The sequence below is a fragment of the Kouleothrix sp. genome, assembly GCF_046328425.1.
Lineage (GTDB): Bacteria > Chloroflexota > Chloroflexia > Chloroflexales > Roseiflexaceae > Kouleothrix.
Genome location: NZ_JAXLWP010000019.1, coordinates 57,672 through 115,342, shown reverse-complemented (window position 1 = coordinate 115,342; position 57,671 = coordinate 57,672). Strand labels below are relative to the sequence as shown.

The window sequence follows — 57,671 nt, the reverse complement described above, 5'->3', positions numbered from 1 at the left end:
TCCTGCTGGCGATCGGGCTGCTGCTGCCGGCCTGAGCCGGCGCCCCAGGCGGCGCCGCCCGATTGTAAAGCCCTGCGCCGGGCGGTTTGTTATTTTTATCTCATTTACCTCGCGCATATTCGGCATTTTATACAAAGACGCCAGCGGCTAACCTTTTGTATACTATTCCAACGTGGATCACCATGGGCAAGCCGTGAATAGTCGTCTAGTCCGTGTCGACTGGTTACCGTTTCACATACCATACGCGGCGGCATTCACAACCGCGCATGGCCGTGAGACGGTTCGCTCGGGTGTGATCATTCGCGTGGCGCTGGCCAATGGCCTGGAGGGCCTGGGCGAAGCTTCGCCGCTGCCGGCATTCGGCGGCGGCACGCTCGACGACACGCTGGCCTGCGTGGCGCGCCTGGCGCCCGGGCTGCTGGGCCGCACTCCCGGCGCGGCGGCCGAGCTGCTCGGCCAGGCCGGCGAGGCGCAGCCAGGCATGGCCGCCGCGCTGTGCGGCCTCGACACCGCGCTGCTCGACGTAGATGCGCAGGCCGCCGGGCTGCCGCTGGCGCGCTGGCTGGCGCCGGGCGCCGCCGAGGCGGTGCCGGTGAACGCGGCGATCGGCGCAGCCGATGCACCCGCCGCATGCGCGGCAGCGCGGCGGGCGGTCGAGGCGGGCATTGGCTGCGTGAAGCTCAAGGTTGGCGTGGCCGCAACCAGCGCCGCCGAGATCGAGCGGATCGCGGCGGTGCGCGCGGCGATCGGGCCGGGGCCGCGCCTGCGGCTCGACGCCAACGCCGCCTGGGATGTCGCCACGGCTACCGCAATCATTGGCGCGGCCGAGCGCTATGGCCTCGACTTGGTCGAGCAGCCCGTCGCGGCCGGCGACTTGGCCGGGATGGCCGCGGTGCGCGCGGCAGTGCGCACGCCAATCGCCGCCGACGAGGCGGTGGGCGGCCCGGCGCAGGCCCGGCGCGTGATCTCGGCCGGCGCCGCCGACGTGCTGGTACTGAAGCCAATGATGGCCGGCGGCCTGCGCCGTGGGCGCGCGATCATCGCGCTGGCCCAGGCGGCCGGAATGCAAACAATCGTTACCACAACGATCGACAGCGGTGTCGGCGTTGCCGCGGCACTGCACCTCGCCGCAACTCTGCCGGCCCCGCCGCCCGCCTGTGGCCTCGCCACCGGCACACTGCTCGCCGGCGACCTGCTCGTTCAACCAGTTATCATTCGCAATGGTGCTATCCGGCTGCCGGTTCAGCCAGGGCTTGGTGTTCGGCTCGACGAACGCCAGCTGGCTCGGTATGCCGGTGAGTGGCGTCAGATCGCTGCGGAGCGCACGTAAACGCGCCGCGCTGCACCAGATATCACGGGTCGGTTTAGTTACTGAAAGGTGTGGAAACCATGACAACCCCTCTCCGCGATTTCCTCGAGATCCCGTATGACCAGCTTGAGGAGCTGAACCTAGAGGCCAAGGCGCAGCGGCTGGCGCGCAAGCCGGCCGGCCAGATTGCCGAAGAGCGCCTGCGCTACCTGACCGATCAGAAGAGCATCAAGGCGGTGACGGTGTGCTTTACCGACCTGGAAGGCCGCCTGCACATGCTCGACTATGACAAGAAGTTCCTGCTCAAATCGTACGACAACCTGACCTTCGACGGCTCGTCGATCCGCGGCTTCACCGCCCAGGCCGAATCCGACCTGCGCCTGGCGATAGACTGGGGCTCGTTCTACTGGCTGCCGGCCGACTTCTTCGGCTCGGGCAAGGTGCTGGTGTTCGGCGATGTGCTCGAGAAAGATGGCTCGGCCTACTCCGCCGATATGCGCGCCCGCCTCAAGGCCTTCGCCGCCGACGCCTATACCAACCAGGGCCTGACTTTCAACGCCGCTAACGAGATCGAGGGCTTCCTGTTCAAGGGCCGCGACGCCGAGCGCCGCTACTACGAGACCCGAAGGTTCGATTTCGTCAACGAGGGCGGCTACTACCACTCGCTGCCGGGCGACCCACTGCGCTCGTTTATCGACACCGTCGCCGAGGTGCAGCGCGCCATGGGCTTCGCCAACGAGAAGGATCACCCCGAGGTGGCGCCGTCGCAGTTCGAGGTGAACTACTCGTACACCGAGGCCTCGATCGCCGCCGACCAGATCGTGCTGTACAAGCTGATCTGCCGCCAGGTGGCCTACTCGCTCGATATGACCGCCAGCTTCCTGCCCAAGCCCGTCACCGGCGTGAACGGCAACGGCATGCACACCAACCTGTCGATCACCAAGGACGGCAAGAACCAGTTCTATGGCACCGGCGCCGAGGGCCTCTCGGACAACGGCTGGTCGTTCATCGACCGCATCCTCACCAGCGCTAACGATATCTGCCTCGCGCTCAACGCCAGCGTGAACGCATACCGCCGGCTCGACCCGCACTTCGAGGCGCCGAACCAGATCAAGGCCTCGCCGGTCGACCGCGGCTCGATGGTGCGCATCCCGATCGGCAACGAGAAGTCGGCCCGCGTCGAGGTGCGCTCGGTCGGCCCCGACGCAAACCCGTACCTGGTGCTCTACACGCTGCTGAAGACCGGCAGCGAAGGCCCGCTCACCGAGGGCGTGCGCCAGACCGAAAGCTACCTGCCCGACAATATCTACACCGCGATCGATAACTTCCGCGCCAGCTCGTATATCAAGGAGCTGTACGGCGAGGATGTGGCCGCGCGCTATGCCGACCTGAAGCAGGCCTCGGCCGACCGCTGCCCGCGCCTGCTCGGCACTCGCATCAAGACGGGCGAGATCCAGTTCCACCACGAGGTCTACAACCAGGCGCTCTGGAATAACTTCTAATACCAAACTCCGTCTGAACCTGTTCTGTTTGATATGCCCTGCCCGGCTTTGCCGGGCAGGGCATATCAATAGGACTTATAGCTGTTCGCTCGGTCACTTCTCGATTGCACGACGTGGCTTCGCCACGTCGTGCAACACAATAAGAAATTTGGGGGCGGCTTCGCCACCCCCAAACCCCCACGAAAGTGTAAGTGATCAAGCGAATGGCGTACATGCTGCCTGCGGCAGCACGGTACTTTTGGCCGCATCCAGCATCCTTCTTTTGGCCGATTGACGGAGCCGAACGGCTCTGCTATGCTGCCGTGCACAAGCGTTGATGGAGCAAAGTAGCAGCTGACGACCGGATCCAGAGAGCCGCCGATGCTGGGATGGCGGCGCCGAAGCGCTGCGAAGACTCTCCTGAGCGCGGGGAAAAACGCTGGCCATGCCACACAGCATTGCCGCAAGTAAGCCCCGCCGGACTGCCTCCGTTACCAGGCACCAAGGCTGCCGCCATTACCTCGTGGCGGCGGTGAAGTGCGGTGGCACCACGAGAAGGTCCCCCTCGTCCGCGCGGCGAGTGGGGGCTTTTTAGCTTTGAGAGGTGTCACCATGGAACGAGTCTGGACGACTCAGCTCGGCGCGCACGTTGGCGAGCGCGTGCGCGTGGCCGGCTGGCTGCACCGCCTGCGGCTGCTCAGCAACTTCAGCTTCCTCATCCTCCGCGACGGCCAGGGCCTAGCGCAGATCTTCATCGACGACGCGGCGCTGAGCGCGCGGCTCGCCGCGCTGCGCGCCGAGACGGTGCTGGCGATCGAGGGCACGGTGGTGGCCGAGCCGCAGGCGCCCGGCGGCGTCGAGATCCACGCGCCCGCCGTCGAGGTGCTGGCCGAGGCCGCCGCCCCGCCGCCGTTCGACCTGTTCCGGCCGACAGTGAAGGCCCAGCTGCCGACGCTGCTCGACAACGCGCCGGTGGGCCTGCGCCACCCGCGCCAGCGCGGGCTGTTCCGCATGGCCGCTGTGTCGATGGCCGGCTTCCGCGCGGCGCTGGCCGCGCGCGACTTCGTCGAGATCCAGACGCCCAAGATCGTCGGCGCGGCCACCGAGGGCGGCGCGAATGTGTTCCGTATCGACTACTTCGGCCAGCCGGCGTACCTTTCGCAGAGCCCGCAGCTCTACAAGCAGATTATGGTGGGCGTGTTCGAGCGCGTGTTCGAGGTCGGCCCGGCCTTCCGCGCCGAGCCGCACGACACACCGCGCCACATCAACGAGTTTGTGTCGCTCGACGTCGAGCTGGGGTTTATCCGCGATCACCACGACGTGATGGAGCTGCTGAACCGCGTGCTCGAAAGCATGGTCGCGGCCATCCAGGCCGAGCTGGCGGCTGGTACGATCGGCGCCCTGCCTCGGCCGCTGCCCGCAGTGCCGGCGCGCATCCCGGCGATCCACTTCACCGAGGCGCTTGAGCTGTACAGCCAGGCCACCGGCGACGACGCGCGCGGCGAGCCCGACCTGGCGCCGGCCCACGAGCGCTGGCTGGGCGAGTGGGCCAGCCGCGAGCACGGATCCGACTTCCTGTTCGTGTGGGGCTACCCCACCGCCAAGCGCGCGTTCTACACCCACCCCGACCCGGCGCGGCCAGGCTATTCGCGCGGCTTCGACTTGCTGTTTCGCGGGCTCGAGCTGGTGTCCGGCGGGCAGCGGCTGCACCGCTACGACGATTACCTGGCGGTGCTGGCCGAGCGCGGCATGCCCGCCGAGTCGTTCGCCGGCTACCTGCAGGCGTTCCGCCATGGCATGCCACCACACGGCGGCTTCGCCATCGGCCTCGAGCGCTGGGTGGCGCGCCTGATCGAGGCGCCAAACATCCGCGAGACGACGCTGTTCCCGCGCGACCTGGCCCGGCTCACACCTTAGCTTCGCGCCGAACAGCAGCGCGTGCGCGCGGGGCAAAGGCCATTCAAGCTATCCTTTCAGGCAGCCCCGCGCAATCTAGGGCTTGTGCGTGCGGTTTCTCCGCGCGGAGAAACCGCACAGCCAAAGGCCGGGCGCGCCAGCTTCGTAATGTCGTAGCACTTTTCATGTTTCCCAGCCAAAATCGCCACCAGCCACGCAATTTTACGAGCCGCGCAAGACTCCGATAAGACCCGCCTGCTAGCATGCGCTCAAGAGCATCGAAGCCACCCTGAATACGAAAGGCAGCCGGCTATGTCAATCGCCGACCTCAAAGCGCGCACCCAGCTTATTTTCGATATGTTTAACACCCACGACGCCGCTGCGGCAGCGGCCTACTTTGCCGACAACGCCGAGCTGCGCGATGTGGCGGTGTCGCGGCCCGCCGTGGGGCGCAGCCAGATTGCCGGGCTCTACGCGCGGCACTTCGCGGCCTTCCCCGACTCGCACGTGCGCGTCGAGCGGATCGTGGCCGAAGGCAGCACCGTGGCGGTGGAATGGAGCCTTTCGGGCACGCACATGGGGCCGTTTATGGGCATACCGGCAACCGGCAAGCCGATCAACTTCAATGGGATCAGCCTGATCCGCTACCACAACGGCGCGGCCGTGGCCGATACACGCGTCTGGGATGTCGCCGGTCTGCTGCGCCAGATCGGGCTGCTTCCCGGCCAGGAATAACCAGAGGAGCTCGCATGACACAGCAGCAGCTGGCAGCAGACGGCCGCAGGGCCGCCTCGCCCACCGACGATATCGTGGCGTACTACGACGAAACATGGCTCGACTACCGGATGCTCTGGCTGAATGGCCAGAATCTTTCGGTGCACTTCGGCTACTTCGACGAGCAGACGCGCAGCCATGCCGCCGCGCTGGCAAACATGAACCGCGTGCTGGCCGACTGCGCCGGCGTCGCTGCAGGCCAGCGCGTGCTCGACGCCGGCTGCGGCGTGGGCGGCAGCAGCATGTGGCTGGCCAAGCAGCGCGGCGCCCTCGTCACGGGTATCACCCCGGTGGCCAGCCAGGTGGCGCGCGCCCGGCACTACGCTGCACAGCGCGGCCTGGCCGGCCAGGTGCGCTTCGAGCAGGCCGACTACACCGCGGCGCCATTCGCCGACGCCAGCTTCGACGTGGTGTGGGCGCTCGAAAGCCTGTGCCACGCCCGCGAGAAAGCCGCGTTCTACCGCGAGGCCGCGCGCCTGCTGCGGCCCGGCGGGCGCCTGATCATCGCCGAGTACCTGCGCGCCGACCGCCCACTGGGCGGCGCCGGCGAGCGCACGCTGCACCAGTGGCTGGCCGGCTGGGCGATCGACGATATCGACACGCGCGACGAGCACGCCCGCCACGCTGCCGCCGCCGGACTGGCCGGCGTGCGCATCGACGACGTCACCGCCCACACGCGCCCGTCGCTGCGCCGGCTCTTCCGCATGACCGCGTTCTCGTACCCGGTGGCGCTGGCGCTGCGCGGGCTGCGGCTGCGCACGCGCATGCAGCACGGCAATGTCGTGGGCGCGCTGCGCCAGTACCAGGCGCTCGAGCGCGGGCTGTGGTTCTACGCGATTATCTCGGCCAGCAAGCCGGCCGCCTGACAAGCGGCAAAAAACGCCAGGGCGTAGCACCGAGCGCGCCGCGCATTCTGTGCTGCCGCAGGCTCAATCTCGCACCGTGAGGAAGCCAAACGACACAAGTGCGTAACTTCTATCTGTAATGAAAACTCATTCGGTATGTCAGTACTGCTGAGTATAATGAAGGCCACTATTGCCCAGCCGCTCGTGGAAGGTACGCGGGGTATGCCAGCGCCGACGATCAATCTACACGCTACGCTCGAGCTCGATGCCACCCCAGCGCAGCTGTGGCCGCTGCTCTCGGATACCAGCCGGATCGACAGGGCGATCGGCATTCCGCCATTCGAGCGCAGCGCGCTGCAGCCCGACCTTTCGTTCGCGGTCGACAGCCACTACATGGGCGTGCCGGTGTCGTGGTACGAGTTCCCGTACGAGTGGGTGTTCGAGCAGTGGTACCAGGTCGAGCGCGCGTTCGTGCCGCCGATCCCCGTGCGCCGCCTGATGACACGCACCACGCTCGCGCCGCTGCCCGGCGGCCGCTGCCACGTCGACGTGGTGGTGGGCTTCGAGCCGCGCGGGCTGCTGGGCCGCACGCTCGCGCCGCTGTTTATTCGCCACAAGCTGATGCGCGACCTGCTGCGCGCCTACCGCTCGTTCGCGGCGCTGGCGCTGGCCGCCGAGCAGACAGCGCCGCCCCCGCCGCGCACGCCGGCGGTCAACGCCGACCGCATGGCGCTCGGCCTCGAGCGGCTGCGCCAGTTCGGCGTGCGCGCGGCGCTGATCGAGCGCCTGGCGCGGCACCTGCGCGCCGCCGACGACCCCGACGTGATCCGCATGCGCCCGTTCGCGCTCGCCGACGCCTGGGGCGAAGCCCGGCTCGACGTGCTGCGCATGTTTCTGTACGCCACGCGCGCCGGCCTGACCGACCTTGAGTGGGATGTGCTCTGCCCCAACTGCCGCGGGCCGAGCGTCAGCGCCGCCAGCCTGCAGGCCATCGCCGCCGACGCCCACTGCAGCTCGTGCAATGTGCGCTACGACGTGAACTTCGACGAGTCGGTCGAGCTGCGCTTCACCGTCAGCTCCGACATTCGCGCCGCGCTCGACCTGGCCTACTGCATCGGCGGGCCGGCCAACACCCGCCACATCGTGTCCCAGCTGTGGCTGCCGCCGCGCGCCACCAAGGAGCTGCGCCTGCGCATGCAGCCCGGCGACTACCGGCTGCGCACCCGCCAGCTCACCGCAACGGCGCAGCTGCACGTCGGCGAGGGCAGCCCGGCCACGCCCAGCGCCATTCGCTTCACCAGCGACGACCTAGCGATCGACCAGCCGTCTGTCGCGGCGGGCGAGGTGGCACTGGCCTTCGAGAATGGCACCGACTCCAGCCTGCTGATCGTACTTGAGCAAAGCGCCTGGAGCGCGCAGGCCGTGAGCGCCGCGCTGGTGAGCACCATGGCCGAGTTCCGCCAGCTGTTCTCGTCGCAGGTGCTCGCGCCGGGCCTTGGCGTGGCCATCCGGAACCTGACATTTCTGTTCAGCGACTTGAAGGGCTCGACCGCGCTGTACGACCTGATCGGCGACTCGCCGGCCTACGCCCGCGTGCGCGACCACTTCGACGTGATGAAGGCGATTATCGCGCGGCGGCGCGGCGCGCTGGTGAAAACAATCGGCGACGCGGTGATGGCGGTGTTTGCCTCGGCAGAGGACGCAGTGGAGGCCAGCGTCGAGATCCAGCACGAGTTCACGCTCGGCCAGATCGCGCGCGGCGACCCGCCGCTGCGGGTGAAGCTGGGGTTGCACCGCGGGCCTTGCATCGCCGTGAATGCCAACGAGCTGCTCGACTACTTCGGCTCGACGGTCAACATCGCCGCGCGCGTGCAGAACGAGAGCGTCGGCGGCGATATTGTGCTGACGCCCGAGGTGCTGAGCGACCCAGGCGTGCGCCGCGTGCTCGAGCGCGAGCTACCGACGCTCGAGACGTTTCAGCGCCAGCTGAAGGGCTTCGCCCAGGACTTCACGCTTACGCGGCTGTGGCTGCCGAGCGACGCGCAGGCGCTGGCGGCTTAGCGCTTTGTTGCTGCGAGCAGGCGCTCGCGAACAGGCATAAAGCCTGCCCGCGAGCGCTAGCCATATGCGCTGCGCTAGTCGCCACACGCTTGCAGGCAGGCATACGGCCCGCACCTACGCGCCGTGCGCCTGCTCGAGCGCGGCGACCAGCTCGGGCAGCCCGGCGAACACGCGGTCGGGCTGGATCTCGCTCTGCGCCAGCAGCTCGGGCGTGGAGACGCCGGTAAGCACCAGCGCGGCCGCCAGCCCGGCGCCGCGCGCGCCGGCCACGTCGGTGTCGAGCCGGTCGCCGACGGTGAGCGTGCGCCGCGGGTCGGCCCCCAGGATGTCGATCGCCGTCTGGAACATCGCCGCGCCGGGCTTGCCGATCACCGTCGGCTCGACGTCGGTGGCGGTACGCAGCAGCGCGATGATCGAGCCGGCGCCGGGCACCAGCCCTTCCTCAACCGGCAGCGTGCGGTCGGGGTTGGTGGCCACGTAGCGCGCCCCCGCGCGGATCGCCAGCGTCGCCAGCTTGAGCTTCTGGTAGGTCAGCTCGGTGTCGAGGCCCGACACCACCACCCGTGGCAGCTGCTCGTCGTAGACGAAGTAGCCGTCGGCGAACAGCGCCTCGCGCAGGCCGTACATGCCGATGTAGAAGGCCGGCGTGCCGCGCCCGAACTCGCGCTCAAGGAAGCGCCGCGTCGCCACCGAGGAGGTGATGATCCGCGCGGCAGGGATGGCGATGCCCATGCCGGCCAGCTTGGCCTCGTACTGCTGCGGCGTCATCGTCGAGTTGTTCGTAACGCAAGCGTAGCCAATGCCGCGCGCGGCGCAGAGCGCCAGCAGATCGTTCACGCCCGGCAGCGGCTGCGGCCCGCGGTAGATCACCCCGTCCATGTCGAGTAAAATCGTGTTGAATGGAGCCAGGTCAAGCACGTGTGTCACCTCGTCAGTATCTCAGCGCAGCGTTTTCTTCATGATCACGTTGGTCACTTCGTAGCCGAGCTTGGCGTACAGCGCCTGCGCGGCGTGGTTGCCGCCAAACACGTGCAGCCCGATCGCGCCGATGCCGAGCGCGCGTACGTGCTGCTCCATCTCGCGAAACGCCTGCGAGGCATAGCCGCGCCGGCGGTAGGCCGGGCCGATCTCGAGGTTGTACACAAACGCGCTGCGGCCGGCCGGCCCGCTGCGTACGGCAAACCAGAGTATGCCAACCACCGCCGGCAGGGCCGGGTCGCGAATGGTGAATAGGTAGTGATCGGGCGTGGCGACGCCGTCAGGCAGCAGCTTGGCGAACTCGGCGGCCGATCGCTCGAGCGCCCCATCCTCGCTCCAATCGCCGGCGCGTACATGCTCGGCGGCGTAGCCAGGCACCGCCACCACGAGAAACTCGGCCAGCTCGGGCTCGGCCATAGGCACAAGCTCCACCACCGCCGGCTCCTTTCGCTACATCCGCTCGGGCGCGCGCAGGCCCAGCAGGCCCAGGCCATTCTTCAGCGCCTGCGCGGTGGCCTCCACCAGCCGCAGGCGCGCGGCGCGCAGCTCGGGCGTCTCGGCCTTGAGCACCGAGCAGTCGCGGTAGAACCCCGAGAGCGCGCGGGCCGTGTCGTAGCACCACTCGGCCACCACAAACGGCGCGTAGCGCGCGCCGGCCTCGCGCACCGCGCCCGGCAGCTTGGCCAATTGCTTGATCACGGCAAGCTCCGACGGGTGCGCCAGCAGCGCCGGGTTGCCGGCCGGCTGATTACCTGGCGAAGAACCAAGTATCAACGATGTATCGCCCTCGCCGGAGCTGGCGGGGCGCGAAGCTGCTGCGCCGTCGAGCTGCTCTTTGGTTCTTCGCCCTTGGTCTTCGGCGGCCGCCTTGCGCACGATCGACCGGCAGCGCGCGTACATATACTGAATGTAGGGCGCGCTGTTGCCCTCGAGCGCCAGCATGCGTTCCCAGTCGAGCGTGATATTGCGCCGTGGGTCCTGGTACAGATCGTTGTACACCACCGAGCCAACGCCGACGATCTCGGCGACTTCGTCTTTCTCGGCGTCGGACAGCTCGGGGCTGGCCTGGTCGACGACGGCGCGCGCGCGCTGGTGGGCGTCGTCGAGCAGGTCGGCCAGGTAGATCATGTTGCCGCGGCGAGTCGAGAGCGGCGCGCCGTGCTGGTCGAACACTGTGCCGAACTTGATATGCTCAAGCTCCACGTCCTCGGCGTAGCCCATGGCGCGCACCAGCGCAAACAGCTGGCGGAAGTGCAGCTCCTGGGGCATGCCCACGACGTAGACGATCTTGGCCGGGCTGAACTCTTTCAGGCGAAACAGCACCGTGGCGACATCGCGCGTGTGGTACAGCGTGCCGCCGTCGCTGCGCTGCAGCAGAAACGTCGGCAGGCTGCTGCCAAGGTCGACCACCACGGCGCCGCCTTCGTCGCGGTAGGCAACCTTTTTGGCCAGCACGTCGCCGATCACGTCGGGCAGCATGCCCTCGTAGAAGCTCTCGCCGTAGATGTGGTCGAAATGCACGCCCAGGAGGTCGTAGTTGCGCCGGTTGGCGCTGATCGTCAGGTCGACCATCCACTGCCACAGCTCGCGCGCGGTCGGGTCGCCCTGCTCGAGCTTGAGCGACCAGGCGCGCGCCTCGTCGTCGAGCGCGGGGTCGTCCTTGGCGAGGGCGACATACTGGGCGTAGAGCTTGTCGAGCTGCGCCAGCGCCTCCTCGCCCTCGCCCTGGGGCTTGCCCCAGCGCACAATCGCGGCGATATTCATGCCGAACTGCTTGCCCCAGTCGCCGAGGTGGTTATCGCCGATCGTGCGGTAGCCGAGGAACTGGAAGATATTGTAGAGCGACTGGCCGATGATCGTCGAGCGGATATGGCCGACGTGCATGAGCTTGGCCACGTTGGGCGACGAGTAGTCGACCACCACGGTCTTGCCGGCGCCGATGTCGTCGCTGCCGTAGCGCGGCCCCAGCTCCTCGACCTCGTCGAGCACGGCGGCGGCCAGGCGCGCCGGGTGCAGCGTGAAGTTGAGGAACGGGCCGGCGGCGGCGACCGCGCCGACCAGCGAGCCCTCGGGCAGCTGGATGGCCTGGGCCAGCGCCTGGGCCAGCTGCGGCGGCGGCACGCCGAGGGCCTTGGCGGCCTTGAAGGCCGGGAGCGCCAGGTCGGCGGGGATATTCGGCTTGGGCGCAGTAAGGTCGACCAGCTCGCCGGGCACCTGCCCGGTGGCGGCGATCGCGTCGCGCACCTGCTGCTCAAATCGGTCGAGCGCGTAGTCCATCGGTGTCTCCAGCATTGTGTGTTGCGTTGGTTTCAAAGTATATGCGCAACCGCGAGCGAGCGCAAACGGCGCAAGCTTGTTGCGCCTGGCCTCGGTATGCATGCGGCGCAATCCGCCGGCCGTAGGGCGCGCATCGTGCGCGCCTTCTCCCCTCACGAGCGAGGCGGGGCTCTGCGGCCCCGTACCCCGCATCCCGGCACGCAGGCGGGGCCTGTGCGGCCCCGCGCCCCGCAGCAGGGGGCTGCCGCCAGCCCCCTGCACCCCGCCGCTGGGGCGAAGCCCCAGGCCCCGTAATGCATGCCGCCTCAGATGCAAGGCCAGTGGCGCATGCCTCGTGGCGTAGAAGAATGTGTTGGTTTGCCCTGAGGCATGCGCGCACGGCGTTGACGCTGGCACGGCCTTTCCCGTAGGGCGCGCATCGTGCGCGCCTCGTGCTCGCCCCTCCAAAGGCGTTCGGGGGCTACGCGCCCCCTTGCCCCCGTTTGCCCGACACTGCTTCGGGGCTCTGCGCCCCCGCGCCCTCGTTTACCCGACACTGCTTCGGGGCCTGTGCGGCCCCGCACTTCCTGCAGCAGGGGCTGCCGCCAGCCCCCTGCACCCCGCCGCTGGGGCGAAGCCCCGGGCCCGTAATGCATGCCGCCTCAGATGCAAGGCTAGTGGCGCATGCCTCGTGGCACGAAATAACCGGTTGGTTTGCCCTGAGGCATGCGCGCACGGCGTTGACGCTGGCACGGCCTTTCCCGTAGGGCGCGCATCGTGCGCGCCTCGTGCTCGCCCCTCCAAAGGCGTTCGGGGGCTACGCGCCCCCTTGCCCCCGTTTGCCCGACACTGCTTCGGGGCTCTGCGCCTCCGCGCCCTCGTTTACCCGACACTGCTTCGGGGCCTGTGCGGCCCCACCCGCAACAGGGGGCTGGCGGCAGCCCCCTGCACCCCGCCGCTGGGACGAAGGCCCCAGGCCCCGTAATGCATGCCGCCTCAGATGCAAGGCTAGTGGCGCATGCCTCGTGGCGTAGAAGAATGTGTTGGTTTGCCCTGAGGCAAATCTAGGGACAAGGAATGTTCTGCTGGTTTGCCCTGAGGCATGCGCGTACGGCGTTGACGCTGGCACGGCCTTTCCCGTAGGGCGCGCATCGTGCGCGCCTCGTGCTCGCCCCTCCAAAGGCGTTCGGGAGCTACGCGCCCTCTTGCCCCCGTTTGCCCGACACTGCTTCGGGGCTCTGCGCCTCCGCGCCCTCGTTTACCCGACACTGCTTCGGGGCCTGTGCGGCCCCGCCCCCCGCAGCAGGGGGCTGCCGCCAGCCCCCTGCACCCCGCCGCTGGGGCGAAGCCCCGAGCCCCGTATGCATGCCGCCTCAGATGCAAGGCCAGTGGCGCATGCCTCGTGGCGTAGAAGAATGTGTTGGTTTGCCCTGAGGCATGCGCGCACGGCGTTGACGCTGGCACGGCCTTTCCCGTAGGGCGCGCATCGTGCGCGCCTCGTGCTCGCCCCTCCAAAGGCGTTCGGGGGCTACGCGCCCCCTTGCCCCCGTTTGCCCGACACTGCTTCGGGGCTCTGCGCCTCCGCGCCCTCGTTTACCCGACACTGCTTCGGGGCCTGTGCGCCCGCACCCCGCAGCAGGGGGCTGCCGCCAGCCCCCTGCACCCCGCCGGGGCGAAGCCCCGGGCCCATGCATGCCGCCTCAGATGCAAGGCTAGTGGCGCATGCCTCGTGGCACGAAATAACCGGTTGGTTTGCCCTGAGGCATGATCGTATCACATTGCTTGCTGGTATGGCATTCTTTGAGCCGGAAAGGTTATAGGAAAACCGGCAGGGTTTTCCTATGCGGAGGCCGGGGCGCAGCGCCGGGTATGGCCAACTCTTGCAGGGGCCGGGGCGCAGCGCCCCGAATGACAAACCCACGAGGCGTGCAAGGAGCAAAGACGAAGCGCGAGCAAGCCTATGCGGGGGGCCGGGGGCGCAGCGCCCCGGAACGACCAGCTCTTGCGGGGGGCCGGGGGCGCAGCGCCCCGGTGAGACGAACCCATGCGGCATACGAGGGACACAGCTCGAAAAGAGCGGCAAAAACGCGCGCAGCGCCCATAGCCGATAGGCGCTGCGCGGTGGCACGATGCTGGCGGTGGGCTACGCGGCGTCGGCGTCGGGCGGGGGCGTGGCGCGGCGCGCGGGCCGCTTGCGCTCGCTCATGCGCGTACCGCCGACAAGCTGGTACTCCGAGGAATTGTCGCCGTAGACGCCCTTCACGGTCGTGCGAATGCGCTTCGTCGCATCCCACACATTCGCGAGCTGGTCGTCGCGCCGGTTGCGCAGCTCCTTCAAATGAAGCTCAAGCTCGGTGATCTGTGTCTGGCTGGTGCGGGCCTCGCCGATCATCTGGCCGTACGAGTCCTGCGTGATCGCGCCGCTCCGCAGGCCGGGGTCGATCTGCTTGCAGGCTACCAGCACACTGCTGGCCTGGTCGAGAGTGTCGGGCGGGAAGTGTTTGCTGACCAAGGGGCGCCTCCTGTGATATGATGCTTGGTGTTACCAGCGCACGCGATGTGCACTTATAGATATAGCACGCTCAGCGGCCGTTTGGCAATGCGTAAATTGATCGCAAATATAGCAATTCAATTGCAATTTGGCCGTCTTATCCTGGCGTTTTTCGGCATTACCAGCTCTTTCTGCTGCTTGATTACCATTCGCCGAATGCTTACCATCTTGCACGCGGGGGTCGCCTCGGCGCATCCGGTGCTTGCCTCCTAGCGCCGCAGGTTTGCTTTCCCCCTCGCCGGGTTCGGCGCCGCGCGTCCGGTGGTTGCCTCGTAGCTCCGCAGCTTCCCCTTGCTGCACGCCAGGCTTGGCGCTGCGCATCCGGTGGTCGACTCCCAGCCCCAGGTGAGCGACTCCGCGCGTCGGGTGGGCGACTCGCAGCCCCGCAGGTTTACCTTCTTGGGTGCCGGGCTCGACTCAGCGCCTGCGGGGGTTGGCAGCATGGGGAAAATGCCAGGCCCCAGGCGCGCGGGGCAAACCCTGGCGCGCCTGGGGCCTGGCAACGAAAGAAGCGGCGAGCGCCTACCCGGCCATGTCCTCGATCACCACGTGCGCGGCGTTGTGGCCGGGGATGCCGGTGACGCCGCCGCCAGGGTGCGCGCCCGAGCCGCACAGGTACAGGCCCGCCAGCGGCGTGCGGTAGTCGGCGTAGCCCGAGATCGGCCGCAGGTTGAACGCCTGGTCGGGCGTGATCTCGCCGTGGAAGATGTTGCCGCCGGTAAGGCCAAAGCGCCGCTCGAGGTCGACGGGCGAAAGCATCTGGCGGGCAATCACCGCGCTGGTAATATTCGGCGCGTACTCGGCCAGCTTGGCGATGATCCGGTCGGCCACCTCCTCGCGCAGCCCGTCGTCCCAGCTGCGGCCGGGCACGTCGTACGGGAAGTACTGGCAGAAGCACGAGAGCACGTGCTTGCCGGCCGGCGCGAGCGTCGGGTCGGTGGGCGACTGCGAGAAGATCTCGATGAACGGCTCGCGCGAGGGCCTGCCGGCCTTGAAATCGTCCCAGGCGCGCTCGAGGTAGCTCAGCGTCGGCGCGATGTCGACGGTGGCGCGCGAGCAGACCTCGGGATCCACGCCGGCGGGGGCCGCGCTGTAGCGCGGCAGCTCGGCCAGCGCCAGGTTGAGCTTGAACACCGTGCCGCCGATGCGGTAGTTCTTCTCGATGCGCTGGCGGAACTCGGCCGGCAGCGCGCCCGCCGGCGTGAGCTTCAGGAACGTGCGCTTCGGGTCGGCGTTCGAGAGCACCACGCGCGAGCGGATGGTGTCGCCGTTTTCGAGCACCACGCCCACGGCGGCGCCGGCCTGCACCAGCACCTCGGCCACCGGCGCCTCGGTGCGGATCTCCACCCCCAGGTCGCGCGCGGCCGCCGCCAGCGCCTGCGTCACCGCGCCCATGCCGCCCCTGGCGTAGCCCCAGACGCCGCGCCGGCCGCCGATCGCCCGGCCGATCGCGTGCACAAGGAACACATACGGCGCGCCGGGCGTGGCCGGGCCGGCCATGGTGCTGATCAGCGCCTGCGGGGCCATCGTCGCCTTCACATACTCCGACTCAAAAAACTCGGCCAGCAGGTCGGCGGGCGAGAGCAGCATCAGCCGGCGGAAGTCGTCGGCGCAGCCGGCCTCGTCGAAGCGCGCCGACAGCTCGGCCAGCGAGATCGGCGGCTGCATGAGCGTCGGCTCGATGATGTCGCAGCAGCGATCCCAGAAGTCTTCCCACGCGTCAAGCGCGACGGCGTCCTTGGCCGAGAAGCGCGCGACCGACGCCTTGCTGCGCTCGCGGTCGCCGGCGTACAAGAACAGGTGCTCGCCGTCGGGGAATGGCATGAAGTACGAGGGGGCCTTGGCGTACACCTCGAAGCCATAGCGCGGCAGCTGCAGGTCGGCGATGATCTCGGGGCGCATCAGGCTCATCGAGTACGACGCGACCGACACCCGGAAGCCGGGGTGAATTTCCTCGGTGATCGCCGCGCCCCCAACAGTGTGGTAGCGCTCGAGCACCAGCACGCGCTTGCCCGCCTTCGCCAGGTAGCAGGCCGCCACCAGGCCATTGTGACCGCCGCCGATCACGATCGCGTCGTATGTGGTCATAGCACCCTCCTTGAAAAACGCGTCCCTTGTCCACTGTTCCCCCCAGGCGGCGGCTTGCCGGCCGCCGCTCACCGCCCTACCAGCTTGCGCGCCTCCACAGGCGCCGCCGCCGCCCGCGCAGCCCGCGCACGAGATTGCCGGCGCCATTATAGCCGCCGCCCGGCAACAGAGTGCGGCGCGCCTCGGCGAGCGGCCCGCTCGCGCCCGCTACACGCCCGCCGCGTCGCCCGCCTGCAGAAACTCGCACAGCAGGCCGTGAAAGTGATGCACGCCATTCTCGCGCGCCACCGAGAAGCGGCCCACATCGTAGGCCCGCGAGCGCAGGCGCTTCTGCACCGCCTCGCAGATCGCGATATCCTCCTGCTGCACCAGGTCGCTGAACTTAAACGACTTGTGGAAGTCGTCGGCCGCGCCGGGCTTGTCGGCGTCGAGCAGGTACCACTCGAAGATCGTGAGCGTGCGCGCGTGGCCGAGCGGCAGGATGATATTGATCTGCAGGTTGTCGGGGTAGATGTTTAGCATGATATTCGGGAACAGCCAGTAGTACAGCGCCTGCGCATCGGCGCCGCGCTCGAGGTTGCGCCGCAGCAGCGAGTCGGGCTTCTCGCGGATCGGCGCGAACTGCTTGGAGTAGTAGCGGAACGTCTCGACGGCGTACTGCTTGTAGTCGATCTCTTTGAACAGGCCGGGGTGCGCCACCGGGATGTGGTAGCCCTCAAGGTAGTTGTCGATATATACCTTCCAGTTGCACTCGACCTGGTAGTCGACGCGCTTGAAGAAGCCCATGCGCTCAAGCGGCAGGTGCGCCGTCTCGCCTGGGATGGCGCCCAGCACCTCGCGCAGCGGCGCGGCATCGGCGTCGAGGTTCACAAACACAAACGGCCCCCAGCTATCGACGCGCACCGGGCGCAGGCCATACGCGGCGCGGTCGAAGTCGCGCACGCCCTCGAACTCGGGCGTGCTCAGCAGCCGCCCGTCGAGGCCGTACGTCCAGGCGTGGTAGCTGCACTGCAGCGTCTTGCGCTGGCCGCAGCCCTCGGCCACCGAGCCGGCGCGGTGGCGGCAGACGTTGTAGAAGGCGTGGAGCTGCCCAGCAGTGTCGCGCGTCACCACCAGCGGCTCGTCGACCACGCTGCAGGTGAAGAAATCGCCGGGGTTGCGCACCTGCTCGAGCCGGCCGACCAGCTGCCAGGTGCAGCCAAACACGCGCTGCTCCTCGGCCGGCAGCATGGCAGGGTCGGTGTACCAGCGCGCCGGGATGGTCGTCGCCAGGCTCAGGTCGGGCTGGTAGGCGAAATCGGTAAGCTGCATACTACTCTCCTGATGATTGAAATGCACGGCGCGGTTGGCCGCGCGGGCCGCTACGAGGCCGCCGGGTCGGGGCGCATGTCGGGCCGGAAGCCAAGCTGGCGCGAGATCGCCGCGCATGCCTCGAGCAGCACGCGCGCCAGCTCGGCCTCGCGGCGGCGCGGCAGCCGCGCCGCCGGCCCCGAGATGCTCAGCGCGGCCACGGCCTCGCCGCGGTGGTCGAAGATCGGCGCGCCAAGGGCGTGCAGGTGGCCCTCAAGCTCGTCGTACGAGGTGGCGTAGCCGCGCGCGCGCACCGCGGCCAGCTCATCGCGCAGCGCGGCGTGGTCGGTGATGCTGCGCGGCGCGCAGGCCTCGAGCCGATCGGGCAGCAGCGCCGCCAGCCGCGCCTCGGGCAGAAACGCCAGCAGCGCCTTGCCCGTCGACGAGCAGTGGGCCGGGTAGCACGCGCCGATGTTGCTGGCCGCGCTCAGCAGGTGCTCGCCCGACACCTCCTCGACGATCATGCTGCTGGCGCCGTGCAGGATCTCGAGGTCGATCGTCTCGCCGCTGCGCTCGGCGAGGGCGCGCGCGTACGGCAGCGCAAGGTCGCGCAGGTTCATCTGGCGCAGCGCCAGCGTGCCGAGCATCGCCAGGTCGGGGCCGAGGCGGTAGCGCCCCTGCTCGGCGGCCGCCACCAGCCCCTCGCTCTCGAGCGCGCTCAGCAGGCGGTACACCGTGCTGCGGTTGAGGCCGGTGCGCTGGCTGACCTCCTGCGCCGTGAGCGTGGCGGGCGCGGCGCCGAACGCGCGGAGCACCGCCACCGCCCGGTGGATCGCCTGCGTGCCGCCGTAGCTTTGGTCGTTGTTCATAATATAAACAAGTGTTTATATGTTGGAAGCGCCGCCATAGTAGACCGGGGGCGCAGTTTTGTCAAGCGCAGGCGCCGCGAGTAGAATAGGGGCACTGCCCGGCGGCCGGGCACGCCAATTGGCCGCCAGCCGAAAGACCATGCGACGCACGCTTTTGCCAATCGCCATGCTGGCCGCCGCGCTGCTGCTGCTGGGCATCGCCGCGCGCGCGGTGTTCGCGCCCGACCCGCGCGACGACCTGCGCCGCGCCGACGCGCTGTTTCTGGCGGGCCGCTACCACGACGCGCGGGCCGCCTACGCCGCGCTCACCGCGCGCTGGCCGCGCTTCGCGCCGGGCTGGCTGCGCCTCGGCGTCGTGTCGGCGCTGCGCGCCGAGCCCGCTGCGGCCGACACAGCGCTGCTGGCGGCGGTTGGCGCGGGCGCGGCCCCCGCCGACCTGGCGCTGGCCCGGCTGTACCCGGGCGCGCTGGCCGCGCGCGCCGGGCAGGCCGGCCAGGCGCGCGAGTTCTGGGCGCAGGTGAGCGCGCCGGCGCGCCTGCTGGCCGCGCGGCGGCTGCTCGAGGCCGAGCAGCTGCTCGCCGAGGGCCAGTACGCCGCCGCCGAGGCATCGTACCGTTTCCGGCGCAGGCCGGCGACCTGCCGGCCAGCTGGCGGATGGCCGCCGCCGCGCGCTTTCTTGGCGCTGCTGCGCGCATCGAGCGGACCCGGCTGCGGCGCGCGAGCTGCTTGGCGCGCGCGGCGCACCCCGGCCGCCGACAACCCCGCCGACGCCTGGCTCGAGCCGCTGCGCCCGCCCGGCGATGCAGCCAACAGCCAGCTACGCGCGGCGCTCGACGCCCCGCCCGAGCAGCGCGCCCAGCTGCTCGGCCAGGTGTACCTTGCCGCGCGGCTCTACCCGCTGGCCGAGGCCCAGTTCGCGCAGGTTCCGCCGGGCGGCGCCTACGCCCGCGCGGCTGCGGCCTACACCGCCTACACCCGCTGGAGTGCCGGCGACCGGGCCGAGGGCCTGCGGCAGCTGCAGGCGCTTGCCGAAGCCGCCCCCGACGACCCGCGCGCGCGCGCGCTGCTGGCGCTGGCGCTGCTGAGCGAGCAAGACGCCGACGCGGCCCGCGCCCAGCTCGAAGCGCTGCAGGCATTGGCGCCGCGCGCCGCCGACACCCAGCTCGCCTGGGCGCAGTGGCACACCGCCGAGCACGACTACGTCGCCGCCGCCGCGGCCTACGCCCAGGCGCTGCGCGACGCCGCGCCCGACCAGCGTGGCGGCTACGCGCTGGCGCTGGCGCGCTTCCATGTCGAGAGCGCGCTCGACCTGTGCGGCGCCGGCGTGGCCGGCGCCACAAGCGCCAGCCAGGCGCTGCCGAACGACCCGCGCGCCTGGGTGGTGCTGGCGGCAGCACAGCTGGGCTGCGGCGACGCCGGCGCGGCCCGCGCGGCCGCCGAGCAAGCCCTGCGGCTGGCACCCGCCGACGCCGAGGCCGCCTACTACCTCGGCCGCGCGCTGGCGCAGCTTGGCGACCGGCCGGCGGCGCGCGCGGCGCTCATACGCGCGGCCGACAGCGCACCGGCATCGGCCTGGCGCGTGCGCGCCGAGCAGCAGATCGACCTGCTCGGGCCATAGCGCGCGCAATTTCAGATACAGGAATATCACCTCGCAGGCGCAGGCATTTCCGGCTTCCCATACGGCCAGCGCATGCTTGACAAATCGGAAACCCTTAAGGTACCATGCGCCCGCTTGGAGAATACTCACTCGGAAAATACTCTCAGCCGGCTCTTTCCTGACGTTCTCATCGTAACGCTCGCTCACAGGCGAATGGCATCGTGGCGCATGGGCCAATGCGCGGCGAGGCAGTCTGTCTGTTTTGACCATCTGACAGATCGGCCGGCAGAGCTGCCGAGCTGAAAGGAGTTTCGCTTGAAGATCACTGGCAAGGCAACGATCGATGCGCCGCGCGATCAGGTTTGGGAGGCCCTCAACAATCTCGAAGTGCTTGCGCGCATCGTGCCAGGCTGCGAGCGGCTCGAAGAGGTTGGCGAAAACGAGTTCGAGGGCACGGTCAAGATCGGCATCCAGTCGATCAAGGGCACGTACAGCGGCAAGATCCGGCTCGAAGACATTCAGCCGCCGCGCCACTACAAGCTCGTGGCCGCCGGCCGCAGCGCCAACGGCGTCGTCGACGGCAGCGGCGCGGTTGACCTCGAAGAAGACGGCGACAAGACCATCTTGAACTACTCGGGCGACGCGCAGATCGGCGGCACGCTCGCCAGCGTCGGCCAGCGTCTGATCGAGGGCGCCTCCAAGCAGATGATCAACCAGTCGCTCAAGGCGCTGGCCGAGCAGATCCGCTTGCGCAACAGCCCGGCCGAGGCGCCCGCGCCCGCGCCCGCCGCCGCACCGGCCCCAGCCGCCGAGGCGCCGCCCGCGCCGCCGGCCCACACCGCGATCGCCGCCGAAGAGGCCCAGGCCGCGCCCGCGCCCAGCGAGCCGGTGGCCACGGTCGAAACACCGCCCGCGCCGCCGGCCCCTGCGCCCGCCGCCGCGCCGGCCGAGCGCCGCACTGTGGTGGTGCCAACCCACGAGCAGCTCAAGCCCGAGTCGATCGTGCGCGGCATGATCGAAGACGCGTTCACCGAGCGCCCCTGGCTGCCGTGGGTCATTATTGCCTTTCTGGTCGGCTACCTGATCGGGCGCGCGCGACGGTAAGCGCCCGGCCACAGGCGCGGCAGGCCGTGCCCCCGCCGCGACGCCGGCATCATTGCTACTCTGCCATCGATCATCGCTATAGAAAGGAGTCCTGCTCGCGTACTGGCATAAGCTGTCGCTGTAATCGAAGCCTGGGAGTTATCAGGAGGTATATGACGTGAGTACGATCTCAGTCACGGTCAACGGGCGGACCTACCAGAACGACGTGGAGCCGCGCACGCTGCTTGTTCACTACCTGCGCGAGCACCTGAACCTCACCGGAACCCACATCGGCTGCGACACCAGCCAGTGCGGCGCGTGCGTGGTGCTGCTGAACGGCGTCAGCGTGAAATCGTGCACGGTGCTGGCCACCCAGGCCGACGGCGCCCAGATCACCACCATCGAAGGGCTCGCCAGCGGTAGCCAGCTCCACCCGCTCCAGGAGGGCTTCTGGGAGAAGCACGGCCTGCAGTGTGGCTTCTGCACCCCCGGCATGATCATGTCGGCCTACGACCTGCTCCAGCAGAACCCCAACCCCTCGGAAGAAGAAATTCGTCACGGCCTGGAGGGCAACCTGTGCCGCTGCACCGGCTACCAGAACATTGTGCGCGCCGTGCAGTACGCCGCCGCCAAAATGCGCGGCGAGGAAGTCGGCGGCAATGGCCACGCCGACGCGGCCGAGCAAGTTCCCTCCGCTGGCAATTGATCACTCACCGGCTGATCGAACCGTGAACTAGAGGGGAATAACCATGACCACAGTGACCAAGATGGTCGGCCAAGCGCTGAAGCGACGCGAGGATCCGAAGCTCATCCAGGGCCAGGGCAACTTCCTCGACGATATCAAGCTCCACGGCATGGCCCACGCGGCGATCCTGCGCAGCCCCTATGCCCACGCCAAGATCATCAGCATCGACACCTCGCGGGCCAAGGCCCACCCCGGCGTCATTGCGGTGTTCACCGGCGAAGACATGCTGGACATCAACCCGCTGCCGTGCGCTTGGGCCGCCGGCGGCGTGAAGAACAACCTCAACACGCCGCGCGCGATCTCGGCCGGCACCGTGCGCTACGCCGGCGATAGCGTGGCCATGGTGGTGGCCGAGAACCGCTACATCGCCCGCGACGCGCTCGACCTGATCGACGTCGAGTACGAGCGCCTGCCGGTCGTCGTCGACGCCAAGAAGGCCACCGAGGCCGGCGCGCCGCAGCTGCACGAGAACGCCCCGAACAACATCGTGATGGAGTGGGAGTGCGGCGACAAGGCCAAGACCGACGCGGCGATCGACAGCGCCGAGGTGGTGGTGAAAGAGCAGATCATCAACCAGCGCCTCATCCCCACGCCGATGGAGACGCGCGGCTCGATCGCGCGCTACGACACCGCCACCGGCGAGTTTACCGTCTGGATGACCTCGCAGGCGCCACACGTGATGCGGCTGCTGCTCACCGCGTTTGTGTTCGGCATCGCCGAAACCAAGCTGCGCTGCATCTCGCCAAACGTCGGCGGCGGCTTCGGCCAGAAGATCTTCTGCTACGCCGACATGGCCTTCACCATGTGGGCCGCGCGCAAGCTCGGCCGCCCGATCAAGTTCGTCGAGGATCGCTCCGAGAACTACAAGTCGGCGACCCACGGCCGCGACCACATCACCGATGTCGAGATCGCCGGCACCAAAGACGGCACGATCACCGGCCTGCGGATTGCGACATGGGCCAACCTCGGCGCGTACCTCAGCACGATCGCGCCGGGCATCCCCACCACCCTGTACGGCCGCATCGCCACCGGCGTGTATAAGATCCCCGCGGCCTACTGCAAGGTCTATGGCGTCTACACCAACACCGCCATGGTCGATGCCTACCGCGGCGCCGGGCGGCCCGAGGCCAGCTACCTGATCGAGCGCATGGTCGACCGCTTCGCCGCCGAGATCGGCATCGACCCGGCCGAGGTGCGCCGCAAGAACTTCATCCAGCCCGGCGACTTCCCCTACGACAACGGCATGGGCCTGCTGCCCTACGACAGCGGCAACTACGAGCCCGCGCTCGACCGCGCGCTGGCCATGGTCGGCTACGCCGACTTCCGCAAGCAGCAGGCCGCCGCGCGCCAGCAGGGCAAGTACCTCGGCCTGGGCATCAGCTCGTACGTCGAGATCTGCGGCGTGGCGCCAAGCGCCTGGATCGGCCTGCCCGGCCAGGGCTGGGGCGCCGGCCTGTGGGAAAGCGCCAACATCCGCGTGCACCTCACCGGCCAGGTGGTGGTGACCACCGGCTCGCTGCCGCACGGCCAGGGCGTCGAAACCACCTTCGCGCAGATCGTGGCCGACGAGCTGGGCGTGCCCTACGAGAGCGTGCTGATCGAGCACTCCGACACCGCCGGCACGCCGTTCGGCTACGGCACCTACGGCAGCCGCTCGCTGGCGGTGGGCGGCACCGCGCTGTACAAGAGCGTCGCCAAGGTGAAAGAGAAGGCCAAGAAGATCGCCGCGCACATGCTCGAGGCCAACCCCGACGACATCGAGTATGCCGATGGCAAGGCCTTCGTCAAGGGCTCGCCCGACCAGGCCAAGACGCTCGGCGAGATCGCGCTGCAGGCCTCGGTGGCGTATAGCCTGCCCGAGGGCACCGAGCCGTTCCTCGACGAGACGACCTACTACGACCCGCCGAACTGCACGTTCCCCTTCGGCACGCATATCGCGATCGTCGAGATAGACGGCGAGACCGGCCACGTCGATATCAAGCGCTACGTCGGCGTCGACGATGTCGGCAACCCGATCAACCCGCTGATCATCGACGGCCAGCTGCACGGCGGCATCGCCCAGGGCATCGCCCAGGCGCTGTACGAAAACGGCGTGTACGACGAGAACGGCCAGCTGGTGAGCGGCACGCTGATGGACTACGCCGTGCCGACGGCGGCGATGCTGCCGAGCTACGAGCTCGACCGCACCGTGACGCCCAGCCCGGTGAATCCGATGGGCGTGAAGGGCGCGGGCGAGGCCGGCACCATCGGCAGCGCGCAGGCGATCATGAACGCGGTGATCGACGCGCTCGCGCCCTTCGGCGTGAAGCACCTGCAGATGCCGGCGACCCCTGAGCGCGTGTGGCGGGCAATGCAAAGCAACGTCTAAGTTTTGAATTTTGAGTTCTGAGTTTTCTTGCGCATAACTCAAAGCTCAACACTCAAAACTCAAAACTTTAGAGGAGGAAATATGATCCCTAGCGAGTTCCAGTACTTCGCGCCCGCCACGGTCGACGAGGCGGTGGGGCTGCTCCAGCAGCACGGCGACGATGCCAAGCTGATCGCTGGCGGCCACTCGCTGCTGCCCGCGCTCAAGCTGCGGCTCAGCTCGCCGAGCGTGCTGATCGACGTCAGCAAGATCGGCGGCCTCGATACCATTACGGTGAACGGCAGCGTGACGATCGGCGCGGGCGCGACCTACCGCGCGATCGCCAGCTCGGATGCGGTGCGCGGCGCCTGCGGCGTGCTCGCCGAGTGCGTCGCCCAGATCGGCGACAACCAGGTGCGCAACCGCGGTACGATCGGCGGCTCGCTGGCCCACGCCGACCCGGCCGCCGACCTGCCGGCGGTTGCGCTGGCGCTGGGCGCTAGCGTTACCGCTAAGGGCCCGGGCGGCGAGCGCAGCATCGGCGCCGACGATATGTTCGTCGAGATGCTCACCACCGCGCTCGAGCCAAACGAGGTGATCATCGCAGTCACGTTCCCCACGCTTGGCGCGGGCGAGGGCGCGGCCTACGAGAAGCTGCGCCAGCCGGCCTCGCGCTACGCGATCGTCGGCGTGGCGGCGTATGTTAAGCTCGGCGCCGACGGCAACGTGGCCGAGGCGCGCGTGGCCGTGACCGGCGCCGGCCCCAAGGCCGTGCGCCAGAGCGCCAGCGAGGCGGCGCTGGCCGGCACCAGCGGCGACGAGGCGGCTGTGGCCGCTGCGGCAGCCGTCGCCGGCGACGATATGGACTACCTGGGCGACATCCACGCCTCGGAGGAGTACCGCCGCGCGATGGTCAAAGTCTACACCCGCCGCGCGATCGCCAGCGCGCTGGCGCGCGCCCGCGGCTAGCAGCCTGCCTGAAAAGCGAGCGCGAGGGGCACTGCCCCTCGCGCTTCTTTGTCTCATACCAAATTCGCTTGATTACTGACACTAGCCCCGGTGGCCAACTCGGCGCCGCAGCCCGGCCTACCTGAAGGCCGCCAGCACCACCGCCGCGAGCAGGCCGCCGCCCAGCAGCCCGTACTCCCACAGCACCCGCCGCGACAGCGTGCCCTCCAGGTGGTTCTGCACCAGCCCGATCGCCACATAGAAGATCACCAGCAGCAGCGCGCCGCCCAGCAGAAACGACGCCGCCCAGTAGTTCAGCGCCCAGGTTGCCTCGGCCAGCGCGATGCCAACCATCCCGGCCAGCACGAGCAGGCCGCCGCGCGGCGCCGCCCACTGCAGCAGCGCGTACGCCAGCAGCGCGCCGGTAAGCCCGATCAGCGCGCCCGAGTACAGAAAGCGCAGCCGCGCGTAGTAGGTGGCGCTAAACATGCTGAAGGCCATCAGCAGCGCGACCGTCTGCAAGATCAGGCGGGCCGAGTGCTGCACGCTGGGCCGCCGGTCGAGCGCGTAGTGCTGGCCTAGCAGCGCGGCCAGCAGCAGGCCGCCGGTGGCCGCCAGCGCGATGATCGCCGCAGTGGTCTCGAGCAGCGGGCTGAACAGGCGAAAAAACGCGAACGGCGCCACGATCGCGAACGCCGGCAAGATCCAGAAGGCTGGCGCCAGCTCGAGCTGCACAACCCCCAGGTTGAGCGTCGGCAGCGCGCGCGTTTGCATCTGCGGGTGGCTGCGGATGAACAGGTCGGCGCCGGTGATTGTGATCACCACCAGCGAGGCAACCAGCACCCACGAGAGCGTGATCAGCGGCAGATCGGCGCCGAGCCGGGCGCGAAAGTTATTCGGGTTGATATCGATCAAAAACACTACGGCCAGGCCGATCAGCACCAGCAACACCAGCGAGACGATCCGGTCGTAGCGTGGGGTGGGCGAGGATGTCACCACGATTGCTCCTTGAACGGGCGTGATACTCCGGGCTGCGCGGCGCGCACTGCCGGTAAGCGATTCTAGCCGCTGGGCAATCGCCTGTCAAACGATTGACGCGGTTCCGGCGCGAGTGTTAAAATACACGGGATTATTTGCGACTGCTATCACGAATCTGGTGCGCGCGCGCGCCCGTTCGTCGGATGCCATGCTCGTTCCTTCGCCCCAATCGGCCGCGCCGCTACAGATCAACATTCGCGCCGCGCAGATGCGCGATATCTACCCCATCCTCGCGCTGCATGGCGAGGCCTTCGCCGACAAATTCGGCGCGGCGTTTGGCGCCAACGGCATGGCGCGCGGCGTCGAGGCTATGGCCGAGGCCTGGCGGCGCCAGGGCCTGCCCGCGCTCCGCGGCATGTTTGTGGCCGAGGCCGACGAGCAGATCGTCGGCACGATCACCCTGCGTACCTGGGAGATGGGCGGCGACAACACCGGCGCCGCCGAGCTGGCTTTCCACCAGGTGCTGGGGGTGTGGGGCGCGCTGCGCTCGATCTTCGCGCTGTCGCTGCTCGACCACCAGATCGACCGCGCCGAGGGTTACATCACCGACGTGGCGGTGCTAAGCGAGTACCGCCGGCGCGGCGTGGCCCAGGCCATGCTGGCGCGCGCCGAGGAAGAAGCGCGCATCCGCCGCAAGCGCTACGTCGCGCTGTACGTCAGCGCCAAGAACACCGGCGCGATCGCGCTGTACCGCCAGTTCGGCTTCACCCAGCGCCGCGTGCGCCGCTCGCTGCTGGCCGGCTGGATGCTTCGCCAGCACGCCTGGCTGTTCATGCGCAAAGAGCTGCTCTAAATTGCGCCGCGGCTCATTCTGTGCTACTGTAGCATAATGGCACGCTGGCTGCGCGGCGACGACGCCCGCGCCAGGTACCACGCGGCGCTGAATGGCGCCCCGAAATACACCTATCACGAGGAGGCGACGACAATGACGTCCGAGCGCGACAACCCTTTCCGCATCGCGCAGCAGCAGTTCGACAAAGCCGCCGAGCTGCTCGACCTGCCCCAGGACATTCGCGAAGTGCTACGGGTGCCCCAGCGCGAGCTAACCGTCAATTTCCCAGTGAAGCTCGACGGCGGCCACACCAAAGTGTTCACCGGCTACCGCGTGCAGCACAACCTTGGCCGCGGCCCGGTGAAGGGCGGCATCCGCTACCACCCCAGCGTCGACATCGACGAGGTGCGCGCGCTGGCCATGTGGATGACCTGGAAGTGCGCGCTGGTGAACATCCCCTACGGCGGCGCGAAGGGCGGCGTGGTCGTCGACCCGGCTAACCTTTCGATCGGCGAGCTCGAGCGGCTGACACGCCGCTTCGCCACCGAGATCAGCATTCTGATCGGCCCCGACAAAGATATCCCCGCGCCCGACGTCAATACCACTCCGCAGATCATGGCCTGGATCATGGATACGATCTCGATGCACCAGGGCCATACTGTCAACGCGGCGATCACCGGCAAGCCGGTGCAGGTGGGCGGCTCGTTGGGCCGCAACGACGCGACCGGCCGCGGCGTGAGCCTGATGGTGCGCGAGTGGGCCCGCACCAGCGGCTACAACCTCGATCAGCTGAGCGTTGTGGTGCAGGGCTTCGGCAATGTGGGCGGCGTGGCCGCAGCGCTGCTCGAGCAGATGGGCTGCCGCGTGATCGCGGTGAGCGACGCCACCGGCGGGTATGTGCGCCGCGGCGGGCTTGATGTCAAGGCCATGCGCGAGTACTCCGCCAAACATCCGCGCCGCCTGCTCGACGGCTACAGCGCGCCTGGGGTCGAGAAGCTCACCAACACCGAGCTGCTCGAGCTGCCCTGCGACGTGCTGGTGCCGGCCGCGCTCGAAAACCAGCTGACCGAGCTTAACGCCCCGCGCATCCGCGCCAGGGTCGTCGTCGAGGGCGCGAACGGCCCGACCACACCCGACGCCGACGCAATCTTCGAAGACCGCGGCATCACCGTGATCCCCGATATCCTTGCCAACGCCGGCGGCGTGACGGTCAGCTACTTCGAGTGGGTGCAGGGCCTCCAGTCATTCTTCTGGGATGAAATCGACGTGAACGCCAAGCTCGAGCGGATCATGGTCAACGCCTACGAGCAGGTACGCTCGGTGTCCGAGCAGCGCCGGGTTTCGATGCGCCTGGCGGCCTACCTGCTTGCGGTGCGCCGCGTCGCCGACGCCAACGCCACGCGCGGGATCTACCCGTAGCGCGGCTAGCAGAGCGTGGCTGTGGTACAATACGCGAAGAAGCACAGCCCACGCGGCTATCGCGCACACTCGCGAGCTGATTGTGTACCGCGACACGTACTGGTGCGTGCTCGCGGTACGCCGTTTGTACGCGCTGGGGATCCTCGAAGGAGCGCCTCGTGGATGTTCTGCTGGTCGACGATAACGTGCTGATGCAGCAGCTGACCGCGCGGTTTCTTGGCGAGCTTGGCTACACTGTCGGGGTGGCTGGCCTGGCCTCCGAGGCGCTGGCGCGCGCCCGGCAGTCGCCGCCGGCGCTGCTGCTGATCGACATGCACCTGCCCGACTGTGATGGCCCCGACGCGCTGGCGGCGCTGCGCCGGCTGCCGGGCTGCGCAGGCACGCCAGCCGTCGCGATCAGCGGCCTCGCCGAAGAAGATGCCCGCCACCTGCTGAAAGGCGACTTCAGCGAGTACCTGGTGAAGCCGATCGACCTCGATACTCTGCAAGCCACGGTGGCGCGCTACCTTGGCCCCGCGCTCGAGCGCAGCGTCGCCTGAGCGCCCGGCATGGTTCCGCTAGGGCGCAAACCGCCCGTATGAGTCTGTTAAAGCAATGCGAATATCCAGCAAAGGCGAATACGGCCTACGCGCGCTGTTCGACCTCGCACAGCGCTACGGCGAAGGCCCCATCCAAAGCCACGATATCCATCAGCGCCAGGGGATCGACGAAAACTACCTCAACCAGATTCTGATCTTGCTGCGCAAGGCCAGCCTGATCGAAAGTGTGCGCGGCCCGCAGGGCGGCCACCGGCTGGCGCGCCCGCCAGCGCAGATCTCGCTGCTGGAAGTGCTGACGGCGCTGGAGGGGCCGCTACTGCCCGACGAGGCCGGGCGCGACAGCGTGGCCTCGTCCGAGCCGCTCGACCGCGACCTGGTGCGCGATGTGTGGTCTGGCGCGCGCGACACGCTTGAAGAGTACCTGCGGGGCATCTCGCTCGAGGATCTGTGCCAGCGCAAGCGCCGCAAGATCGGCGAAGTGATGTATTACATCTAGCCGTTCACAATCAGGCCCTGCGCCTCGAGCCAGAAGCGCGCCGACGAAAGCGCGCCTAGCTCGATCAGCGTGAACAGCAGCGCCCAGGTGGCCGGCCGCGCCAGCTGCACTACCCGCGCCACCTTGCCCTCGTACCCCATGAATAGCGCGGTCAGCAGCAGGTTGATCGCGTACAGCACGCCGGTGATTCCCAGCCACGCGCTGACGGCGATCGGCCAGAACATGAACCCCGCGTTGCCGTACATCGCCGCCAGCACCAGCAGGTTCAGCAGCAGCGCGCCGCCAAGCTCGATCCAGCCGCGCAACACGCGCTGCTCGGCGTCGGGGTTCTGGCGCAGCGACAGGTTCATGATCAGAAACATCAGCACGGCCATGCCCACGCCCATGCCGGTGCCGGTGAGCGTGCGTAGCTCGTTGCGCGGCGTGTACAGGTGCGGCAAAAACAGATCGACCAGCATTGAGTTGAAGCCGTCGAACGCCATGACCACCACGAACACCACCAGCAGTATGCTGATCGGCAGTGGCGGCAGCTTGGCGGCGCGCCCGCGCCCCAGCGCCAGCAGATACAGCACCGTCACCAGAAAGCCGCTGTAGATGCCAGTGTTGCGCGCGCACAGCGGCAGGCGCAGCCCGGCCATATCGACGGTATGGGCCTGGGCGCACACGCCGTGCACCACGGCGTACATCTTCCACTCCAGCGGCATGCCCGGCCAGGCCAGCAGCCCAATCAGCAGCACGCCGGCCAGCCCCGCGAAAGCATAGCGCCAGGGCAGATCGCGCGCGGTGCGCGCTGCAATGCTCTGCGCCTTGCGCGCCGCCATATCGCTGCGGGCCATATCGAGTATCTCTTCGCTGGTGCGCTCGCTCATGGTGTATCCTTTGTGGCGCCCTGCACCGGCCGGGCCGGCACGCCTAGACGCGTAGCGCGGTGGCCCGCGCTGAGGGCTAACTCTGCCTACGGCAGGTGTGAAGCTTGTTACCTACAGAGTTACGCGGCGGGCATTTTGCCTTCGGCAGAGCGATACTTTTTCATTTCTCGTGCTCAGATGTTGGCGCTCCGCACCAACATCTGAGCACAGAAGACAGGGAAGTACCAGGCGGAATCGACACACGATGCAGGCCGGCGCATAACCGTGCTACTTAAGCTCATCGAGATGGTTGGTGATAAACGTATAGTCCATCACGCCGGTCTTGCGCAGCGCGATCGTGCCGTCGCTGTTGATAAAATAGCTGGTTGGCAGCAGCTGCGCCGCATAGCGCGCGGCGATGTCGCCGTCGGGGTTGGCGATCAGCGGAAAGCCGACCTTCAGCTCGCTGGCGAATGGGCCAAGCTGCTCGACATCCTGAGCTTTATTCACGCCTAGCACGGCTACGTCGGAGTATTTGCCGAGCGCCTGCTGAAGATCGGGCATCTCCGTGCGGCAGGGCACGCACCAGGTGGCCCAGAAGTTCAGCAGCACCTTTTTACCGCGCAGGTCGCTCAGCCGGTGTGTGCTGCCATCGGGCAGGGTATACTCGAAATCCGGCGCGGCCTCGCCCTTTTCGGGTATCGCCGACTGGCCGCTGTCGGGCAGGATCTTCGAGGCGGTGGCGATCGTCAGGCCGGGTGGTATGGCCGCCGGTGCCGCCGGGGTTGCCGCGCCGCCGCAGGCCGCCAGCAGCACCAGCGCCGCGAGTACAGCCGCCTGGTATAGCATTCGCTTACGCATGCTCGCTCTCCACGCCATCGGCCAGCGCCCGGGCGAGCGCGTCGGCGCGGATCGGCGCAAACAGCGTCGCGCCGCCGGCGATCGCGATCACCGGAATGCTGTGCTTGTAGCGCTCGTACAGGTCGATGTCGCCCAGAATATTCACCTCGGCCACTTCCAGCGCAACCTGACGCGCCAGCTGCTCGAGCAGGTCGGCGGCGTCTTCGCACAGGTGGCAGCCCGGGCGAGTATACAAGGTGATCTGGCGCTTGTTCACACCGCGTATTATACCAGACGCGCCGCCAACGTCGCCGGGATTGGCGAAGGGATGTGTGTTGGGGTCGTAGAGCGGGTGCTTCGCGCCTGCTCCACGGCCCCGCTTGATTGGCGCAAATGCGCACGGGCGCGATCTCTCGCGCCCGTGCAGTGGCAAGCCGAAACCCTGTGAACTGAGGCCCCGCGCGCATCCGCCTTCACAGGCAGGCGCTTAGGCGCCGCGCACCCGCACGAACTTACGGCGGCCTACCTGTACAACCGCCGGCTTGCCGGGGCTCAGCAGCAGGTCGTAGCCCGCAACCTTCTCGCCATCGACGCGCACACCGCCGCCGTCGATCAGCCGCCGCGCCTCGCTCTTGCTCGCCGCCAGCTTGCTGTCGACCATGATATCGACGATGCTTGCCGGCGCGCTGATCGCGTGCTCGGGTATGTCCTCGGGGATCTCGCGCTCGCGGAAGCGCTTGATCCACTCGGCCTCGGCGGCCGGCGCGTCGGCGGGGGAGTGGAACTGCGCCACCACCTCGCGCGCCAGCCGCATCTTAAACTCCATCGGGTTGGCGCTACCTGCCGCGATCGCCTGGCGGATCTCGGCCACCTCGGCCAGCGGCACATCGGTGAGCACCTCGAAGTACAGCGGCAGCACGTCGTCGCTCATCGACAGCACCTTGCTGTACATCTCAAACGGCGGCATGAGAATGTCGACAGTGTTGTTGAACGTCTTGCCCATCTTGCGGCCGTCGGTGCCAGGGATGAGCGGCACCAGCAGGATGTCCTGCGGCACCATGCTCATCTGATCCATCAGCTCGCGGCCAGCCAAGTTGTTGAACTTCTGGTCGGTGCCGCCGAACTCGACATCGGGCGTCACCATCACCGAATCGTAGCCCTGGAGCATGGGGTACATCAGCTCAAGGATGGTGAGCTTGCCGCCCTCTTCGTAGCGCTTGCGGAACGTCTCGTGCGCCAGCATCTGGGCCAGCGTGAAGCGCCCGGCCAGGTTCAGCGCCTTCTCAAGGTCGAACGTGCCGAACCACTCGCTCTGCCAGCGCACCTCGGTGCGGTCGCGGTCGACCACCTTGAAGAACTGCTGCATGTACGTCTCGGCGTTCTGCCGCACCACATCGGCGGTGAGGCGCGGGCGCGTCTCGTCGCGGCCGCTCGGGTCGCCGATCTGGGCGGTCCAATCGCCGACGATCAGCACGACCTGGTGGCCCAGATCCTGAAACTTGCGCAGCTTGCGCAGGCCAACCGCGTGGCCGATGTGCATATCGGGCTTGGTCGGGTCGAAGCCCTGCTTGAGGCGCAGCGGGCGGCTGCCGGCCAGCTTGCGCCGCAAATCGGCCTCGACAAGCACCTCGGCCACGCCGCGCGTCAGCAGTTCGTCAATGTGATCCATGATGTTGTCCTCTCATTCACACGAGGTACGCGGTGTCCTACCGCGTGGGAGGCTTGAAGGGCGCAAGCCCCCCAAAATCATCTCTTTTTTTGGCCAGTCGCGGCCACGACTGGCCAAAAAGGAGATTTTCGGGGCGGCTTTGCCGCCCGCAAACCCCCACCGCGTCGCTGGCTCACTCTGCCGAGAAACACAAAAGGAGCGCCGGCAGGCACAAAAAAACGTGGACCTGTGTCCACGTCGGTTCACGATCTTGCGCGGGTACGCGTGGAGCGCAGGCCAACTACCCCGTGACGGGGTAATAATACTCCACGGCATAGGTTATCGCGCGCGATACCGGCATTGTTCCCCCCTATAAGCGACGCGATCGTAGCATGGGCCCGGTGGGTTGTCAAGCCCGAGTTCGCGTGAGCGGAGGAAGAGAGGGCCTGGCTTTGCACCGGCCCTGATGCGTAGATCGGTCGCAGGCCGATGCGGCGGCGCTTGCTCCGGCCTATACTGAGCGCAGGTAACCTGCGGCTACCTCGCTTCCGGCATGACAATCAGCAATCGCGCTCTGCCCACCACCTTTTCAGAAGCTGTTTGAAATTGAAGGAGAACGCGATGGATCATCAGCCGATCAGCCGCTTGCTGCTTCAGGCCAACTTCGGGCGCGCGGCGCTGAAGCAGCCGGCGCTGTTTCTGGCGCACCACTACCGGCTTATGGTCGCGCTGCTCACCGGCGGGCTGCTGCTGGCGCACCTCCCGCTGGTCGACGCCACGCCGGTCATTCTGCTGGCGGCGCTGCTGTATGGCGGCTACGCGCTGGCGCGGCTACGGATGCCGGCGCGCTACGAGGCGCAGTTCTACCGCCCACGGCACCAGCTCTGGCGCGCGCAGCTTGGCATTCTGGCGGTGACGGCGCTGCTGTTCTGGCTCGAGGCGCGCGGCCAAACTACCACGTTGTGGATCCTGTACCTGCCCGCGCTGCTGCTCGTCAGCCGCTACTGCTCGCAGCGCGCCTATGTGCTGGTGGCGGCCGAGGTCGCGCTGCTGGCGGCGCTGGCGCGCCTGTTCGAGCTGGCGGGCGCCCCGCCGGATGCCTGGCGGGTGCTTGGCGAGGGCGCGGTACGGGTGTTTGCGGTGCTGCTGCCCAGCTTCCTGGTGCACTACCTCGCGCGCGTCGATATTACCACCAAGAAGGGCGCCGCCGCGCGCGACCAGGTGGTGCAGCAGCTGCTCGAGCAGACGCTGCTGGCGCACGACCGCGCCGCGCTGGGCCAGGCGATCAGCGCGGCGTGCGCGAATGCGGTGGGCGCGCGCGGCCAGGCGATCTACTTCTTCGAGCACGATCAGGCGCAGCTGCTGCGCCCCGACGGCACCAGCGCCGCGCCGCACGAGGCCGCGCTGGCGCTACAGGCCACGCGCGCGCGCGACATCGCCGGCGAGCCGGCCGGGCCCGAGGGAGTGCGCCTGGCCGCGCCGATCTACGGCCAGCCCGGCCGCGAAGGGCCGGCTCTGGCGGTGGTGCTGCTCGAGCTGGGCGTGACGAACCGCTTCGAGCAGCAGGCCGTGCAGCACGTGCTGGCCGAGCTGATCGACCACATCTGGCCGATCTGCGCCTATGCCAGCATCCGGCTGCTGCTCGACGCCAGCGCCAACCGCGCGCTCTACCGCCTGCGACTGAACGACGTGCTTGATGTCGTGCTCGACGCGCTGTGCAACCGGCTCGGCTTCTCGTTTGCGCTGATCTCGCTGGTGGACGAAGACACCCAGTCGATCACCACCGTGCGCGGTAAGCATGTCGCTGCCGGCTGGGTGGCCGACTCGCGCCACGCCCTGAGCAGCTCCGACATTCTGGCCGACGTGCTGCGCACCGGCAAGATCGAGGTGATCGACCATTGGGACGAGCGCTTCGACCGCGCGATCTGGCAACGCTACGATCACGAGTCGATGATACGCGTGTGGGTGCCGCTCGGCCGCATTGGCGTACTCGAAGCGGGCTACTACAAATGCGAAAAAACCCAAGTCGCACGTTTACTAATTGAGCTACTCAGGCAGTACGCGCGCGAAGTGACGGCGGCCATCCAGAATGCGCAGTACTATGAGCGCGAGCTGCATCACGCCGAGTTGATGGCGCGGCTGCATACCGCCAGCTGCGAGATGCGCGTAGGCCAGCGGCCGGAAGAGACCCAGGCGCTGCTCGACCGCATCGCCGGCTCGGCGCTCGAGCTGCTGGGCGCCAGCATTGTGCTGCTGTATGCGCTCAACAACCGCGACGGCACGTTCGCGCGGCCGATCCACGCCGGCACGATCATCGGCCGGCTGCCGCTCAGCCAGCCCGACCAGCACGACACTCACGACAATATCGTGCGGCATATCGCGCAGGTGCGCGAGCCATACTACCAGCCCGACGCGCAAACCGACGCGCGGCTGGTCGGCGGCGAGCTTGCGGCCGACCCTACGACAAGGCATCGTACCTTTGCCGAGCGGCAGAAGATCGTCTCGTTCGCGGGCGTACCGCTGCTGGCGCAGGGCAACCTGTTGGGGGTGCTGTGCGTGAACTACCGCGAGCGGCACCAGTTCAGCGCCTACGACCGGCAGGCGATCGAGCTGTTCGCACAGCAGTCGGCCGCGATCATCGCATCGGACGCGCTGGCGCGCGAGCAGGAGCGCCGCCGGCTCGAGTACGACCTGCACGACTCGGTGAAGTCGAGCGTGCGCGGCATGATCTTGTTCAGCCGCGCGGCCTCGGCCGCGATGATCGAGGCGCCCGAGCAGGCCGAAGCGCACCTGCACCAGATTCGGCGCATTGGCTGGAACATTCTGTCGGATGTCGACATCGTGCTGAAAGATCTCTCGACCGCCGGCTACGACAGCGCGGCGCTGCGCGAGCACATTCAGGCCGAGCTGAAGCGCCTGGCAGGCAGCAACGCCGGCAAGATCAGCCTGGAGATCGACGACCCGCCGCCGCTGCCGATAGCGCAGACGCGCACGCTGCTGCAGCTGATTCGCGAGGCGGCCCTGAACGCAATCGAGCATGCTCAAGCGCAATCCATCCACATCCGCGTGCGCTGCGACGACAGCAGCATTCAGGTCGTCGTCGGCGACGACGGGCGCGGGTTCGAGCCCGGCGCCATATCAGCGGCCGGGCGGCATCGCGGGATCGAGATCATGCACGAGCGCATGGCGCTGATCGGCGGCCAGCTCAGCGTCCGCTCGTCGCCCGGCCACGGCACGATCGTTACCGGAGAACTGCCGTTGAAGGAGAGGGGCTATGACTCAGGATGATCAACCTGGAATAATCCGCATCATCGTGGCCGACGACCACCTGCTGTACCGGCGTGGCGTCTGCGCGGTGCTCGAGCCGTTCGTCGCGCAGGTGCACGTGGTCGGCGAGGCGTCGACCGCAGAGGAGACGCTGGCACAGGCGCGGCAGCGCCAGCCCGACCTGGTGCTGCTCGACCTGCGGATGCCCCAGCGCAGCGGCGTGGCCACGCGGCCGGCCTGGGAGCACGGCGTGGAAGCGATCGGCCAGCTGCGCACGCTGGCGCGGCCGCCGCGCGTGCTGGTGATGAGCTACATCGACGAGCCCAAGGTGCTGTTCGCCGCGCTGCGCGCCGGCGCGCACGGCTACATCAACAAAGGCGACTCCTACGATGGCGCGCCGCTGGTGGACGCCATCTGCCGCACAGTCGGCGGCGAGGCGATCTATGGGCCGCTGGTGGCCCAGCTGATCCGCGACTACCACCAGCGCGAGCAAGAGTCGCTCCCCCCCGCCGAGCGCCTGACGCCGCGCGAGCGCGATGTGCTCGAGCTGCTGGCCGAGCGCAAGTCGAACCAGGAGATCGCCAAAGAGCTGGTGATTGGCATCAAAACCGTCAAAACGCACGTGGCGAGCATTCTGGCCAAGCTGCACCTGAACAGCCGCCACGAGATTCCTACGTACGTGCGGCTGCACAACGGCGGCAAGCAGCAGTAGGTAGGCACCAGCGCGCACTCCGAACGACCTGGCCGCCCGCGATGGGCGGCCAGGTCGTTCTTGCGACCTAGGCGCGGGATCGGTCGCGGGCTGATGTGCGCGCCCCGGCTTTAGGCTATGCTACATATGCAAGTAGTTAGGATCCGGTGAATACGACAGGAGGTTGAGATGCAACTTGTCGCAACACGACCACAGCAGCAAGTACTGACACTGCGGCGGCACCCGCTGGTGCTGGTTCCGCGGCTGGCGCTGTTGATCGGCGCGCTGGTGCTGGTGGGGGCAATCAGCACGCGGCAGCACAGCCTCGGTCTGTTCATGCTGGGCACAGTGCTGCTCGGCGGCGCGATCGCCGCGCACGTCACATCCTGGTGGATGTACACGATCACCATTCGCTACGACCGGGTAAAGGTGCGGCGGCTGCGGCTGCTGTTCGTGCGCCACACCACCTACGCCCTGCCAGGCCTGCGCGGCCTGACCTACGAGCAGCAGATGTTCGGCAAGCTTTCGAACACCGGCACGCTGATACTGACCCTGCCCGACCGGACGCTACGCTTCACGATGATCACGCCATACTCGGCGCTCGACTCAATGCTCGGCTGGTGAGCCAGGGTTCATCGATCGAACGACACCACCAGCCCGGCATCTGCCGCAGTCGCACAGCGATCGTGAAGCACACATACGCTTCGCGATCGCTGTGCTGTTCCGCACCAGGCCAGCACAGCGAGGACGACAGCTTCATTGGGGCGACAAGATCCTGCCGGCGATACGCCGGGGACTGGAGGACTCCGATGGAACAGCCTTTCGCTAGCACGCCGAATGAGCAGCGCCCATACCCCGACCCGCTGCCGCCCAGCTTCCGGCTGAACGGCCGCTACCAGGTTGCCCGTATGCTGGCCAGCACCAACCTGAGCACGGTGTATCGCGGGATCGACCTGCGGACGCGCGTGCCCGTGGCGATCAAGCGGCTGTCTACCCAGCTGCGGCCAGGCGGCCTGCCGCGCGCCGAAGCGCAGCGCGCGTTCGTGGCCGAGGCGCTGCTGCTCAAGTCGATCGATCACCCGCAGGTGCCGCGGATGCACGACCTCATCCGCGACCACGGCGACTACTTCATGGTGCTCGATTACATCGGCGGCCAGCGGCTCGACGCGCTGCTGGAAGACGAGCCGCTGTCGCGCGAGCGCGCCGTGGCGATCGCCCGCAGCCTGTGCGCGGCGGCCGAGGCGCTGCACCGCGCCGGGATCGTCCACGCCGACATCAAGCCGAACAATGTGATCGTGCGGCCCGGCGACCGCGTGACGCTGCTCGATTTTGGGCTGGCCCGGCGGGTAGGCCAGCCGGCCGCGCTCGACGCCGCGATGGGCACCCCGCCGTATGCGCCGCCCGAGCAGTGGCTCAGCGAGCCGCTCGACGCGCGCAGCGATGTCTATGCGCTTGGCCACGTGCTCGGCGAGCTGTTCGACACGGTGCGCTGCCCCGAGCTGCGCCAGGCGCTGGCCCCGGCGCTCGCCGACGCACCGGCCGAGCGCTTCGCCGACGTGCCGGCGCTGCGCCGCGCCCTGGCGCAGAGCTATGCGGCACGCCATGCCGCGCCCGAGCCGCTACACCCGCCCGACGCCTGGGCAGTCGCCGCGATCCTGGCGCTGCTCGCGACGCTGGCGATCCTGCTGCTGCACTGATCTGCCGCAGGGCTCGTGCAAGGTCTTTCGACCCCTCCCCCTACCCCCCTCCCCTGTCAGGTGAGGGGGTAACACATCTGGCTGTGAGGTGCGGTCGCCGTAGTACAATAGGCGCCTCCCGTGTCGTATCATAGGCGGAACTTAGGCTGTCACCTGCGATATGGGCTTGCTCTGCCTGCGGCAGCATGGTACTGTACTTTCTTTTGTGCTCAGAGCTTGTTTGAAAAGGTGCGCGAGGGGCTATGCCCTCGCACTCTGGCGGGTGGCGACCACGAATGTGGCCGCCACCCGCCAGAAAAGTGGAAACGGAGGGACTTCGTCCTCCAAACCACCCTATTCAAACAGCTTCTCAGAAGGTGCGCGCAAAGCGCCACCATCTGAGCACCATCCATGAAAAAGCACCGCTCTGCCGAAGGCAAAAGGCGCAGCGCGTACGTCGTGTCATAGGAAGCAGTGTATGGAGCATAGCGAGATGGTGGCGCTGATCCGTGGTGGCGTGGGCGCACCAGGCGGCGTCTGGGCCGATATCGGCGCCGGCACCGGCAACTTCACCTGGGCGCTGCGCGAGCTGCTCGGCCCAGCCGGCACAATCCACGCGATCGACCGCGATGGCAAGGCGATCGCAAGCCAGCGCGCCCGGCTGGCGAACGCGCCGCCCGGCGCTACGATCGTGCCGCGCCAGGCCGATGCGACCCGGCCGCTCGGCCTGGCGGCGCTCGACGGCATGCTGGCCGCCAACCTGCTGCATTTCCTGCCCGACCAGCCGGCGGTGCTGCGGCAGCTGGCCGGCTACCTGCGGCCAGGCGGCCGGCTTCTCGTGGTCGAGTACGATCTGGCCGCGCCGCTGCGCTTCGTGCCCTACCCGCTGCCGTTTGCCGCGCTGGCAAGCCTGGCGGCGGCGGCCGGGCTGGGCCAGCCCGCCCTGGTGGGCCGGCGCGTCTCGCCCTCGTCGGGCATCGCAATGTACGCGGCAGTGGCGCCCAGCCCTCGGCTGGGCGCGCCAGCTGCGTAAGCCATACGATCTATCGTACAGCATTGAGACAGGAGTGGTTCCATGGCCGATGTCATCGTGGTGGGAGCGGGCGTGTCGGGACTCTCGTGCGCGATCCGGTTGCGCGAGGCCGGCTACAGTGTGCGGATCTGGGCGCGCGACATGCCCGAGCAGACAGTGTCGAACGTGGCGGCGGCGCTGTGGTACCCCTACAAAGCCTACCCCGAACAGCTGGTGGTCGGCTGGTCGCGCGTGAGCTACAACGAGTTTATGGCGCTGCGGCACGACCCGGCCAGCGGCATTCTGGTGCGCGGCGGCTCCGAGCTGTTCCCCTGGCCGGTGGGCGAGCCGTGGTGGCGCGAGGCAGTGCCGGGCTACCGCCGCGCCCGCGCCGACGAGCTGCCCGAGGGCTATGTCGACGGCTACGTGTTCGACGCGCCGGTGATCACCATGCCGATCTACCTGGCCTACCTGAAGCGGCGCTTCGCCAGCCTGGGCGGCCGCATCGAGCTGCGCACGCTCGGCAGCCTGGCCGAGGCACTGGCTGCGTGCCCGCTGGTGGTGAACTGTAGCGGGCTGGGCGCGCGCGAGCTGGCCGCCGACGGCAGCGTGTTCCCCATTCGCGGCCAGGTGCTCCGCGTGGCGCGCGGCGAGCTCGACCGCTTCGTGCTCGACGACTATGGCCCGCGCGGCGTGGCGTACATCATCCCCCGCGCCGACGACTGCATCCTGGGCGGCACGGCCGAAGACGGCCAGGCCGACACCACGCCCGACGCGGCCACCGCCGAGGCGATCCGCGCGCGCTGCGCCGCGCTTGACGCACGCGCCGCCGATGCGCCAGCCCTCGAGCATAAAGTCGGGCTGCGGCCGGGCCGCCCGACGGTGCGGCTCGAGCGCGAGCCGGTTGGAGCCGGGCTGGTAGTGCACAACTACGGCCACGGCGGCGCCGGCGTCACACTCTCGTGGGGCTGCGCCGCCGAGGTGGTGCGGCTCATACAGCTCGGCTGAGCGCCTTGCCGGCTACTTATGCTCGCGCAGCTTGCTCTCGGGGCCGGTGTCGATCTCGGCCAGGATCTCCAGCAGCTTCTCGAGCGCGAACGGCTTCTCGAGCCAGCGGATACCCTTGCCGGCGAGCGAGGGCGCGATCTCCTGGACATAGCGCGTCGCCGCCGAGCATAAAATAACCGGGATGGGCCGCGTCGCGGCGTCGAGGTACAGCATATCGATCAGCGCCCATCCCGATGGCAGATTATCAAACATCAAGTCGCAGATCACCACGTCGGGGCAGCTGCTTTTGATCTGCTCAAACGCTCCCTGATGCTTCGGGAACGTGGTTACGTCGTAGCCTTCTTCGCCCAGGAAATCCGACAGCAGCTCGAGAAATTCCGGGTGGTCGTTGACAATCGTTACGCGTTTCCTTGCCGTCATTCTGTACAATCCTCGCCAAGCATTTGAATTCGGGCCGCTATTGTAGTGGCATGACCTCGCTTGTGCAAACCGCCAGAAAACATGGCACCGATTATGCAATAGTGCTTGGCAGCGTCTCTCGCAGCGAAGGAGGCTGGCGTGATCCCGCAAATGCCATTGATCAAACGTGCGGCGCCGCTTGTGATCAGCGGCGCCTCTGGTATCTATATCGTACTGCGCGCCCGCAAGCTCAGCATGGCCGAGCCCACCGACGAGTCGTTCGCGCGCTTTCTGATCGGCCAGCCCGACCTCGTGACCGTGCTGGTTGGCGTCCCGGCCAGCTGGTATGTCGCGCAGCGCCGCCGCCGCGCCGGCCAGCCCAACGGCATGGCGCACGGCGCCAAGGCGCAGGCGCTGCACTCGCTGCGCCAGGTTTTCGCAGCGCTGCTTCTGGGCATCGACCTGATGGCGCGCAAGGCCGCCCGGCTCGATCAGCCCGAGCTGGTGGCCCTGGCGCGGCGGCTCAAGCTGGTGATCCGCCAGGGGATCGATACGCTCGCGGTGCTGGGCGAACCTTCCCCTACCGATCTCGAAAAGATCTATGGCGCGCCCAAAACCCGATGAGTGCTCGCTCCGACACCAGCTAGCAGCCGGCACATCGGCGCGCGCCAGTGATGGTATAATGCGGCGATTCACCGCCCAGCACAGAGGAGTCGACCGTGACCATCAAGTCCGACCGCTGGATTCGACGCATGGCGCAAGAGCATGGCATGATCGAGCCGTTCGTCGAAAGCCAGGTGCGCCAGGGTGTGATCTCGTACGGCCTGTCGTCGTATGGCTATGATATGCGCATCGCCAACGAGTTCAAGGTCTTTACCAACGTCTTCAATACACTGGTCGACCCAAAGCACTTCGATTCGCGCTCGTTTGTCGATATTACCGCCGATTACTGTGATATTCCGCCAAACTCGTTCGCTCTGGCGCGAACTGTCGAGTACTTCCGTATTCCGCGCAATGTCTTGGCGATTTGCCTCGGAAAATCGACGTACGCGCGCTGCTTTAGGGCAGACACGCGCGTAGCGCTCGTTGACGGAACGACGCCCACCTTGGAGGAGATGGCACGCAGGGCCAGCGATGGCGAGATGTTCTGGGGCTACAGTATCGGCCCGCACGGCCGGATGATCGTTTCGCTGCTCGAAGCCCCGCGCTATATCGGCCGCGACTCGCTCGTGGAAGTGAAGATCGACAACGACGAGGCGATCTTCTGCACGCCCGATCACCTGTTCCTGATGCGGGATGGGCGCATGGTCGCTGCCGGCGAGCTGCGCTCGGGCGACTCGCTGATGCCGCTGTATCGCCAGCTCGCGCGCGGCTACGAAGTGGTCTACCAGCCGCTCAACGGGCACCTCTACCCGACCCACCGCATGGCCGAGGAGTGGAATGTGCGAAATGGCGCGTATACCGATACGCCCGGCACCCGCCGCCACCATATCGACTTCAACCGGCGCAATGCTATTCCCTGGAATATCATGCGTATGGCAGCGAGCGAGCATATCCAGCTGCACAACCAGGCCAGCTACAGCGAGGACTTCGTCTCCCACAAGCACAGCCCAGCTATTCGCGCCGCGCTCGATCATACCGGCTTGGGCAGCGGCGCAGCCCAGCTGCGCGAGTTCGATCGCGCTGTGTTCGAGCGCTCCCCCGAGGTCAGCGGTCGCTTCAAGGGCCAGCGGCCGGCTCGCAACCACAAGGTTGTGAGCGTTCGCGAGATCGCTGGCGATCACGATGTGTACTGCCTGACGGTTCCGGAGGCGGGCAACTTCGCGCTCGCGGCCGGCGTGTTCGTCCACAACTGCGGAATCATCGTGAATACCACGCCCTTCGAGCCGGGCTGGCGCGGCTATGTGACGCTCGAGCTTTCGAACAGCACGCCGCTGCCGGCGCGGATCTACGCCAACGAGGGCATCGGCCAGGTGCTGTTCTTCGAGAGCGACGAGCAGTGCGAGATATCGTACGACGACAAGCAGGGCAAGTATCTCGACCAGGTCGGCGTAGTGCCGCCGCGATTGTAGCGCGCGCTTGGCGATGGGGCTGCGCGCCCCCCGTGCCCCGCGGCAGGGGGCTGCCGCCAGCCCCCTGCACCCCGCCGACACCCAGGGGGTACCCGGCGCTGCCCCAGGCCCCATAATGAATGCCGTCTCATTTGTGATGCCCGTGGCGCATGCCTTAGGGCACAGAATGACGTGTTGGTTTGCCCTGGGGCACGAGCCAATGATGTTCTCGCTGGCACGGCCTTTCCCGTAGGGCGCGCATCGTGCGCGCCTTCTCCCTGCCGGGCGCGCGCGCCGCGAGAAAGGCGCCGGGGGCGCTGCGCCCCGCAGCAGCTCTCAACGCCCTAACATCTCAATGCTGACCATCCCCAGATCCATCCACTGGCCCGGCACGTCGACCAGCCCCCACCCGAAGTGCCCGCGCGGCGTCGCCACCATCCACTGGTTATCGACCCAGGCGACAAACCCGAGCGGCCCGCGCGGCGCGCGATCGGTCGCGAGCACGGTGCGGCCGTCGATCGCGAAGCGCGCGCCGTCTTCGCGCCACTCGATCGCGTACTCGCGCCACTCCGCGCCGGGCGGCTCGATCGGCGCCTCGGCGATGCGCAGGTCGCGCTGCACGCGCGGCCACACCCGCCGCCGCATCCGCTCCGACTGGTTGGCAAGCGCGACGGGCAGCGCCAGCGGCGACCAGGCCAGCGCGCGCGGCGTCGTCGCGTCGATGCAGGCGGCCTTCCAGCCGTAGCCCGGCACGCCCAGCGCCAATGGCATGTCGCTCGGCGGGGAGGCGTGGAAGAACCAGATCGCCGCTGGCAGCGCCGGCCAGCCGCCCAGCGGCGAGAACGGGTTGTTCCAGAAGCCAAAGCCGGCCGTACCCAGCAGCGGCCCCGAGGCACGCGCGCGCACCAGCAGGCGCAGGGGCGGGCGCCAGGGGAAATCGCGCCGCGCCATGCCGGCGTAGTCGTCGATCTGCGCGTCGGCGTAGCGCGCGGCACTCGCGCCGACGAGCGCCAGCCGCAGCCCCTCTTCGACCAGCGCCAGCCGCCCGCCGCCTACCTGCGTCGCGCGCCAGCGCGCGCCAAGGCGCGGGCGAAAGCTTTCGTCTATATTGAGCGCCATTCTGCCACTTGGTCGCGCGGCAGAGAGTGCGGGGCAGTCCTGATGCCGGCTCCGCTCTCCCTGCCGCGTCGGCCTGCTACCGCCCGCCGGTCGTCACAAGCGTGAAGCGCACAATCCGATCTTGCACCAGCTCGGCCTCGTTCAGGCTATTGGGGAACTTCGGGTCGAGCGTACCGACCAGCAGCCGGTTCGGATCGATGCCCTGCTGGGCCAGGAACTGCTGCACGCTGGTGGCGCGCGTCTCGGCGAACGAGCGGATGTCCTCCTGCGAGAAGCGCCCGGCGGGGCCGGGCCAGGCCGCGCTGCCCTCGATCTTGAGGTACAGCCGCGACGACCGCAGCACCGGGAGCACCTGCTCGGTCAGATCTTTGGTGGCCTGGTCGGTCAGGCGCGTGCTCTCGGGCTGGAAGTCGATCTTCTCGAGCGGCAGCTTCACCACCTCGGCAGCGTTCTGCTGCTCCTCGCTCGAGAGCTGCGGCAGATCGACTTTGGCGGTGAGCAGGAACGAGCTATTGACCGGCGGCTCGGTGGAGAACAGGCCACTTTCGCGCGACGACCCGAGCACAAAGCGCGTATCGACCAGCTGGCTCAGGTCGATCTGCGGCGGCGCCTGGCCGGCGCGCGCCCAGACGCCCTGGGCCTCCTGGAGCCGGCTGGTGATCAGCTGCGGCCGCTGGAAGGCGATCTGGTTGGCGTTCAGCGTGGCCTGCGCCAGCTTCTCGAGGCTGGCGGCCATGTCGCCCGGCTTCGACACAAACGTCCAGTCGGCGTGCCCCCAGCCGATCAGCGACTGCTCGGCCTGCGCGGGCGTGTCGATCATCGCCTTCAGCGCCTCGAACCAGGCATCGTGGAACGCCTGGATGGCCTCGGGCTTGCTGGCAAGCGCCGGCCGCGCCGCCACCAGCACGTCGAGGATGGCGCGCAGCTTGTCGGAGGCGATCACCACCTTCGCGCCGGCGCCTTCGGCGTCGAGCACGTCGGGCTCCCAGGCCGAGACCGCGTCGGCATCGCCGCCGGTGTAGGCCTTCACCGCGTCGGCCACCTCGGGCTTGGCCACCAGCGTCACGTCCTGCGGGCCGAGGCCAGCCAGGCTCAGCGCGTAGTACAGGAAGTACTCGCCGACGCTTCCCTGGCTAAAGGCGATGCGCTTGCCCTTCAGCGCATTGATCGTCGTAATCTCGGGCTTGGCCACCAGCTTGTCGGCGCCGGCGCTCTCGTCGATCACCGCAGTGATCGCGCCAATCGCCGGGTCGGACTGCTTGGCCACGCCGTCAAGCGTGGTGGCGAGCACGTCCCACTCGCCGCTCTTGAGCTTGGCCCAGCGCTCGTCCTCGGAGGGCGCCGGCCCCTCGAGGCCGAACGGCACTAGCTTCAGGTCGTAGCCGCGCTTCTTCAGCAGCCCGCCGACCTCGATCAGAATGCCGGGGTAGTAGGTCGGGAAGGCGTCGAACGCGAATGTGACCGTGCCCTTGGAGGGGCTGTCGGGCGCGACGGTGGGGGCGGGCTGGCCGGCCGCGAGCGTGGGCTGCGCGGCAGGCGCGGCGGTTGGCGCGCCCGGCTGGGCCGCGGTGGCGGGCGGCGCCGGCGCGGCGACGGTGGGCGTGGCGATCAGAATAATTGGCGCTGGCGTGGGCTGCGCCTGCCCAAGCACGCCGCAGCCGCCAAGCAGCAGCAGCGCCAGCAGCGATATGATGCGAAGCGAACGCATAGGAGGCTCCTTTTCCGAGGATGAGCGATGCTCATCAGGGCATCGGTGCAGGGGGTATTGTACCAGCGATCGGGGCGCTGCGCCCCCGGCCCCCCGCATAGGCTTGCTCGCGCTTCCTCTTCGCTCCTTCCACGCCTCGTGCGTTCGCCATTCCGGGGCGCTGCGCCCCCGGCCCCCTGCATAGGCTTGCTCGCGCTTCCTCTTCGCTCCTTCCACGCCTCGTGCGTTCACATGTCGCGCGCTGCGCCCCCGGCCCCCCGCATAGGCTTGCTCGCGCTTCCTCTTCGCTCCTTCCACGCCTCGTGGGTTTGTCATTCCGGGCGCTGCGCCCCCGGCCCCCCGCATAGGCTTGCTCGCGCTTCCTCTTCGCTCCTTCCACGCCTCGTGCGTTCGTCATTCCGGGGGCGCTGCGCCCCCGGCCCCCCGCATAGGCTTGCTCGCGCTTCCTCTTCGCTCCCTTTTCCACGCCCTCGTGGGTTTGCCATCAGGGGCGCTGCGCCCCCCGGCCCCCCGCATAGGCTTGCTCGCGCTCTCCTCTTCGCTCCTTCCACGCCTCGTGGATTCACCGTCGCCCGGGGCGCAGCGCCCCCGGCCCCCGCATCCAAAACCCTGCCGGTTTTCCTATAACCTTCTCCCGGTTCAAAGAATGCCGTACCAGCAAGCAATGTGATACGATCATGTCCTCAGGGCAAACAAAACCGGTTATTTTGCGCCACGAGGCACGTGCCACTGGCCTTGCATCTGAGGCGGCATGTATTACGGGGTCTGGGGCTTCGCCCCAGCGGCGGGGTGCAGGGGGCTGGCGGCAGCCCCCCTGCCGCGGGCGCGGGGCCGCACAGGCCCCGAAGCAGTCTGGAGCGAGCGGAGCCGCAGGGGCGCATAGGCGCTCCTCAAAGGGTATCAGTCCATGGGAGGATTACCGGTACAGAATCCAGACCATTGGCAGCGCTTGGGTGTAACTCCCCAAGCGCTCCTTCCAGGCCACACCAATCTGAAACAGGCTGTACTTCCAGCTGCGCGCCGCACCATCATCGACCAAATGACGGTAGCCACGCTTTACGACCCAGCGCCTGACTGCGACCAGCCACACATATGCAATCACCAGTGGCAGCAACAATAACGCGCAAAACCGCCTGCGGTCAGTGACGCCGCTCTCATCCAGGTGAAAGCCCCCGCTCTGCCAGTCACGAAAGACCGTCTCGATCCACATGCGCCGACCGCCATGCCGGTAGGTCTGCCAATTCGCCGGCAGGTTTGTCATCACCGCATGCACGATTGGTTTGCCCTCGGTATCTTTGGCCCACCAAGCCAGGATATTCACCGGCCCAATCGCGTTCCTCGGTCAGATACACGCCATTGAGATAGGCAACCGTGTCGCGATTGGGCAGCCACTTCGAAAGCGCCGTCGCATCACCATCTGGGGTGAGCGCGAACAGCGTAAGCCCAGGATGGCCCAACAACCATCATGGCCGCGCTCGCGCACCCAGGCAAACAGCTCCTGGCTGCGGAACTCACTTATCGCCGTGGATATGCCTACGCGCACCTGTTCGGGCAATACGGAGCGCCAGCGCGGAGCCCAGAAGCTTCTTTTGGTCAGCCAATCCACTCTGTCCGCGATGGGGCAACGCAAGCCAGGCTAATGGGAGCGAGCGTCGGCGAAAACCGATGCTTACCACCAGAATGTTGTGGATATCGCGCAGCAGGACGGTACCGATCAGCAGTTGCACTCCGCTGCCCTTTCCGCGCCGTGGAGCGCCAGTTTGGCGACCGGCTGATAGTGTTCCTCCTGCGTGATACGCTCGTTATCGAGCAAGCGCCGAATGCGTTGTTCTTTGGCGGCTTGGGTGGTGTCCAGCGGCATCGCTCGGGCAAGTTTCCCAATTTGGGCCGAGACACTTTGGCTACTCGCGACCACCAGCAACGCCAGGGTTTCGATCTGGCTGGCGAGCGCATTTGGCAGCTGCGCGGTCAACTGCTTGGGACGTGCTATCATACAGCGGTGAGGTGGGCATGGATTCCTCCTTTGGCTGATCAGGTCTTGGCACGCGTGATCATACCAAAAGTTGGCGTCCTGACCACCTCCTTTTGTCAAGTGAAACCCTTTGAGGCCGCACAGGCCCCGGAGCAGTCTGGAGCGAGCGGGGCGCGGGGCCGCACAGGCCCCGAAGCAGTCTGGAGCGAGCGGGGCGCGGGGCCGCACAGGCCCCGAAGCAGTCTCGAGCGAGCGGGGCGCGGGGGCACGTAGCCACCGAAGCAGTTACGGGCAAGCAGGGCTGCACAGGCCCCAAAGCAGCCATGCGCGCAGCCTATGGTATACTGGCACCCACCTACCAACCGCCAACCAGCAACCAAGGAGTCGCCCGCCGTGACGCACTACTACCCCGGCGCGCTGCACATGCACACAACCTTCTCCGACGGCTCGGGCACGGTCGAAGACCTCGCCCGCGCCGCGCGCGCCGCCGGCCTGCGCTGGATCATCGTCACCGACCACGACACCCTCGCCGGCCAACCCTCCGAGGGCTGGGTCGACGGCGTGCTGGTGATCGTCGACCACGAGATCACCCCCGACCGCAACCACTTCCTGGCGCTCAACGTCGACGAGGTGATCGATAATACGCTCGCGCCCCAGGATTTCGTCGACGCGGTGTACGCCCGCGGTGGCTTCGGTATCATTGCCCACCCCGACGAGCGCGTCAAAAACGATTTCAAGGATATCTACCGCTGGGACGACTGGAGCGTCGATGGGCCGCGCGAGCGCACCGGCCGCCCGGTGGGGATCGAGCTGTGGAACCACCTGAGCGATTGGGGCGAGCACCTCACCCGGCGCAACAAGGAGCTGCTGTACTTCCTGCCGCAGCTCGGCATGGGCGGCCCGACCCGCGAGACGCTGGCTTGGTGGGATCGGCTGAATATCGCCGGCAAGCGCACCTTCGGCGTCGGCGGCGTCGATGTGCACGCGATCAAGCGCCGCGCGCCCTGGGGCGAGATCGAGGTGTTTCCCTACCAGTGGACGTTCGGCACGCTCACGAACTATCTGCTGCTCTCCGAGCCGCTCGCCGCCGACGCGCGCGCCGCGATCGACCAGGTGTATGGCGCGCTGGCCGCTGGCCGCTCGTACTTCCTCAACCGCCGCAGCGGCGCCTGCCCGCAGCTCGGCTTCTACGCGCGGCGCGGCGACGAGCGCTACGAAATTGGCGACACGCCGCGCCTCGGCGCGGGCGGGCTCGCCATTGCCGCCGACGCGGGCAGCGGCACCGAGCTGCGACTGATCGGCAACGGGCGGCTCGCCGCTCGCAGCAGCCGCCCATTTCACTACCAGGTGCGCGAGCCTGGCGTCTACCGGCTCGAGGGCTACCGCCACGGCAAGCCCTGGCTGTTTAGCAATCCAATGTATGTCGAGCCGTAGTGCGCGCAGCTTGCGCCCTCGCTCGCCTGCGAGCCGGCCGATCGACTGGAAATAGCAAAGGAAGCGTGAACCGTGAGCTATACATCATTGCGCGATGATCTGGTGCGGCTGGCGTGCGAGCTGATCGCCATCCCCTCGACCGACGACCGGCCCGACCAGCTGGCGGCGGTGATCGACTACGCCGAGCGCTACGCCCGCGCCACGCCAGGCGTGTTCGTGCACCGCGCCGAGCGCGCCGGCAAGCCCAGCCTGATCGTCACCCTGCGCGACACGCGCGCCCCCGCGCTGATGCTGAACGCGCACCTCGATGTGGTGCCGGCGCGCGCCGAGCAGTTCAGCCCGGCCGTGCGCGACGGACGGATCTACGGCCGCGCCAGCCAGGACATGAAGGGCTCGGGCGCGGTGCTGCTGCGCCTGCTGCGCGACCTGGCGACGCGCGCGGCGCCGCCCGATGTCGGCTTTATGTTCGTGAGCGACGAGGAGATCGGCGGCGAGAATGGCACTGGCTACCTGGCCGAGCAGGGCTGGGGCTGCGAGTTCTTCCTCGCCGCCGAGCCCACCGATATGCAGATCTGCTACGCCCAGAAGGGCGTGCTGTGGATCGAGGCCAGCCTGCCCGGCAAGCCGGCGCACGGCTCGCGCCCGTGGGACGGCGTGAACGCGATCGCCGCGCTGCGCGATGGCCTGGTGGCGCTCGAGCAGCGCTTCCCCATCCCCGACGAGCCGGCCTGGCTTACCACTGTGGTGCCGACGATCGTGCAGGGCGGCACCGCCAAGAACCGCCTGCCCGAAGATGTGCGGCTGACGTTCGACGTGCGCCACGTGCCCGAGGATCGGCCCGACCAGATCGTCGCCGGCATTCAGCAGTGCTTCGACGGCAAGGTGACCATGACCCGCTGCGGGTCGCCGCTCGACACCAGCCCCGAGCATCCGCTGGTGCGCCGCCTGGCCGAGTGCGTCGCGGCCGAGTGCGGCGAGCCCGCGCGGATGTACCGCGAGCACTTCGCCTCCGACGCGCGCTTCTACAGCGAGAAGCGCATTCCGGCGGTGTGCTTCGGCCCGGTCGGCGCCGGGCTGCACTCCGACGACGAGTGGGTGTCGATCGACAGCCTGGTGCAGCTGTACGGCGTGCTCGCCCGCTTCGCCGACGCTATCTGAGCGGCAGGGTGCTAGCGAGCAGGCGCGGCTTCCTGGCTCAGCGCCGAGCTGATCGCGTCGGCAACCCGGCGCATCTGCTCGTCGTCGGGCAGCTCGAGCGCCAGCACCGCGCCGCTCTGCTCGTGCAGGCGCACGGTGTAGCGCTCGCGGGCGGCGACGAGGATCACCAGCCCGGCGATGATCAGCGCGATCCCGCCAACCATCGGCGAGAGCAGCACGCCATTCCACACAATATAGCCGACGACCGTCAGCAGCACGCCGACCGCCAGCGCCACCACGCCATACGAGCGGCGCAGCACCGGGCGCAGCACCGACACCGCGCGCATGCTGCCCAGCGGGTACTCGCGGCCGCCGATCGTTACTCGCCGGTTCGTGACGGTGGCCTCGCCGCCGCGATAGAGCACTGTTTCGTTTGTTGCTTCCATAACGCCCCTTTCGGTTGCGCTCGCCCGCGCTGGACTTCATATGGGAAGGCGCGTGCGAGCTTGCTACTAAGCGACGCAATGCAGCTTCTGTGCCGCGATTCCGGAACCGCCCGGCGCACAGGCGCGTCTGATCCATATGGAGCGGGCGGAGCTTCGTTCAGCATGACAATGTACTCAGTACAGGCTACCGCAGGTTCGAGCCGAGTTTCAGAATGAAGGACGAAAGACCGAAGACGCATCAGCGCCGTCTTTTGTCTTCGGTCTTTCATCAACCCCGGTTCGAATGTACTCAGTACAGGCTACCGCAGGTTCGAGCCGAGTTTCAGGATGAAGGAGAAAGACCGAAGACGCATCAGCGCCGTCTTTTGTCTTCGGTCTTTCGTCAACCCCGGTTCGAATGTGTGATAGCCTGCACGAAGGCAAAAACGACGACCACGTATGTCGATTGAGCGACAAGAAGTTAGAATTGAGATCATATGACAACCCAAACCAAAAGTTCGAAGCTGGCTCCCGCCGTGCGCGTGCTCATCGAAGCGCTGGCGGGCTGCGTCGCCGGCCTGGCGTTTGGCGCGCTGGCCGGGCTGCTGGCGGCCAGGCTCTTCGCCGGCACCAATGGCGGCTGGGGCGACCTGGTAGGCGCCGTGGTGGGCGGGATGGCTGGCTATGTGCTCGGCGCCTCGCTCGGCGTGTTTGCTGCAGGCCGGCGCCTGCGCGGGCGCGGCGCCTACTGGCGCTGCCTGGCTGGCAGCGTCGCCGGCGCGGCGCTGGTGCTGCTCCTGGCCGAGCCATTGCGTCTTAACGCCAGCCCCGCGCTGATGCAGGCCGCGCTGGCGATCGTGCCGCCAATCGCCGCTGCGCTGCTGTTCGACAGGGCTGCCTAGACGTTGCACGAGCCCTGCTGTCCGCGCGCCGGCTGCAGCCGGCGCGCGAACATGTGGTATGATACGCCGCACGAAACAATGATAGGAACAACCATGCCACGCACACGCTTCAGTATTCTGCCCCCACCAGCCGCCCGCAGCCACTAGCGGGCGGGTCGGCATTCCCTCGAACGGGCCGCTAGGGCCCGGCTTTGTGTTGCCTCGATCCTGCCCCTCACGATCGCCAGATGAGCCTGGAACAGACGCGGTTGCACCGCGCATGTGCGCCCTTCAGCGCTACGCGCGAGAAAACGCACGCTGCTCCGAGCCGTCTAACAGAGCGTAGGACTTACGCGCTTGCATTATTCCGCGCCCTGAAGCCGCGGGATTGAGCCTGCGGCGAGCGAGAGGTTGTTTCGCGCTCCGCGCGGAACAACCGCACGCTAAATAAGAACCTGCCAGAAACGTATTCGTTCTACTGAGGCAAAGGATCGAAACCATGAGCTCGAACACCGAAGCGCGCGCCGATAGCCGGCGCGGCCTGCTGATGATACTCCTCGCCGCGGTGATGTGGGGCACCGTCGGCGTCGCCACCAAGTCGCTCTACCAGCTCGCCGACACCAACGCGCTGTCGATCGGCTTCTTCCGGCTGCTGATCTCCACCCCGGTGCTCTTCGCGGCCTGCTGGCGGGTGCTGGGCGCGCGCATGCTGCGCATCCCCCGGCGCGACCTGGCGTTCATGATGCTGATGGGCGTGGCGATGGCGCTGTACCAGGTGTGCTACTTTGCCGCGATTGCGCGCGTCGGCGTGGCAATCGCCGTGCTGATCACGCTCTGCACTGCCCCGGTGATGGTGGCGCTGTTCTCGGCGCTGCTGCTGCGCGAGCGCCTTGGCCGGCCGACGCTGCTGGCGCTTGGCGCGGCGCTGACAGGCACGGTGATGCTGGTGTGGGTCAGGCCCGAGCACGGGACCAGCGGGCAGGCTATCGGCGTGCTGCTGGCGCTGTGCTCGGCGCTCGGCTACAGCGCGATTACCCTATGTAGCCGCACGCTCGCCGGGCGCTACCACCCGCTCCAGCCAATCAGCATTGGCTTCGCCGCTGGCACCCTGCTGCTGCTGCCGTTCGCGCTCGCCACCGGCCTGGCCATCCACTATCCCCTGGCCGGCTGGGCGCTGCTGCTGCACCTCGGCCTGGTGCCAACCGCGCTGGCCTACGTACTGTTCCTGGCCGGCATCCGCCATATCACTGCCACCGTCGCCACCATCGCAACGCTGATCGAGCCGCTCACCTCGACCGGGCTGGCCTGGCTGTTGTTCGGCGAGCAGCTTGGCCCGCTCGGGCTGCTCGGCGCGCTGCTGCTGCTTGGCGCGATCGGCCTGCTGTACGCCGGCACGACGCGCCAGGCCAGCGCCGCGACGGCCTGACGCCCGCCGCAAAGCGAGCGCCGGCTGGCCATGCCCTGCCGGCGCTCCACCCTCTTTTCCGCACGCCGGGCAAACTTCCCCGTGCTCATCGGGAACTCTTTCTCTGGTGCCGGCGCTGCCCGACTGCTACACTAAGCCCATTCAAGAGGTTTGGTGGCAGGGCCTCGCACACGCCGGCACAGCAATCTCCACGCCCACCACTAGCGCATGAGCAAGGGGACGAGCATATGTACACCGCGAGATTGCGCCAGCGCACGCCGGTGGCGCACCCTGGCCGCGAGCGCGCCGGCCGCAACGATCGGATCGTGCGCGTGGCCGAGAAGCTGGCCTACCTGGTGTTGTTCACCGTTTTCTGCGCGTCACTGGCCGCCTGACGGCGCCAGAAAAATGTAAAAAGGAGCACCGCGATGAAGGCATTCGAGATCATGAACCCGAACGTCGTAACTGTGCGCGCCGATACCAGCGTCGAGACGATCGCCGGCCTGCTGATCCAGCACAACATCGGCGGCGTGCCGGTGGTCGATCAGCAGCGCCGCGTGCTCGGCATCGTCACCGAGCGCGACCTGTTCGTCAAGGACAAGGGCATCCCGTTTTCGGCGGTGAAGATCCCGACCATGTTCAAGCGCTGGGTCAACCCGCGCCAGCTCGACGAGATCTACGAGGCCGCGCGCCAGCACACCGCGGCCGACGTGATGACCAGCGACGTGATCTGCGTCAATTCGAACGAGGACGCCGAGGAGGTGGCCTGGCTCATGGTGAAGGCGAACCTCAAGCGCATCCCGGTGCTGCGCGACGGCCGCCTGATCGGCATCATCGCGCGCGGCGACATCCTGCGCCAGCTGGCGCGCAAGAACGCCACCGACAACGAGCTCGCGCTGGTGTAGGCCTGCGGCGCGCCACCGCACGCACGCTGTCGGCGAGAAGCCGCCGGCCATGGCCGCCCGCGCCGCTTCGGCCGGCAGCTGCTTGCGCGCCGAGGCGCGCAAGCTCTCAAAACTGTTATCTTTGTTTCACGGCCAAATAGTTCCCAAGATGAATAACCCGAGCCGGTTCTTCCCGCCACCGATCGCCTCCTGATGCGCTCGGTGGCATACCCATGCCAACGAGGGGTCATCGTTTTTGTGAACATAGCAGTGGTACTTTGGAACTATTGCCGAGGGTGCCATACAGCCCTTAGACTACAGCTACACCGGTTGCCCGCTCATTCGTGAAAGTAGTGAACGCTATGGCTGTATCGCGACGAGGATTTCTCGCCAGCGCGGCGACGCTTGGCGCGGCCATACCGGCCGCCTCTCTGTTTGATCCCATCCCCGTGGCCGGCGCGGCGCCGCAGCTCGCCGGCACAGCCCCGCCGCTCGCGCAGATCGCGCTCAACCGCATGGGCTTTGGCCCGCGCAAAGGCGATGTCGCCGCGTTCAACGCGCTGGGCGCCAGCGATAGCGCCCGCCTGGCGGCGTATGTCGAGCAGCAGCTCAACCCGGCCGCAATCGACGACAGCGCCTGCGACGCGCGCCTGGCCGCCGCGCGCCTCAAGATCCAGTACGACGCCAACACCGACCCCGACCCGGCCAAGAGCTACCCGGCGCGCAACGAGGCCGCGCCGCTTGGCACGCTGAGCCAGACGATCGCCGAGCTGTGGCCGCGCGCCCGTGGCGTGGCGCCCTACCAGCCCTGGAGCGAGCGCGTGCGCCCGTTCGAAGAGGTGCGCGTGGCCACCTGGCTGCGCGCGACATACAGCCGCCGCCAGCTGAACGAGCTGCTCGTCGACTTCTGGCACAACCACTTCAACGTCAACGCGTACGCCGATGCCACGATCGCCGCCACGTTCCCGCTCTACGACCGGATCATGCGCGCCAACTGCCTCGGCAACTTCCGCGCAATGCTCGAAGAAGTGGCCAAAAGCGTGGCAATGCAGTACTACCTCGACAACGTCAGCAACAAAGCCGGCGGCGGCGAGGGCGGCAACGAAAACTACGCCCGCGAGCTGTTCGAGCTGCACACGCTCGGCTCCGACAATTACCTGAAGTTCTACGACGACCGCGGCAGCGTCGGCACGATCACCTACAACGGCCAAACCTATGTGCGCGGCTATATCGACCGCGATGTCTACGAGGCCGCGCGCTGCCTCAGCGGCTGGACGCTCAACAATGGCCACTGGGAGCACCCCAACCCCGACGACGGCACGTTCTTGTTCTACAACGACTGGCACGACAACGCGTTGAAGATTGTGCTGGGCGTCAACTTCCCCTACAACCAGGGCATCAACGACGGCAAGCAGGTGTTCGACCTGCTGTGCGCGCACCCCGGCACCGCGCGCCATATCTGCGGCAAGCTGTGCCGCCGCCTGATTGGCGACGAGCCGCCGGGCAGTGTCGTCGAGGCCGCCGTGGCCACCTGGATGAACAACATCGCCGCGCCCGACCAGATCAAGCGCGTGGTTCGCACCATCCTGCTGTCCGACGCTTTCGCGACCACCTGGGGCAAAAAGGTCAAGCGCCCGTTCGAGCTCGTCGTATCGTACCTGCGCGCCACCGGCGCCGAGCTGCCGATCGACGAGCTGCTGCCCAACCCCAACGACGGCGACTACTGGGGCAGCCTGCTGTGGCTGTACGGCGCCGCCGGCCACCGGCTGTTCGAATGGCCCACGCCCACCGGCTTCCCCGATGTGGCCTCGTACTGGGCCAATACCAACGGCATGCTCTGGCGCTGGAACCTGCCCTATCTGATCACCCAGCCATGGGGCGGCAATGTCGCGCTCGACCTGCGCGCACAGACCGACGCCGACGTGCCCGGCGGCAGCTGCATCCAGATCGTCGACAGCTGGATCGGCAAGCTGTGCGGCTTCAGCATCACGCCGGCCGTGCGCACAGCCCTGATCGACTTCCTGGCCCAGAAGGCGCTCGGCGGCGACCCGACCCAGCCGCCCAGGCCGATGAACGGTGAGCCAAACAACAGCCAGATCATCAGCGAGCGGATCGCGGCGACGGTGCAGCTGCTCGCGATGTCGCCCGACTTCCAGGTTCGCTAACCGGCATACAACTCGCACGCGAAAGGGCATCAACCCATGACAACCCGACGACAGTTTCTGATCGGCTGCAGCGCGGCGATTGCCGCAATGGCCGGCGGCCGGGTGGGCAACCTGGTGTTCGCCGACCCGCGCGCTGCCGCCGCCGCCAACGACAATATGCTGGTGATGGTGTTTCTGCGCGGCGGCTGCGATGGCCTCAGCCTGGTGTCGCCCTACGACAACCCGATCTACGTCGCCAAGCGCGGCGATGCATCCAAAGACGGGATCGCGCTGAGCGGAGCTCTGCCAATCGCCCCGCAGAACCCGACCTTCGACAGCAGCCTGGGCCTGCACCCCAACGCCGCGCCGCTGAAAGACCTGTACGACCAGGGCCACCTGGCGATCGTGCACGCCTGCGGCCTCGACAACGACACCCGCAGCCATTTCGACGCCATGGACTACATCGAGCGCGGGACGCCCGACAACAAGAATATGTCGAGCGGCTGGCTTGCGCGCCACCTGCAGTGCACCCACCCCGACGGCCTGCTGCCATCGCTGGCGGCATCGCCGGCCGCGCCGGTGTCGCTGCTGGGCGAGCCAAACGCCGCCGCCGTCACCGACCCCGGCAGCTACAGCCTGAGCGGCCCCTGGCACTACACCGCCAACCCCGACACGCGCTACAAAGACGCGATGCTCAAGACGCTGGGCACGTTCTACAGCGGCGGCGACCTCGTGCAGCAGGCGGGGGCGCGCACGGTCGAAACGATCAAGGCGCTCGCCGGCACCGCGGCCTACACCCCCACCACCACATACCCCGAGGGCAGCTTCGGCGACTCGCTGCAGACGGTGGCGCAGATGATCAAGCTCGACCTGGGCTTGCGCATCGCGACGGTGGATTTTGGCGGATGGGATCACCACGAGAGCGAGGGCGTCAACGATACCTGGGGGCCGTTCTACCGCCTTACCGCCACGCTGGCGCAGGGCCTGAGCGCATTCTACAACGACCTGCCCGCCTACCAGGGCAAGCTGACGGTGGTAGTGATGAGCGAGTTCGGCCGGCGGCTCGGCAAAAACCTGAGCAACGGCACCGACCACGGCCACGGCAATGTGATGCTGGTGCTGGGCGGGCAGGTGAACGGCGGCAAAGTGTACGGCACCTGGCCGGGCCTGCAAGACGAAAACCTCGACCAGCGCGAGGATCTGCGGATCACAACCGACTTCCGCAGGGTGCTGAGCGAGGTTGTGGTGCGCCAGCTGGGCAACGGCAAGCTTGGCAGCGTGTTCCCTGGCATCACGCCGCAGATCTACAGCGCCGCCAACAGGCTGGGGATTGTGCAGGGCAGCGACCTGCCGATCGACTACAGCTCGGCGCTCAACCCGCTGTTTCTGCCGATCGCGCGGCGCTGAGCTGCCTGAGCAGCACCAGCGTAAACGCGCTGCCGGCGCCTGGCGCGCTGCGCACGCTCACAAAGCCGTCGTGCGCCTCGATCACATGCTTCACGATCGCCAGGCCCAGCCCCGCGCCCGAATGCGGCCGCGCCAGCGACGAGTCGACCTGGTAGAACGGCACGAAGATCCGCTCGATCGCCTCGGCCGGGATGCCGATGCCGCTGTCTTCTACGCGCACAATCAGGCGCGATGCGTCGTCGTGCAGCGCCACCCGAATGTAGCCGCCGTGCGGCGTAAACTTCAGGGCGTTGTCGAGCAGGTTGCGAAACGCCTGCTCAAGCGCCATCGCGT

General features: G+C 67.8%; 52 protein-coding genes (2 of these 52 cut by a window edge). 32 read left to right on the top strand and 20 right to left on the bottom strand.

All coding sequences use genetic code 11. From position 1 onward, the window contains the following. The 7 genes from U0177_RS18220 to U0177_RS18190 form a co-directional block, all read left to right on the top strand. A protein-coding gene (locus tag U0177_RS18220) for a 1,4-dihydroxy-2-naphthoate polyprenyltransferase (protein WP_409572080.1) crosses the window boundary here: on the top strand, positions 1–35 show its 3' end. The gene continues 871 nt to the left of window position 1, outside the view; only the last 35 of its 906 coding nucleotides appear in the window; the start codon falls outside the window, past its left edge; its stop codon occupies positions 33–35. 137 nt (positions 36–172) lie between these two features. Then, positions 173–1,330 (top strand): mandelate racemase/muconate lactonizing enzyme family protein, encoded by a 1,158-nt coding sequence (locus U0177_RS18215; protein WP_409572079.1) that lies wholly within the window; start codon positions 173–175, stop codon positions 1,328–1,330. Positions 1,331–1,389: 59 nt separating this feature from the next. Further along, positions 1,390–2,811, top strand: a complete 1,422-nt coding sequence (locus U0177_RS18210) for a glutamine synthetase family protein (protein ID WP_409572078.1) — start codon at positions 1,390–1,392, stop codon at positions 2,809–2,811. A gap of 591 nt (positions 2,812–3,402) precedes the next feature. Beyond that, the gene (gene aspS, locus U0177_RS18205) at positions 3,403–4,707 is read left to right on the top strand and encodes an aspartate--tRNA(Asn) ligase (protein WP_409572077.1); all 1,305 of its coding nucleotides are present in this window, start codon (positions 3,403–3,405) and stop codon (positions 4,705–4,707) included. 291 nt (positions 4,708–4,998) lie between these two features. Continuing rightward, positions 4,999–5,421 (top strand): ester cyclase, encoded by a 423-nt coding sequence (locus tag U0177_RS18200; RefSeq protein WP_409572076.1) that lies wholly within the window; start codon positions 4,999–5,001, stop codon positions 5,419–5,421. Positions 5,422–5,435: 14 nt separating this feature from the next. After that, complete coding sequence (locus U0177_RS18195; RefSeq protein ID WP_409572075.1) at positions 5,436–6,326, top strand: methyltransferase domain-containing protein; 891 nt, start codon at positions 5,436–5,438, stop codon at positions 6,324–6,326. Positions 6,327–6,527: 201 nt separating this feature from the next. After that, entirely contained in the window at positions 6,528–8,366 is a 1,839-nt protein-coding gene (locus U0177_RS18190) for a DUF5939 domain-containing protein (protein WP_409572074.1), read from the top strand. 114 nt (positions 8,367–8,480) lie between these two features. Here the strand turns inward: U0177_RS18190 and U0177_RS18185 are convergent, their stop codons facing one another. The 7 genes from U0177_RS18185 to U0177_RS18155 all read right to left on the bottom strand — a co-directional run bounded on the left by U0177_RS18185 (position 8,481) and on the right by U0177_RS18155 (position 18,398). Continuing rightward, positions 8,481–9,284 (bottom strand): HAD-IIA family hydrolase, encoded by an 804-nt coding sequence (locus U0177_RS18185; protein ID WP_409572073.1) that lies wholly within the window; start codon positions 9,282–9,284, stop codon positions 8,481–8,483. Between the two features lie 21 nt (positions 9,285–9,305). Further along, entirely contained in the window at positions 9,306–9,776 is a 471-nt protein-coding gene (locus U0177_RS18180) for a GNAT family N-acetyltransferase (RefSeq protein ID WP_409572072.1), read from the bottom strand. A gap of 18 nt (positions 9,777–9,794) precedes the next feature. Beyond that, positions 9,795–11,621 (bottom strand): arginine--tRNA ligase, encoded by a 1,827-nt coding sequence (gene argS / locus U0177_RS18175; protein ID WP_409572107.1) that lies wholly within the window; start codon positions 11,619–11,621, stop codon positions 9,795–9,797. A 2,122-nt stretch (positions 11,622–13,743) separates the two neighbouring features. Next, positions 13,744–14,112, bottom strand: coding sequence for a hypothetical protein (locus U0177_RS18170; protein WP_409572071.1), 369 nt, complete (start codon positions 14,110–14,112; stop codon positions 13,744–13,746). A 561-nt stretch (positions 14,113–14,673) separates the two neighbouring features. Then, on the bottom strand, positions 14,674–16,239 hold the full coding sequence (locus U0177_RS18165; RefSeq protein ID WP_409572070.1) for a phytoene desaturase family protein: 1,566 nt from the start codon (positions 16,237–16,239) through the stop codon (positions 14,674–14,676). 207 nt (positions 16,240–16,446) lie between these two features. Continuing rightward, positions 16,447–17,550, bottom strand: a complete 1,104-nt coding sequence (locus tag U0177_RS18160) for an aromatic ring-hydroxylating oxygenase subunit alpha (RefSeq protein WP_409572069.1) — start codon at positions 17,548–17,550, stop codon at positions 16,447–16,449. Between the two features lie 50 nt (positions 17,551–17,600). After that, positions 17,601–18,398, bottom strand: coding sequence for an IclR family transcriptional regulator (locus tag U0177_RS18155; RefSeq protein WP_409572068.1), 798 nt, complete (start codon positions 18,396–18,398; stop codon positions 17,601–17,603). Positions 18,399–18,537: 139 nt separating this feature from the next. On the opposite strand from U0177_RS18155, the gene U0177_RS18150 reads away from it, so the two are divergent. The 5 genes from U0177_RS18150 (at position 18,538) to U0177_RS18130 (ending at position 25,139) form a co-directional block, all read left to right on the top strand. Next, on the top strand, positions 18,538–20,016 hold the full coding sequence (locus U0177_RS18150; RefSeq protein ID WP_409572067.1) for a hypothetical protein: 1,479 nt from the start codon (positions 18,538–18,540) through the stop codon (positions 20,014–20,016). A gap of 294 nt (positions 20,017–20,310) precedes the next feature. Then, entirely contained in the window at positions 20,311–21,099 is a 789-nt protein-coding gene (locus U0177_RS18145) for an SRPBCC family protein (RefSeq protein ID WP_409572066.1), read from the top strand. Between the two features lie 157 nt (positions 21,100–21,256). Then, a complete protein-coding gene (locus U0177_RS18140) occupies positions 21,257–21,784 on the top strand; it encodes a (2Fe-2S)-binding protein (protein WP_409572065.1) in 528 nt (175 codons plus the stop codon). Positions 21,785–21,827: 43 nt separating this feature from the next. Then, a complete protein-coding gene (locus U0177_RS18135) occupies positions 21,828–24,191 on the top strand; it encodes a xanthine dehydrogenase family protein molybdopterin-binding subunit (RefSeq protein ID WP_409572064.1) in 2,364 nt (787 codons plus the stop codon). 81 nt (positions 24,192–24,272) lie between these two features. Beyond that, complete coding sequence (locus U0177_RS18130; RefSeq protein WP_409572063.1) at positions 24,273–25,139, top strand: FAD binding domain-containing protein; 867 nt, start codon at positions 24,273–24,275, stop codon at positions 25,137–25,139. A 117-nt stretch (positions 25,140–25,256) separates the two neighbouring features. Here the strand turns inward: U0177_RS18130 and U0177_RS18125 are convergent, their stop codons facing one another. Next, positions 25,257–26,114 carry a hypothetical protein gene (locus U0177_RS18125; protein WP_409572062.1) on the bottom strand — a complete coding sequence of 286 codons (858 nt, stop codon included), beginning with the start codon at positions 26,112–26,114 and terminating at the stop codon, positions 25,257–25,259. A gap of 190 nt (positions 26,115–26,304) precedes the next feature. On the opposite strand from U0177_RS18125, the gene U0177_RS18120 reads away from it, so the two are divergent. The 4 genes from U0177_RS18120 to U0177_RS18105 all read left to right on the top strand — a co-directional run bounded on the left by U0177_RS18120 (position 26,305) and on the right by U0177_RS18105 (position 29,382). Further along, positions 26,305–26,949 (top strand): GNAT family N-acetyltransferase, encoded by a 645-nt coding sequence (locus tag U0177_RS18120; protein ID WP_409572061.1) that lies wholly within the window; start codon positions 26,305–26,307, stop codon positions 26,947–26,949. A gap of 132 nt (positions 26,950–27,081) precedes the next feature. Further along, positions 27,082–28,347 carry a Glu/Leu/Phe/Val family dehydrogenase gene (locus U0177_RS18115; protein ID WP_409572106.1) on the top strand — a complete coding sequence of 422 codons (1,266 nt, stop codon included), beginning with the start codon at positions 27,082–27,084 and terminating at the stop codon, positions 28,345–28,347. Between the two features lie 158 nt (positions 28,348–28,505). Beyond that, the gene (locus U0177_RS18110; protein WP_409572060.1) at positions 28,506–28,886 is read left to right on the top strand and encodes a response regulator; all 381 of its coding nucleotides are present in this window, start codon (positions 28,506–28,508) and stop codon (positions 28,884–28,886) included. A 55-nt stretch (positions 28,887–28,941) separates the two neighbouring features. Further along, positions 28,942–29,382 (top strand): RrF2 family transcriptional regulator, encoded by a 441-nt coding sequence (locus U0177_RS18105; RefSeq protein ID WP_409572059.1) that lies wholly within the window; start codon positions 28,942–28,944, stop codon positions 29,380–29,382. On the opposite strand, the gene U0177_RS18100 is transcribed toward U0177_RS18105, so the two are convergent. The 4 genes from U0177_RS18100 to tyrS all read right to left on the bottom strand — a co-directional run bounded on the left by U0177_RS18100 (position 29,379) and on the right by tyrS (position 32,739). After that, complete coding sequence (locus U0177_RS18100; RefSeq protein ID WP_409572058.1) at positions 29,379–30,251, bottom strand: DUF2085 domain-containing protein; 873 nt, start codon at positions 30,249–30,251, stop codon at positions 29,379–29,381. The genes U0177_RS18105 and U0177_RS18100 overlap by 4 nt on opposite strands. Positions 30,252–30,518: 267 nt before the next feature. Continuing rightward, positions 30,519–31,091 carry a TlpA family protein disulfide reductase gene (locus tag U0177_RS18095; RefSeq protein ID WP_409572057.1) on the bottom strand — a complete coding sequence of 191 codons (573 nt, stop codon included), beginning with the start codon at positions 31,089–31,091 and terminating at the stop codon, positions 30,519–30,521. Beyond that, positions 31,084–31,347, bottom strand: a complete 264-nt coding sequence (locus U0177_RS18090; protein ID WP_409572056.1) for a glutaredoxin family protein — start codon at positions 31,345–31,347, stop codon at positions 31,084–31,086. The genes U0177_RS18095 and U0177_RS18090 overlap by 8 nt, the downstream gene beginning before the upstream one ends. Before the next feature lie 210 nt (positions 31,348–31,557). After that, a complete protein-coding gene (tyrS, locus tag U0177_RS18085) occupies positions 31,558–32,739 on the bottom strand; it encodes a tyrosine--tRNA ligase (protein WP_409572055.1) in 1,182 nt (393 codons plus the stop codon). 600 nt (positions 32,740–33,339) lie between these two features. Between tyrS and U0177_RS18080 the strand changes: the two genes are divergently transcribed. The 6 genes from U0177_RS18080 (at position 33,340) to U0177_RS18055 (ending at position 40,372) form a co-directional block, all read left to right on the top strand. Continuing rightward, a complete protein-coding gene (locus U0177_RS18080; RefSeq protein ID WP_409572054.1) occupies positions 33,340–36,006 on the top strand; it encodes a GAF domain-containing protein in 2,667 nt (888 codons plus the stop codon). Beyond that, positions 35,993–36,697 (top strand): response regulator, encoded by a 705-nt coding sequence (locus U0177_RS18075; protein ID WP_409572053.1) that lies wholly within the window; start codon positions 35,993–35,995, stop codon positions 36,695–36,697. The genes U0177_RS18080 and U0177_RS18075 overlap by 14 nt, the downstream gene beginning before the upstream one ends. 168 nt (positions 36,698–36,865) lie before the next feature. Continuing rightward, positions 36,866–37,300, top strand: a complete 435-nt coding sequence (locus tag U0177_RS18070) for a hypothetical protein (protein WP_409572052.1) — start codon at positions 36,866–36,868, stop codon at positions 37,298–37,300. 185 nt (positions 37,301–37,485) lie between these two features. After that, a complete protein-coding gene (locus U0177_RS18065; protein ID WP_409572051.1) occupies positions 37,486–38,373 on the top strand; it encodes a serine/threonine-protein kinase in 888 nt (295 codons plus the stop codon). 457 nt (positions 38,374–38,830) lie between these two features. Continuing rightward, positions 38,831–39,385, top strand: coding sequence for a class I SAM-dependent methyltransferase (locus U0177_RS18060; protein ID WP_409572050.1), 555 nt, complete (start codon positions 38,831–38,833; stop codon positions 39,383–39,385). A 42-nt stretch (positions 39,386–39,427) separates the two neighbouring features. Next, positions 39,428–40,372 (top strand): FAD-dependent oxidoreductase, encoded by a 945-nt coding sequence (locus tag U0177_RS18055; RefSeq protein WP_409572049.1) that lies wholly within the window; start codon positions 39,428–39,430, stop codon positions 40,370–40,372. A 12-nt stretch (positions 40,373–40,384) separates the two neighbouring features. Here the strand turns inward: U0177_RS18055 and U0177_RS18050 are convergent, their stop codons facing one another. Next, positions 40,385–40,792 carry a two-component system response regulator gene (locus tag U0177_RS18050; protein WP_409572048.1) on the bottom strand — a complete coding sequence of 136 codons (408 nt, stop codon included), beginning with the start codon at positions 40,790–40,792 and terminating at the stop codon, positions 40,385–40,387. A gap of 138 nt (positions 40,793–40,930) precedes the next feature. Between U0177_RS18050 and U0177_RS18045 the strand changes: the two genes are divergently transcribed. Both U0177_RS18045 and U0177_RS18040 read left to right on the top strand, forming a co-directional pair. Continuing rightward, complete coding sequence (locus U0177_RS18045) at positions 40,931–41,395, top strand: hypothetical protein (RefSeq protein ID WP_409572047.1); 465 nt, start codon at positions 40,931–40,933, stop codon at positions 41,393–41,395. A gap of 95 nt (positions 41,396–41,490) precedes the next feature. Then, a complete protein-coding gene (locus U0177_RS18040; RefSeq protein WP_409572046.1) occupies positions 41,491–42,843 on the top strand; it encodes a dCTP deaminase domain-containing protein in 1,353 nt (450 codons plus the stop codon). 315 nt (positions 42,844–43,158) lie between these two features. Here U0177_RS18040 and U0177_RS18035 read toward each other — a convergent pair whose 3' ends face one another. From U0177_RS18035 to U0177_RS18015, 5 genes are all read right to left on the bottom strand, one after another. Beyond that, complete coding sequence (locus tag U0177_RS18035; RefSeq protein ID WP_409572045.1) at positions 43,159–43,941, bottom strand: hypothetical protein; 783 nt, start codon at positions 43,939–43,941, stop codon at positions 43,159–43,161. Positions 43,942–44,017: 76 nt separating this feature from the next. After that, positions 44,018–45,649, bottom strand: a complete 1,632-nt coding sequence (locus tag U0177_RS18030; RefSeq protein WP_409572044.1) for an ABC transporter substrate-binding protein — start codon at positions 45,647–45,649, stop codon at positions 44,018–44,020. Positions 45,650–46,565: 916 nt separating this feature from the next. Continuing rightward, positions 46,566–46,970, bottom strand: a complete 405-nt coding sequence (locus U0177_RS18025) for a hypothetical protein (RefSeq protein ID WP_409572043.1) — start codon at positions 46,968–46,970, stop codon at positions 46,566–46,568. Positions 46,971–47,160: 190 nt separating this feature from the next. Next, a complete protein-coding gene (locus tag U0177_RS18020) occupies positions 47,161–47,376 on the bottom strand; it encodes a hypothetical protein (protein ID WP_409572042.1) in 216 nt (71 codons plus the stop codon). After that, positions 47,364–47,621 carry a hypothetical protein gene (locus U0177_RS18015; RefSeq protein WP_409572041.1) on the bottom strand — a complete coding sequence of 86 codons (258 nt, stop codon included), beginning with the start codon at positions 47,619–47,621 and terminating at the stop codon, positions 47,364–47,366. The genes U0177_RS18020 and U0177_RS18015 overlap by 13 nt, the downstream gene beginning before the upstream one ends. Positions 47,622–48,014: 393 nt before the next feature. Between U0177_RS18015 and U0177_RS18010 the strand changes: the two genes are divergently transcribed. Both U0177_RS18010 and U0177_RS18005 read left to right on the top strand, forming a co-directional pair. After that, positions 48,015–49,055 carry a CehA/McbA family metallohydrolase gene (locus U0177_RS18010; RefSeq protein ID WP_409572040.1) on the top strand — a complete coding sequence of 347 codons (1,041 nt, stop codon included), beginning with the start codon at positions 48,015–48,017 and terminating at the stop codon, positions 49,053–49,055. A gap of 72 nt (positions 49,056–49,127) precedes the next feature. Further along, positions 49,128–50,213 (top strand): M20 family metallopeptidase, encoded by a 1,086-nt coding sequence (locus U0177_RS18005; RefSeq protein WP_409572039.1) that lies wholly within the window; start codon positions 49,128–49,130, stop codon positions 50,211–50,213. 11 nt (positions 50,214–50,224) lie between these two features. Here U0177_RS18005 and U0177_RS18000 read toward each other — a convergent pair whose 3' ends face one another. Then, entirely contained in the window at positions 50,225–50,638 is a 414-nt protein-coding gene (locus U0177_RS18000) for a DUF6232 family protein (RefSeq protein WP_409572038.1), read from the bottom strand. Positions 50,639–51,114: 476 nt separating this feature from the next. Here U0177_RS18000 and U0177_RS17995 point away from each other — a divergent pair, with 476 nt between their 5' ends. The 6 genes from U0177_RS17995 (at position 51,115) to U0177_RS17970 (ending at position 57,338) form a co-directional block, all read left to right on the top strand. Beyond that, positions 51,115–51,519: a hypothetical protein gene (locus U0177_RS17995; RefSeq protein ID WP_409572037.1), complete on the top strand. Its 405-nt coding sequence runs from the start codon at positions 51,115–51,117 to the stop codon at positions 51,517–51,519. A 478-nt stretch (positions 51,520–51,997) separates the two neighbouring features. Then, positions 51,998–52,924, top strand: a complete 927-nt coding sequence (locus tag U0177_RS17990) for a DMT family transporter (RefSeq protein ID WP_409572036.1) — start codon at positions 51,998–52,000, stop codon at positions 52,922–52,924. Positions 52,925–53,151: 227 nt separating this feature from the next. Next, positions 53,152–53,298 (top strand): hypothetical protein, encoded by a 147-nt coding sequence (locus tag U0177_RS17985; protein WP_409572035.1) that lies wholly within the window; start codon positions 53,152–53,154, stop codon positions 53,296–53,298. 33 nt (positions 53,299–53,331) lie between these two features. Then, on the top strand, positions 53,332–53,808 hold the full coding sequence (locus U0177_RS17980; protein WP_409572034.1) for a CBS domain-containing protein: 477 nt from the start codon (positions 53,332–53,334) through the stop codon (positions 53,806–53,808). Positions 53,809–54,149: 341 nt separating this feature from the next. Further along, positions 54,150–55,952, top strand: a complete 1,803-nt coding sequence (locus U0177_RS17975; protein WP_409572033.1) for a DUF1800 domain-containing protein — start codon at positions 54,150–54,152, stop codon at positions 55,950–55,952. Between the two features lie 36 nt (positions 55,953–55,988). Beyond that, positions 55,989–57,338, top strand: a complete 1,350-nt coding sequence (locus U0177_RS17970) for a DUF1501 domain-containing protein (RefSeq protein ID WP_409572032.1) — start codon at positions 55,989–55,991, stop codon at positions 57,336–57,338. Here the strand turns inward: U0177_RS17970 and U0177_RS17965 are convergent. Continuing rightward, positions 57,304–57,671, bottom strand: the end of a protein-coding gene (locus U0177_RS17965) for an ATP-binding protein (RefSeq protein WP_409572031.1). 841 nt of this gene lie beyond the right edge of the window; the window shows 368 of its 1,209 coding nt (coding positions 842–1,209); its start codon lies off the right edge, out of view — the gene reads right to left on this strand; the stop codon is at positions 57,304–57,306. The genes U0177_RS17970 and U0177_RS17965 overlap by 35 nt on opposite strands.

Excerpts from the sequence above, each read along its gene's own strand:
- U0177_RS18200 (WP_409572076.1), top strand. The coding sequence starts at position 4,999 with ATGTCAATCGCCGACCTCAAAGCGCGCACCCAGCTTATTTTCGATATG.
- U0177_RS18105 (WP_409572059.1), top strand. The coding sequence starts at position 28,942 with ATGCGAATATCCAGCAAAGGCGAATACGGCCTACGCGCGCTGTTCGAC.
- U0177_RS18080 (WP_409572054.1), top strand. The coding sequence starts at position 33,340 with ATGGATCATCAGCCGATCAGCCGCTTGCTGCTTCAGGCCAACTTCGGG.
- U0177_RS17990 (WP_409572036.1), top strand. The coding sequence starts at position 51,998 with ATGAGCTCGAACACCGAAGCGCGCGCCGATAGCCGGCGCGGCCTGCTG.
- U0177_RS18210 (WP_409572078.1), top strand. The coding sequence starts at position 1,390 with ATGACAACCCCTCTCCGCGATTTCCTCGAGATCCCGTATGACCAGCTT.
- U0177_RS18060 (WP_409572050.1), top strand. The coding sequence starts at position 38,831 with ATGGAGCATAGCGAGATGGTGGCGCTGATCCGTGGTGGCGTGGGCGCA.
- U0177_RS18000 (WP_409572038.1), bottom strand. The coding sequence starts at position 50,638 with ATGGAAGCAACAAACGAAACAGTGCTCTATCGCGGCGGCGAGGCCACC.
- U0177_RS18130 (WP_409572063.1), top strand. The coding sequence starts at position 24,273 with ATGATCCCTAGCGAGTTCCAGTACTTCGCGCCCGCCACGGTCGACGAG.
- U0177_RS17995 (WP_409572037.1), top strand. The coding sequence starts at position 51,115 with ATGACAACCCAAACCAAAAGTTCGAAGCTGGCTCCCGCCGTGCGCGTG.
- U0177_RS17985 (WP_409572035.1), top strand. The coding sequence starts at position 53,152 with ATGTACACCGCGAGATTGCGCCAGCGCACGCCGGTGGCGCACCCTGGC.
- U0177_RS18035 (WP_409572045.1), bottom strand. The coding sequence starts at position 43,941 with ATGGCGCTCAATATAGACGAAAGCTTTCGCCCGCGCCTTGGCGCGCGC.
- U0177_RS18195 (WP_409572075.1), top strand. The coding sequence starts at position 5,436 with ATGACACAGCAGCAGCTGGCAGCAGACGGCCGCAGGGCCGCCTCGCCC.
- U0177_RS18030 (WP_409572044.1), bottom strand. The coding sequence starts at position 45,649 with ATGCGTTCGCTTCGCATCATATCGCTGCTGGCGCTGCTGCTGCTTGGC.
- U0177_RS18070 (WP_409572052.1), top strand. The coding sequence starts at position 36,866 with ATGCAACTTGTCGCAACACGACCACAGCAGCAAGTACTGACACTGCGG.
- U0177_RS18160 (WP_409572069.1), bottom strand. The coding sequence starts at position 17,550 with ATGCAGCTTACCGATTTCGCCTACCAGCCCGACCTGAGCCTGGCGACG.
- U0177_RS18075 (WP_409572053.1), top strand. The coding sequence starts at position 35,993 with ATGACTCAGGATGATCAACCTGGAATAATCCGCATCATCGTGGCCGAC.
- U0177_RS17975 (WP_409572033.1), top strand. The coding sequence starts at position 54,150 with ATGGCTGTATCGCGACGAGGATTTCTCGCCAGCGCGGCGACGCTTGGC.
- U0177_RS18100 (WP_409572058.1), bottom strand. The coding sequence starts at position 30,251 with ATGAGCGAGCGCACCAGCGAAGAGATACTCGATATGGCCCGCAGCGAT.
- U0177_RS17970 (WP_409572032.1), top strand. The coding sequence starts at position 55,989 with ATGACAACCCGACGACAGTTTCTGATCGGCTGCAGCGCGGCGATTGCC.
- U0177_RS18120 (WP_409572061.1), top strand. The coding sequence starts at position 26,305 with ATGCTCGTTCCTTCGCCCCAATCGGCCGCGCCGCTACAGATCAACATT.
- U0177_RS18190 (WP_409572074.1), top strand. The coding sequence starts at position 6,528 with ATGCCAGCGCCGACGATCAATCTACACGCTACGCTCGAGCTCGATGCC.
- U0177_RS18055 (WP_409572049.1), top strand. The coding sequence starts at position 39,428 with ATGGCCGATGTCATCGTGGTGGGAGCGGGCGTGTCGGGACTCTCGTGC.
- tyrS (WP_409572055.1), bottom strand. The coding sequence starts at position 32,739 with ATGGATCACATTGACGAACTGCTGACGCGCGGCGTGGCCGAGGTGCTT.
- aspS (WP_409572077.1), top strand. The coding sequence starts at position 3,403 with ATGGAACGAGTCTGGACGACTCAGCTCGGCGCGCACGTTGGCGAGCGC.
- U0177_RS18155 (WP_409572068.1), bottom strand. The coding sequence starts at position 18,398 with ATGAACAACGACCAAAGCTACGGCGGCACGCAGGCGATCCACCGGGCG.
- U0177_RS18065 (WP_409572051.1), top strand. The coding sequence starts at position 37,486 with ATGGAACAGCCTTTCGCTAGCACGCCGAATGAGCAGCGCCCATACCCC.
- U0177_RS18150 (WP_409572067.1), top strand. The coding sequence starts at position 18,538 with ATGCGACGCACGCTTTTGCCAATCGCCATGCTGGCCGCCGCGCTGCTG.
- U0177_RS18135 (WP_409572064.1), top strand. The coding sequence starts at position 21,828 with ATGACCACAGTGACCAAGATGGTCGGCCAAGCGCTGAAGCGACGCGAG.
- argS (WP_409572107.1), bottom strand. The coding sequence starts at position 11,621 with ATGGACTACGCGCTCGACCGATTTGAGCAGCAGGTGCGCGACGCGATC.
- U0177_RS18115 (WP_409572106.1), top strand. The coding sequence starts at position 27,082 with ATGACGTCCGAGCGCGACAACCCTTTCCGCATCGCGCAGCAGCAGTTC.
- U0177_RS17980 (WP_409572034.1), top strand. The coding sequence starts at position 53,332 with ATGAAGGCATTCGAGATCATGAACCCGAACGTCGTAACTGTGCGCGCC.
- U0177_RS18050 (WP_409572048.1), bottom strand. The coding sequence starts at position 40,792 with ATGACGGCAAGGAAACGCGTAACGATTGTCAACGACCACCCGGAATTT.
- U0177_RS18165 (WP_409572070.1), bottom strand. The coding sequence starts at position 16,239 with ATGACCACATACGACGCGATCGTGATCGGCGGCGGTCACAATGGCCTG.
- U0177_RS18095 (WP_409572057.1), bottom strand. The coding sequence starts at position 31,091 with ATGCGTAAGCGAATGCTATACCAGGCGGCTGTACTCGCGGCGCTGGTG.